We start from the raw sequence: 55,924 nt of genomic DNA, 5'->3' as shown, positions 1-55,924 counted from the left end.
AACTTACTGCTTTTTAAATTGTTTTGAGCTACTTATACTTATAAAAATAGTGCTTTTATATTGTTGATTCATGTAGAATATCGTTCATTATGACACACTATAATGAATATGTTATTGTTCAGAGTCGATGATACGTTCTGGATGACTATATATATTAAAGCCACCATTTCGAATAAATCCTACTGCCGTAATATTTAGGTCATTAGCTAAGGTTACAGCAAGCGTTGTCGGAGCTGATTTAGATAAAATGACGCCAACACCAATTTTTGCGGCTTTAATTAAAATTTCTGATGAAATACGTCCACTAAAAATTAATACTTTATCTCGGACAGTAATATGTCGCTGAATACAAAATCCATATAATTTATCTAGAGCGTTATGTCTACCAATGTCTTGTCGATGTACAAAAAATGTCAAACCATCGCTTATAGCAGCATTATGTAAGCCACCTGTTTCTTGGTAAATATGACTTGCACTTTGTAATCGAGTCATCATGTTAATAATTTGCATTGGAGTTAAAGTGATTTTAGACATAGATGTTTTAGCGATAGCAGCATCATTTTGAAAATAAAACTCACGACTCTTTCCACAACAAGATGCAATCATTCGTTTTGTGGAATATTGAAAGCGATCGCCTAAATCTTTATTAAGTTCAACATGGGCAAAACCTTTACTATCATCAATCAGCACAGATTTTAATTCATCTCGCTTTAAAATGGCACCTTCCGAAGCCAGAAATCCAATGACTAACTCCTCAAGGTTTGTTGGACTGCATATAACAGTCGCAAATTCTTCACCATTCACCATAATTGTAAGTGGAAATTCTGTCACATATTGATCTGTTGTATTGAATAATTTTCCATCTTCATATCTAACAATTGGTTGACCTAAAGATACATCTTTGTTCATTATCTAACCCCTTTAATTAGCTTAAACTTTATTTTAAAGCAATTTGCTTAAAATTTTAACATATTTGCTTAAGTTTGAAATTTGATTTATAAAAAATAATAGCGAGCAATCTGTTTGATTTAAATTGAATTCGAGAGTATACATACTAGGGGATCAATTAATAAATATCAATCTTATGCAAATTTGACAATTGTTTGAATCAATATATAAACAGGCAACGGTTCTTTTCAAATATAATAGTAAGTGTATAATGAAAATGTAAATATTATTAAAAAAGGGGGTTCACTCAATGAAAATGAAACGTTTTATAGCTATTGTAATGGCATTATTTTTAGTATTAGCTGGTTGCTCTAATTCTAACGATAATAATGAAAGTAAAAAAGATGACGCAGACAATGGTAAGAAACAAGAGATTCAAGTTGCAGCGGCAGCAAGTTTAACAGATGTAACCAAGAAATTAGCTTCAGAATTTAAAAAAGAGCATAAAAATGCTGATATTAAATTTAACTATGGTGGATCAGGGGCATTAAGAAAACAAATTGAATCAGGCGCACCTGTTGACGTATTTATGTCTGCAAATACTAAAGATGTAGATGCATTAAAAGACAAGAATAAAGCGCATGATACATATAAATATGCGAAAAATAGTCTAGTATTAATTGGTGATAAAGATTCAAATTACACTTCAGTAAAAGACTTAAAAGACAATGATAAATTAGCATTAGGTGAAGTGAAAACTGTACCAGCAGGAAAATATGCGAAACAGTATTTAGATAACAATAACTTATTTAAAGAAGTCGAAAGTAAAATCGTTTATGCTAAAGATGTAAAACAAGTATTAAATTATGTTGAAAAGGGTAATGCGAAACAAGGTTTTGTGTATAAAACTGACTTATATAAACAAAACAAAAAAATTGATACTGTAAAAGTAATTAAAGAAGTAGAACTTAAGAAACCAATCACATACGAAGCTGGTGCTACATCAGATAGTAAATTAGCAAAAGAGTGGATGGAATTCTTAAAATCAGATAAAGCTAAAGAAATATTAAAAGAATACCACTTTGCAGCATAAGGAGTTGTAATCCATGCCTGACTTAACACCTTTTTGGATATCAATACGAGTTGCTGTAATCAGTACGATTATTGTAACGGTTTTAGGTATTTTTATATCTAAATGGTTGTATCATCGTAAGGGTTCGTGGGTTAAAGTATTGGAAAGTTTATTGATATTACCTATTGTTTTGCCGCCAACGGTATTAGGTTTTATTCTATTAATCATCTTCTCGCCAAGAGGACCAATCGGTCAATTCTTTGCGAATGTACTACATTTACCTGTAGTGTTCACTTTGACAGGTGCTGTGATAGCATCTGTCATTGTTAGTTTTCCACTAATGTATCAACATACTGTGCAAGGCTTCAGAGGTATAGACACGAAAATGATTAATACAGCTAGAACGATGGGAGCAAGTGAAACGAAAATTTTCCTCAAATTAATTTTACCATTAGCTAAACGCTCTATTTTAGCAGGTATAATGATGAGTTTTGCTCGTGCATTAGGTGAGTTTGGTGCTACATTAATGGTTGCAGGATATATTCCAAATAAAACGAATACACTACCTTTAGAAATATACTTCTTAGTGGAACAAGGTAGAGAAAATGAAGCGTGGTTATGGGTATTAGTGCTAGTCGCATTCTCTATTGTGGTTATATCTACAATTAATTTATTGAATAAAGATAAATATAAGGAGGTCGACTAGATGCTTAAAATCAATGTGAAATATCAATTAAAGAACACTTTAATTCGCATCAATATAGATGATACTGAACCAAAAATTTATGCAGTTCGTGGTCCATCTGGCATTGGTAAAACTACTGTTTTAAATATGATTGCCGGATTACGTAAAGCAGATGAAGCTATTATCGAAGTGAATGGGCAATTACTTACTGATACGGCAAAAAACGTGAATGTTAAAATTCAACAACGACGTATTGGATATCTGTTTCAAGACTACCAATTGTTTCCTAATATGACGGTCTATAAAAATATTACTTTTATGGCTGAACCATCTGAACACATCGATCAATTAATTCAAACTTTAAACATTGATCATTTGATGAAACAATATCCTATGACATTGTCAGGTGGAGAGGCACAACGTGTAGCACTTGCACGTGCACTTAGCACGAAACCAGATTTAATTTTATTAGATGAACCTTTTTCTAGTTTGGATGATACTACAAAAGATGAGAGTATTACATTAGTTAAACGTATTTTCAACGAATGGCAAATACCAATCATATTTGTGACACATTCAAACTATGAAGCAGAACAAATGGCTCATGAAATTATTACAATTGGGTAATCATTTATTTGCCATTAAAGAGTTTAGAACGTATTTAAAATTGTAGAAGTGAATGCTTCTATCAGCATTTTAATGATGTTTTAAACTCTTTTTTAGGGGCAGTTTTTTTGAGAGACATTGACGCGCGTCATATAATGAAAGTAATGATAAAAAGAAAGGATAACTTAATGTGAGTCAAGAACGTTATTCAAGGCAAATTTTATTTAAACAAATAGGTGAAATAGGTCAAAGCAAAATAAATCAAAAATGTGCGTTGATTATTGGTATGGGCGCATTAGGTACACATGTGGCTGAAGGACTTGTTAGAGCAGGCATTGCTAAACTAATCATTGTTGATAGAGATTATATTGAATTTAGTAATTTACAAAGACAAACATTGTTTACTGAAGAAGATGCTTTGAAAATGATGCCTAAGGTGGTTGCAGCTAAAAAGCATTTGCTAGCGTTACGTAGTGATGTTGATATTGATGATTATATTGCCCATGTGGATTATTATTTTTTGGAAACACATGGACAGGACGTTGACGTTATTATTGATGCAACCGATAACTTTGAAACACGACAACTGATTAATGATTTTGCATATAAACATCGTATACCTTGGATTTATGGTGGTGTTGTACAGAGTACATATACAGAAGCTGCATTTATACCTGGTAAAACACCTTGCTTTAACTGTTTGGTACCACAATTGCCAGCATTAAATTTAACATGTGATACGGTAGGGGTCATTCAACCTGCCGTGACGATGGCAACAAGTTTACAATTAAGAGATGCGATGAAAGTATTAACGGAACAACCAATTGACACAAAAATAACTTATGGCGATATTTGGGATGGTAGTCATTATTCATTTGGTTTCAGTAAAATGCAACGTTCAGACTGTACAACTTGTGGAGATGTACCAAGTTATCCGTATTTAAACAAGAATGAACAACGTTATGCAACATTGTGTGGTAGAGACACTGTACAGTATGAAAATGCATCAATTACACACGACATTCTTGTTCAATTTTTAAAACAACATCAACTAAATTATCGCAGTAATTCGTATATGGTTATGTTTGAATTTAAAGGACACCGCATTGTTGCTTTTAAAGGTGGAAGGTTTTTAATACATGGCATGACACGCACATCAGATGCCACACATCTAATGAATTTATTGTTTGGATAAAAAAAGATAAGACAAAAGGAGTGTAATATTATGGGCGAACATCAAAACGTTAAATTGAATCGTACAGTTAAAGCAGCCGTACTAACGGTATCAGATACTAGAGACTTTGATACAGATAAAGGTGGTCAATGCGTGCGCCAACTATTACAAGCAGATGACGTTGAAGTGAGTGACGCACATTATACAATTGTGAAAGATGAAAAAGTAGCCATCACGACGCAGGTGAAGAAGTGGTTAGAAGAAGATATTGATGTCATCATTACGACTGGTGGAACAGGTATTGCACAACGTGATGTGACGATTGAAGCAGTAAAACCACTTTTAACTAAAGAGATAGAAGGCTTTGGGGAATTGTTTAGATATTTGAGTTATGTTGAAGATGTTGGCACGCGTGCATTATTGTCTCGTGCTGTAGCAGGTACAGTTAATAATAAATTGATATTTTCGATTCCAGGATCAACAGGCGCAGTTAAATTAGCATTAGAAAAGCTCATTAAACCAGAATTAAATCATCTGATTCATGAGCTTACAAAATAATTTATTGATTTGATTGGCGTTGAAAATCTCCAGATTTACCGCCAGACTTGCTTTCAAGGTAGGTTTCGCCAATAATCATACCTTTATCAACTGCTTTCGTCATGTCGTAAATGGTTAAAGCCGTTGCTGATGCAGCGGTTAAAGCTTCCATTTCAACACCGGTTTTGCCAGTTGTAGAGACAGTTGTTTGAATGTTTAAAGTATAAAGGGGTGCATTTGTTTCATCCCAGCTGAAGTGAACATCTATGCCAGTCAATGGTAATGGATGGCACATCGGAATAATTGTTGATGTATTTTTGGCAGCCATAATACCAGCGATTTGAGCAGTGTTCAATACATTGCCTTTGGTATTGGTGTTATTAGAAATCTGCTTAAAAATAGTTTTATTTACAGTAATGCTTGAATGAGCGACAGCAGTTCTTTTTGTAATTTGTTTGTCTGATACATCGACCATTTTGGCGTGGCCTTGTTGATTAATATGAGTAAACTCAGTCATTTTACCCCTCCTAGTGCATCTAGTATATCATGAAAAAATAAAAGTTTTGGAGATGATTTTTAATGGTAGTAGAAAAAAGAAACCCAATCCCAGTTAAAGAAGCAATTCAACGTATCGTTAATCAGCAGAGTTCAATGCCGGCAATTACGGTAGCACTTGAAAAAAGTCTAAATCATATCTTAGCAGAAGATATTGTAGCTACTTATGATATACCAAGGTTTGATAAATCACCTTATGATGGTTTTGCAATTCGCAGTGTTGATTCACAAGGGGCAAGTGGTCAGAATCGCATTGAGTTTAAAGTGATTGATCATATTGGTGCAGGTTCAGTTTCTGATAAATTAGTTGGGGATCACGAAGCGGTGCGTATTATGACTGGAGCACAAATACCTAATGGCGCAGATGCTGTTGTTATGTTTGAACAAACGATTGAACTAGAAGATACATTTACAATTCGTAAACCATTTTCAAAAAATGAAAATATATCTTTAAAAGGTGAAGAAACAACGACAGGCGATGTTGTTCTAAAAAAAGGACAAGTAATTAATCCAGGGGCTATCGCGGTCCTTGCAACATATGGCTATGCAGAGGTTAAAGTTATTAAGCAACCGAGTGTCGCTGTTATTGCAACAGGAAGCGAATTATTAGATGTTAATGATGTATTAGAAGATGGAAAAATTCGTAACTCTAATGGCCCAATGATTCGTGCCTTAGCAGAAAAATTAGGTCTTGAAGTTGGTATTTACAAAACACAAAAAGATGATTTAGATAGTGGCATCCAAGTCGTTAAAGAAGCTATGGAAAAACATGATATCGTTATTACAACGGGCGGAGTTTCTGTTGGAGATTTTGACTATTTACCTGAGATTTATAAGGCTGTAAAGGCGGAAGTGTTATTTAATAAAGTAGCAATGCGTCCTGGTAGCGTAACAACGGTTGCATTTGTAGATGGAAAGTATTTGTTTGGATTATCTGGAAATCCATCAGCTTGTTTTACAGGATTTGAACTATTTGTGAAACCAGCTGTTAAACATATGTGTGGCGCACTAGAAGTCTTCCCGCAAATAATTAAAGCAACATTAATGGAAGATTTTACCAAGGCAAACCCATTCACACGATTTATACGTGCTAAAGCAACGTTAACAAGTGCTGGAGCTACTGTAGTACCTTCAGGATTCAATAAATCAGGTGCGGTTGTAGCGATTGCACATGCTAACTGTATGGTCATGTTACCAGGAGGGTCACGTGGTTTTAAAGCGGGGCATACAGTAGATATTATATTGACTGAATCTGACGCTGCTGAAGAGGAACTTCTTTTATGATTTTACAAATTGTAGGTTACAAAAAGTCTGGTAAGACAACATTGATGAGGCATATTGTCTCTTTCTTAAAGTCACATGGTTATACAGTTGCTACTATTAAACATCATGGGCATGGTAAGGAAGATATTCAATTACAGGATTCAGACGTCGATCACATGAAGCATTTTGAAGCGGGGGCAGATCAAAGTATTGTACAAGGTTTTCAATATCAGCAAACTGTAACACGTGTAGATAATCAAAATCTTACTCAAATTATTGAAAAATCTGTTACAATTGACACCAATATCGTATTAGTTGAAGGCTTTAAAAATGCTGATTTTGAAAAAGTCGTAGTCTATCGAAATGAAGAAGAGTTGCAAGTATTACAACAATTGTCGAATGTTTGTTATAGCATTAATGTAAGGGAGCATGAAGATTTTACAGCATTTGAGCAATGGTTATTAAATAAAATTAAAAATGATTGTGATACACAATTAACATAGAGGATTGAAATGAATGAAACAATTTGAAATCGTGACAGAACCGATACAAACAGAACAATATCGTGAATTCACTATAAATGAATATCAAGGTGCAGTAGTTGTTTTTACCGGTCATGTTCGCGAATGGACTAAAGGCGTCAAAACGGAATATTTAGAATATGAAGCGTATATTCCAATGGCTGAAAAGAAATTGGCACAAATTGGAGATGAAATAAATGAAAAATGGCCTGGAACGATAACGAGTATTGTTCATAGAATAGGGCCATTACAAATTTCAGATATCGCTGTATTAATTGCGGTTTCTTCACCGCATCGTAAAGATGCCTATCGAGCAAATGAATATGCAATTGAGCGTATAAAAGAAATTGTTCCGATTTGGAAAAAAGAAATTTGGGAAGATGGTTCAAAATGGCAAGGGCATCAAAAAGGGAATTATGAAGAAGCGAAGAGGGAGGAATAAGAGAGATGAAGGTACTTTACTTCGCAGAAATTAAAGATATATTACAAAAAGCACAGGAAGATATTGTGCTTGAACAAGCATTGACTGTACAACAATTTGAAGATTTATTGTTTGAACGTTATCCGCAAATCAATAATAAAAAGTTTCAAGTTGCTGTAAATGAGGAATTTGTACAAAAATCGGATTTCATTCAACCTAATGATACTGTTGCATTAATTCCACCGGTTAGTGGAGGTTAAGGGAGCATGAAAGCAATAATTCTTGCAGGTGGTCATTCAGTGCGATTTGGTAAGCCCAAAGCTTTTGCGGAAGTGAACGGTGAGACCTTTTATAGTAGAGTAATTAAGACATTAGAATCAACAAATATGTTCAATGAAATTATTATTAGTACAAATGCGCAATTGGCAACGCAATTTAAATATCCAAATGTTGTTATAGATGATGAGAATCATAATGATAAAGGTCCATTAGCAGGAATTTATACAATCATGAAGCAACATCCTGAAGAAGAATTGTTTTTTGTCGTTTCTGTTGATACACCAATGATTACTGGTAAAGCTGTAAGCACGTTGTATCAGTTTTTAGTTTCTCATCTTATTGAAAATCATTTAGATGTCGCAGCTTTTAAAGAAGATGGACGTTTTATTCCAACAATTGCATTTTATAGTCCGAATGCATTAGGCGCTATAACTAAAGCACTACATTCTGATAATTACAGTTTTAAAAATGTATATCATGAATTATCAACGGATTATTTGGATGTAAGGGATGTAGATGCGCCCTCATATTGGTACAAAAATATAAATTATCAGCATGATTTGGACGCTTTAATTCAAAAATTGTAAGCTGTTAGGAGGTCCACAAATGGTAGAACAAATAAAAGATAAACTAGGACGTCCCATCCGTGACTTACGGTTATCTGTGACAGATCGGTGTAACTTTAGGTGTGATTATTGCATGCCTAAAGAGGTATTTGGAGATGATTTCGTATTTTTACCTAAAAATGAACTTTTAACGTTTGATGAAATGGCTAGAATCGCTAAGGTATATGCAGAATTAGGTGTAAAAAAAATACGCATTACAGGTGGAGAACCATTGATGCGACGGGATTTAGATGTACTTATAGCTAAATTAAATCAAATCGATGGTATTGAAGATATTGGTTTGACTACAAATGGTTTGTTATTAAAAAAGCATGGACAAAAGTTATATGATGCTGGGCTGCGCAGAATTAATGTCAGTTTGGATGCTATTGATGATACGCTATTTCAATCAATCAATAATCGTAATATTAAAGCGACTACGATTTTAGAACAAATTGATTACGCGACGTCTATTGGTTTGAATGTAAAAGTAAATGTTGTTATACAAAAAGGTATTAACGATGATCAAATCATACCAATGCTTGAATATTTTAAAGATAAACATATAGAGATTCGATTTATAGAATTTATGGATGTTGGTAATGATAATGGATGGGATTTCAGTAAAGTTGTAACTAAAGATGAAATGCTTACAATGATAGAGCAGCACTTTGAAATCGATCCTGTAGAACCAAAATATTTTGGGGAAGTAGCAAAATATTATCGCCATAAGGATAATGGTGTTCAATTTGGTTTGATTACAAGTGTTTCACAATCATTTTGTTCTACATGTACACGCGCAAGGCTGTCATCAGATGGGAAGTTTTACGGATGTTTATTTGCAACTGTCGATGGATTTAACGTTAAAGCGTTTATTCGTTCTGGCGTGACCGACGAAGAATTAAAAGAACAATTTAAAGCTTTATGGCAAATAAGAGATGATCGATATTCAGATGAGAGAACTGCTCAAACAGTTGCCAATCGTCAACGTAAAAAGATAAACATGAATTATATTGGTGGTTAATGTGTAGGGACCACTACATATTAAATCATTAGAGATGTTTTAATATTTCTGTCTTACTCCCTAAAATACAATATTATTTATTAAAGTAAAAACGGTCATATCTATGCCAGATTTAATAGAAATGATCGTTTTTAAAGTTTTTACAAGTTGGCGGGGCCCCAACACAGAAGCTGACAGAAAGTCAGCTTACAATAATGTGCAAGTTGGCGGGGCCCCAACATAGAAGGTGACGAAAAGTCAGCTTACAATAATGTGCAAGTTGGGGAACAACGAAATAAATTTTATGAGAATATCATTTCTATCCCACTCTTAAGAATCACTACATAATAAATCTTTAGTGGTTCTTTAACATTGATGTCACACTCCATGCCATTGAGTTGTAATATATCTTTTTTAGGTATAAATGTTGTCGAATAAACAACAAGTTGTCCAAAAGATATAAATCTAAACAAGATATAGCCAGCAATTTAATATTTGTAATAGATAAAATGCTAAGTTTGATATATAATAAATTTAAGTAATTGTATAATAATATGAATTACAAACATCTAAGAAGAAACATAGGAGGCATCATATTATGAGTAATAAAGTTCAACGTTTTATAGAAGCAGAAAGGGAGTTAAGTCAGTTAAAGCACTGGTTAAAAACAACACATAAGATTTCAATTGAAGAATTTGTAGTACTTTTTAAAGTGTATGAAGCTGAAAAGATTAGCGGTAAAGAATTGAGAGATACATTACATTTTGAAATGCTATGGGATACAAGTAAAATCGATGTGATTATCCGTAAAATCTATAAAAAAGAGCTTATTTCTAAATTGCGTTCTGAAACGGATGAAAGACAAGTATTCTATTTCTATAGTACTTCTCAAAAGAAATTGTTAGATAAAATTACTAAAGAAATAGAAGTGTTAAGCGTTACAAACTAAAAACTTAAAAAGCATGCCAATCAGTACATCATAATTGCGTCTTGGGGACAGACAAATGATGAATAGAGATTGGCATGCTTTTTAATTTTGAATATAAATATTTAGTTCATGGCATTTCTAGTTACATGACGTCCATGAATTAAGAAGTAAACAAGCATAGTAATGATTGCTAAAGCGGCCATAAAGCCGAAGATTTCACTATATGAAAACATATGAGTAAATAACCCAAGGAATGATGGACCGAAGCCGACACCTGCATCTAGACCAACGTAAAAAGTAGATGTCGCGATACCATATTTAATCGGAGGTGAGACTTTTATCGCAATAGATTGCATTGCAGATGATAAATTTCCATACCCTAAACCTAGGCAAGCACCAGCAAGTAATATTAACCAGCTTTGATAGCTTGAAATTAAGCATACAAATGAAAGGAAAAGCATGATAAATGCTGGGTAGACAATAATATTTTCATTTTTATCATCCATCAATCTACCAGCAATAGGTCTAGTAATTAACGATGCTATAGCATAGCAAATAAAGAAATAGCTTGCTGCAGTTACTAGGTGTCGCTCTAAAGCAAATGCTTGTAAATAAGTTAGGATGGACGCATAGGTAACGCCAATTAAAAGCATAATTACAGCAACAGGAATGGCCTCTTTTGCAATAAATTGATGAATACTAAATCTTGGTTTATCAATGACATTAGTTTCAGTTTTATTATTTGTTACTTCGAAATCAACTTTTATAAATAATGAGATAATGAGTCCGAGTATGCCTAATATGACACAAATAATAAACAGTAAATCAATTGGGTATTTTGTAATAAGTAACATGCCTAGAAATGGGCCAATCGCTGTACCTAATACTAAACTTAAGGAAAATAAACTGATGCCTTCACTTTTTCTATTAACAGGGGTAACGTATGCCGCAATAGTACCTGTTGCAGTTGTCACAACTGCAGTTGCGATACCGTTTATGAGACGTACAAAGATTAAAAAAGCTAAAGATCCATCAATAAAATAAAGTAATTGCGTGATAATTAAAGCAATTAAACCAATAAATAATAATCGTTTAGGTCCGATTTGATTTACAAATTTACCTGTAGCAAATCGACCAATTAAAGACCCGACAATAAATAGTCCTACAACTAATCCGGCTAATGAATCGGAAGCGTCGAAAGCTTGCTTACTATAGCCAGCAATAACTACAAGTAACAAATACATGCATAGGTATACGATAAAGTTGACAAAAAAGTTGATTGTAAAACTTTTGGTGAAAATAGGTGATTTATTTAATGAGCCTTGATTAGTCATTGTGTGTCTCCTTTAATAATATTTTATGAATTTGATTCATCACATTTATGGTTTCTTGCATTTGATCTTGCGAAATGTTTGTTTTGGCAACTACTGCTTGTTGGAGCTTTTGTACATCAAGACAAACAATCTCATATAATTCATGCCCTTTAGGTGTTAAAGTTAAAAACTTTTGTCGTTTATCCTCTAAACTGTTTTCAACTGTTATAAGGTCATTTTCTATTAGAGCTTTTAAAGTTTTTCTTGCAGTAGGCTTTTCAATTGCACGTCTATGTGAAATTTCAATAAGAGTAGTGGGCTGATGTTTAGCGATATCGCGTAAGATTAACCATTGGCCATAATATATATTGTGTTTTTCTAAAATCGGCTCGGCTAATTTTAAATAGGGGCGATATATTGTTATAAAACTATTGAAAAATTCTTGTGATAGCATAGTGACATCTCCTAAGACAAAATAGTTAGCTTAGCTAACCTTTTTACAACAATAGTAATTATAAAACGGGAGCAATTAGAAATCAATATATAATTATTAAGAGCAAAAATATTTATACTTTGTTAAAATAAGCGTAATTACATGTAAATAGGGGGATACTAATGATATTGAAATTTGATCACATCATTCATTATATAGATCAGTTAGATCGGTTTAGTTTTCCAGGAGATGTTATAAAATTACATTCAGGTGGGTATCATCATAAATATGGAACATTCAATAAATTAGGTTATATCAATGAAAATTATATTGAGCTACTGGATGTAGAAAATAATGAAAAGTTGAAAAAGATGGCAAAAACGATAGAAGGTGGAGTCGCTTTTGCTACTCAAATTGTTCAAGAGAAGTATGAGCAAGGCTTTAAAAATATTTGTTTGCGTACAAATAATATTGAGGCAGTTAAAAATAAACTACAAAGTGAGCGGGTTGAAGTAGTAGGTCCGATTCAAATGGAAAGAGATACACATAAAGATGGTAAGGTAAAGTGGCAATTGCTTTATATAATGAATCAGGATGATGATGAAATTAAGCCACCATTTTTTATTCAATGGGAAGAAAGTGATTCCATGCGTACTAAAAAATTGCAAAAATATTTTCAAAAACAATTTTCAATTGAAACTGTTATTGTGAAAAGTAAAAACCGATCACAAACAGTATCGAATTGGTTGAAATGGTTTGATATGGACATTGTAGAAGAGAATGACCATTACACAGATTTGATTTTAAAAAATGATGATATTTATTTTAGAATTGAAGATGGTAAAGTTTCAAAATATCATTCGGTTATCATAAAAGACGCACAAGCAACTTCACCATATTCAATTTTTATCAGAGGTGCTATTTATCGCTTTGAACCATTAGTATAAATATACGTAAGTGCTATGAGCGAGAATGCCCATATGAATAATGGCAAGCACAATGGAAAGAATCGTTAATATATTATTTAATCGTGATGACTTAATTAAAATGAAAAAGATTGATAATATAAATGTGAAAAAGATAAGTATAACCCGTAAACTAAAGTAATTCACGGTGAGAGGTTGACTCAATGTCATAATGATTGCAACGATGTTCATAATTATAAATAGACTTAAAATAATTGTTCTCATATCAAACACCTCATTGTTAGATTATTGACATTATAACAGGGGTAATTGTATATGAACATTAATGTGGTTGCTTGAGGAAAAATTTATTCATTGAAGTCAAGTTGGTTCATTTTAGAAATGAATATCGTGTTAGATGATGAAAGTATATTGAAGTATAGGTAACTAGTTGAAAAGTATTAATTGTACGATAACATTAAATTTAACACGAAACATAGATATAAAATGATTCACAATTAAAATGGGTAAATTTGAACTTGCTAAACTATTAATTGGAGCATGGACATTTCAAAAATAAGAGTTCAAATCTTACACAAGCTCTGAATCGACACTATAAGATACAAACTGTATAATTAAAGGTATTGTTAAATAGAAGGAGATATCATAAATCATGGAAAAGATGCATATCACTAATCAGGAACATGACGCATTTGTTAAATCCCACCCCAATGGAGATTTATTACAATTAACGAAATGGGCAGAAACAAAGAAATTAACTGGATGGTACGCGCGAAGAATCGCTGTAGGTCGTGACGGTGAAGTTCAGGGTGTTGCGCAGTTACTTTTTAAAAAAGTACCTAAATTACCGTATACGCTATGTTATATTTCACGTGGTTTTGTTGTTGATTATAGTAATAAAGAAGCGTTAAATGCATTGTTAGACAGTGCAAAAGAAATTGCTAAAGCTGAGAAAGCGTATGCAATTAAAATCGATCCTGATGTTGAAGTTGATAAAGGTACAGATGCTTTGCAAAATTTGAAAGCGCTTGGTTTTAAACATAAAGGATTTAAAGAAGGTTTATCAAAAGACTACATCCAACCACGTATGACTATGATTACACCAATTGATAAAAATGATGATGAGTTATTAAATAGTTTTGAACGCCGAAATCGTTCAAAAGTGCGCTTGGCTTTAAAGCGAGGTACGACAGTGGAACGATCTGATAGAGAAGGTTTAAAAACATTTGCTGAGTTAATGAAAATCACTGGGGAACGCGATGGCTTCTTAACGCGTGATATTAGTTACTTTGAAAATATTTATGATGCGTTGCATGAAGATGGAGATGCTGAACTATTTTTAGTAAAGTTGGATCCAAAAGAAAATATAGCGAAAGTAAATCAAGAATTGAATGAACTTCATGCCGAAATTGCTAAATGGCAGCAGAAGATGGAAACATCTGAAAAGCAAGCTAAAAAAGCGCAAAATATGATTAATGATGCGCAAAATAAAATTGCTAAAAATGAAGATTTAAAACGAGACCTAGAAGCTTTAGAAAAGGAACATCCTGAAGGTATTTATCTTTCTGGTGCACTATTAATGTTTGCTGGCTCAAAATCATATTACTTATATGGTGCGTCTTCTAATGAATTTAGAGATTTTTTACCAAATCATCATATGCAGTATACGATGATGAAGTATGCACGTGAACATGGTGCAACAACTTACGATTTCGGTGGTACAGATAATGATCCAGATAAAGACTCAGAACATTATGGATTATGGGCATTTAAAAAAGTGTGGGGAACATACTTAAGTGAAAAGATTGGTGAATTTGATTATGTATTGAATCAGCCATTGTACCAATTAATTGAGCAAGTTAAACCGCGTTTAACAAAAGCTAAAATTAAAATATCTCGTAAATTAAAACGAAAATAGATTAACGACTGAAATCTGAACGCTCATAAGACTGTCATTTGCGTTCAGATTTTTTTACACAATATAGAATGGTTGAGTAAAATATTTTTGAATATAGTGAAAGAGGGGGAAGTACTGTGATAAAAAAGCTATTACAATTTTCTTTAGGGAATAAGTTTGCTATCTTTTTAATGGTTGTTTTAGTTGTCTTGGGCGGTGTATATGCGAGTGCTAAATTGAAATTAGAATTACTACCAAATGTACAAAATCCAGTTATTTCAGTTACAACAACAATGCCGGGTGCAACGCCACAAAGTACCCAAGATGAAATAAGTAGTAAAATTGACAATCAAGTAAGATCATTGGCATATGTGAAAAATGTTAAAACGCAATCCATACAGAATGCTTCAATTGTAACAGTTGAATATGAAAATAATACAGATATGGATAAAGCAGAAGAACAGCTTAAAAAAGAAATCGATAAAATTAAATTTAAAGATGAAGTTGGTCAACCAGAATTAAGACGTAATTCGATGGACGCTTTTCCGGTTTTAGCATATTCATTTTCAAATAAAGAGAATGACTTGAAAAAAGTAACGAAAGTACTGAATGAACAATTAATACCAAAATTACAAACGGTAGATGGTGTGCAAAATGCGCAATTAAATGGGCAGACGAACCGTGAAATCACCCTTAAATTTAAGCAAAATGAACTTGAAAAATATGGGTTGACTGCTGATGATGTAGAAAACTATCTAAAAACGGCAACAAGAACAACACCACTTGGATTGTTCCAATTTGGTGATAAAGATAAATCAATTGTTGTTGATGGTCAATATCAATCTGTTGATGCTTTTAAAAACATAAATATTCCATTAACGTTTGCAGGAGGACAAGGGCAATCTCAATCCCAAAGTGACAATAAACAAAATTCAGCCATGTCAGACGTTAATCAGGCATCACCACAGCAAAATTCAAAAGCGTCAGCACCAAATAATATAAGTGGTATGCCGACAGCGAAACTAGGAGATTTAGCTGATATTACAGTTGGTGATGTGCGTACTTCTATTTCTAAAACGAATGGAAAGGATGCGGTTAATCTACAAATAACTAAAGCTCAAGATGCCAATACAGTTCAAGTAGCCAAAGATGTACAACGTAAAATTGATACATTCGTTGATGAAAATAAAGATTTTAATGTCACAAAAACAATGGATACTGCAAAGCCTGTTGAGAAATCACTTTATACGATGGTTGAAAAAGCATCATTAGGTACAATCGTGGCAATTATAGTTATTTTGCTGTTTTTAAGAAACATTCGTACGACGGCAATTTCTATTATATCCATTCCGTTATCACTTCTTATGGCGCTTATTGCTCTGAAATTGAGTGATGTTTCATTGAATATACTAACGTTAGGTGCATTAACAGTAGCGATTGGACGTGTGATAGACGATTCGATTGTAGTTGTTGAAAATATTTATCGACGCTTAACAGATTCAGAAGAACAATTAAAAGGTGAAAATTTAATTATCAGTGCGACAACTGAAGTATTTAAACCAATAATGTCATCGACACTAGTTACTATTATCGTCTTCTTACCACTTGTGTTTGTATCAGGTTCAGTAGGCGAAATGTTTAGACCTTTTGCATTGGCTATTGCATTTAGTTTATTAGCATCGTTATTAGTGTCAATTACACTCGTTCCAGCTTTGGCAGCAACACTATTTAAAAAAGGCGTTAAACGTCGTAATAAACAACATCAAGAAGGATTAGGTGTTGTTAGTACAACTTATAAAAAAGTATTGCATTGGTCACTAAATCATAAGTGGATTGTAATTATATTAAGTACTTTAATTTTGGTTGTAACTATTGTATTTGGAGGACCGAGACTAGGCACTAGCTTTATTTCAGCAGGTGACGATAAATTTTTAGCTATTACTTATACACCGAAGCCTGGTGAAACGGAGCAAGCAGTGTTGAATCATGCGAAAGATGTTGAAAAATATTTAAAACAGAAAAAGCATGTAAAAACAATTCAATACTCAGTTGGTGGTAGTAGTCCAGTAGATCCAACGGGTAGTACAAATAGTATGGCAATCATGGTTGAATATGATAATGACACGCCTAATTTTGATGTAGAAGCGGATAAGGTTATTAAACATGCAGATGGCTTTAAACATCCTGGAGAGTGGAAAAATCAAGATTTAGGAACAGGTGCAGGTAATAAATCTGTAGAGGTTACTGTAAAAGGTCCATCAATGGATGCCATAAAATCAACTGTAAAAGATATTGAACAGAAAATGAAACAGGTTAAAGGACTAGCCAATGTCAAATCTGATTTATCGCAAACATATGACCAGTATGAAATTAAAGTTGATCAAAATAAAGCGGCAGAAAATGGTATTTCTGCAAGTCAACTTGCAATGCACTTGAATGAAAACTTACCAGAAAAAACAGTTACGACTGTTAAAGAAAATGGTAAAACTGTTGATGTTAAAGTCAAACAAAATAAGCAAACAGACTGGTCAGAAGATAAGTTGAATAATATAACTTTGAAAAAGCCGACTGGTGGTACGATTAAATTGGGAAATATCGCTACGTTAGTTAAAACAACGACACCAAGTAAATTGACGCAAGAACAAGGAGATTATGCAACGACGGTATCTGCTAAAGTAACAAATAAAGATGTGGGTGGCACAACACGACAAGTGATGTCTAAAATAAATAATTTGGACAAACCGAATAATGTAAAGGTTAATATCGGTGGTGCATCAGATGATATTAACAATGCAATGACACAATTAGCCTTTGCAATGTTAGCTGCGATCATTATCGTATATTTAATCCTAGTTATTACATTTAAAGGTGGCTTAGCACCATTTACAATTCTATTCTCTTTACCATTTACAGTTATCGGTGTAATTATTGCACTATTAATCACAGGAGAAACAATATCAGTACCAAGTTTAATTGGTATGCTAATGTTAATTGGAATCGTAGTAACAAATGCCATTGTGTTAATAGACCGTGTCATTAATAATGAGCAGCAGGGCATGGAGATGAAAGAAGCATTAATCGAAGCAGGCGGTACTAGAATTAGACCGATATTAATGACGGCAATTGCAACAATCGGTGCATTAGTTCCTTTGTTATTTGGTCAAGATAGCTCGATTCTTATTTCGAAAGGATTAGCCGCTACAGTTATTGGTGGTTTAATTTCATCAACTTTATTAACACTTGTAGTTGTACCAGTAATATATGAAATTCTCTTTACTTTGAAAAAACGATTCACTAAACGATAGATAATATAAAAGCCATAAAAGCGGTCATGATATTGACTACTTTTATGGCTTTTTAAAATTTGAAATTTTAGATCTTATTTCACGTGCGATTTAATCGATGTGTTAATAAAACAATGCTGGCATTCAACATGTACGATAATAAAATAAAATTGCAATTATGTTATTGCATGTTTTGTTTATTACTTAGAATAATACGATGGTTAAGATGAAATATATGACAAAGATAAATAATGACATTAAATTCAAGATGTTTACACCTTTTAGATCTTTTTTAAGCATTTTAAATCCTGTCACTTCGACATTACCGACTAAGAGTAATAAGACGATAAATACCCACCAATTCTCTTTTGGAAAACTCATCATCGTTAATGCTAAGACGAATAATAACAACACACCCATAATAATTCTCAAAATGCGAGTAAATACAACTTCCATTTTAAAAATACTAATAAAACTAACAATTAGATAAAGTATTGCTAGTAAAATCAGATAAAATTGCATATGATAACTTCCTCTCCGTTTCAAAGGGTTCATGTAGTACAGCAGCGTAGAAAACATAAATAGCAGTGTTGGGATAGATATGCGTGTATGTTGTTAATGAAACACTAAATCATAACACGACAACATCTTGTGATTCTAGATGTAATTGAGCGAAAAATAAAGCAATTCATCAATATAACGTATTCAGAGCAATGCTAGTCAAATTTATGTAACGAAAAGCATTTATTGCTTGAATGATAGATTATTAATCTTGCATTTGAGCGCGAACGTTTCTAATTTCATTTTCAATATCTTTAAGTTGACGAACAAGTGCGGAAGTATCTAAATTCAAAGATTCCCGTTTTTCTAAGTCACCTTGAAGACGAACATAATCATATTTAAGTTCGGCTAGTTGGTTTTCTAAAGACATACTATAACACTCCTTTGAAATATAATTAAGTGCATTTAATGTAGATTATAGCATGAAACAGTAGACTTCTAAAATATCTGTGGAGTATGTTAAAGTTATAAATTATGAAGATTATTGAAAGAAGGGATAACAGTGACAGAACAATTTACTATGATTATTTTATTAATTGCGCTTGGTTACTTTTTGAAGCGCATTAATTTTATAAAAGCAACAGATAGTCAAGTCATTGCTACATTAGTTCTTAATGTCACACTCCCATCTTTAGTTATTGTGAATTTAAACAGTGCAGAATTAAAATTGTCATTCTCCATTTTACCAATTTTAATGATTATATATGGTATTGTGGCGAAAATGATTGCTGTCTGGTTTTTTAGAAAATATGATAATCACATGCGTGGATCAGTAGGTATGATGACTGGTGCTATGAATATTGGATTGTTTGCATATCCACTAATTGAAGTGATATGGCCTAAAACGGGACTTATTTATTTTGTTATGGCTGATATAGGTGGTGCCTTTGTGATGTTTGGAATTACTTACTTTGTAGGTAGCTACTTTAGTGAAGGTAGTGATCAATTCGATTTTAAATATTTAGGTAAGAAATTATTACAATCAGTGCCACTCGTTACATACATTGTAATGTTTATATTGAATATAAGTCACATCCATTTACCACATGTGGCAATCGATTTCTTTAGCATACTTTCCCATGCAAATATGCCGTTATCAATGATTTTGCTAGGTGTCATGTTGAATTTTACTCTGGAAAGAAAGTATATACCTGCTACTATTAAATATTTATGTTTGCATTATGGATTAGCATTAGTTGCGGGATTGTTAGTATATGTGTTGTTACCAGTATCAGATGATATGATTAAGACGACATTGTTGGTCACTTGGATGTTCCCGGTAGGTGTTGCAATTATTTCTTATGGTATTCAGTTTAAATATCGAACACTGCCATTTATAGGTATGACGACCAATTTGACAATCATTATTAGTATCATTATTTTGTACGTGTATCAGGCAGTGTTTGTCTAGTTTACACATTTGAAAATAAAATCCATTTTAGTATTCGTAGAAAATGAGAGCCCCCTTTACCACAATATGTAAATGTATATTGTGAAAAGGGGGCTTTTATTTATGACATAGTTGTTCAACTCATACATTCAAGTTGATAATGCAGTGCGTTATGCAGCTATCCACTTCATATGTATGGCGCATACTTGATATATGAATATCATCAAGATTTTAAAAGTATCGCTAATTTTAAAGTCTTAAAACGCATGATTAATGTCATGATGTGTTATTGCGTTTTGTTTTTAGAGCCACGTATTTCCTAGGACATATAGAGGAACATTCAACGTAAAATTCCCGAAAATTAATTTTAATCATTCTATAAGTGAATGGTTATTTTCAGAAGTGATTACATTTTTACGTTACATGAGTATTTAACTTTCTATTTCAAATTACCTAGAATTATAGCAGCTATCACGATAATAATAATACCTGCCCAAATACCCGTCATCTGACGACGATCTTTTCTTTCTCCTAAAATGAAAATACCGCCTAAGGTTGAAACGATAACAAGTAACTGTGATAATGAGAAACTTGTAGCTACACCAACTTTTGGTTGAGAATAGAACATGAACAAGTTACCAATTCCCCAAATCACACCTGGCAATAGATTAAGTGCTGTTGATTTAAGTGATGTTTTATGATTCATGGATAGGATAAAGCCACCAATTGCCATACCGACAGATTGGAAGAACAATGCATCAGTTCCACCAACACCAAAGATGTCACCAAGTACAACGAAACCTACATATCCAACTGTAGATACAATTAAAATACCCATTGCTTTTTTAAATTCAGGATTATCTGATTGACGTTCATTTTTAGCTTTAAGTGAAGTAAGTGCTACACCAGTAACTAATAATATCATGGCGATTAAACCAAAGATAATTTGAGTCATTGAAGACCATTCACCTAAAAAGATAACGCTGAATAATGTTGTACCAACTAATTGCATACCTGTAGAAACTGGCATAGTATTTGATACACCGATTAAACTAATAGATTTAAGCTGATTCGCTTGTCCAAACGCCCATAATGCACCAGAAATAAGACCGACAATAATTACAGTAGGATTATTGAATTTTGCGAAACCAGTAATAAGTAAACCTAATCCAACAATGAGTGCGCCTAGCGTCGTACCACGAATTTGGTTGTAAGGTCCACCGCCGACGAACACATTAATAAGAACGACACTTCCCCAGAATAAAGCAGGTAAAAGTGCGATTAAGAAATCAAGAAATTGCAAGACTACTCACTCTCCTATACTATTTATGCAAGTGCTCCCCTTAATTGACACTTGCATGTTATTGTAAAGCATTCTGCCCTAATAGTAAAAAACAACTACTTATAATTTTCAATATTTACAAAAAGTAGAAAAACCCACAATACATGCTAATGATGTACTGTAGGGTATTTGCTTGGTGTTTTATTCAGGGATTGTTTGATCTTTTACGTTACGTGATTCGAATTTGAATTTAATGTACTCATAGTTGATATGGAAACCTAGACCATTAAATCGTTCGATGAGTTTATTATTTTTATTACGAATTTTAAAATAAACTTTTCTAATATCAAAATTATCAAAAGCATATTGCAATGCATACGCAAGCAACTCGAAAGCGATACCTTTCAAACGGTAATCTACATGAGAACTGAAGTATTTAATCTCGGCGATTGACTGTTGTGAATCAATTTCAAGGTATAAATAACCTTTAAGTAAACCTTCGCTAACAAATAAAAACAAATGATGATGGTCGTCTAAACTATCAATGATATCTTGTGGTGACTGTGCCTGATATTTAAATGTAGTTGTGTGTAATTTGCTGAAAGCACGATAAAACCCTTTGTGATAAGGAATGATATTTGGTTGGTGCATATCTTCTTCTAATCTTGTACGGGCTTCTATGTAATAGTCAGTGAAGTTATAACTTGCTTGAATAACTTTCATTAATGGTTTGTATTGTTGAATGCCTTCTTCAAAAGAAAAGTTAAAGACGGCATCGTCAGGTTGGTTCGAAGTCATTGCTTTAAATAGCGTTTCAAACGTATCGACAGATAATACATAATTGTCAGCCACGAAAGGGCCTATGACTTTGAATTTATTTTTATCGTATGCAAAAGACAATATGATTGCTTTGATTGAATCGTTTTCTTTAATCGAAAATACACCAGGTGATTCAATCGCATCGGTTATTAATACATCTATTTCATTGTACTGTTGAGGAAGTTTATATAAGTATGATGCTGATTCATAATTCGAATGTTCAATGAACGATTTTATTTGTGTAATATCATATAACTGAACTATGCTCATGTCATTACCTCCGTGCTTTTTGTTACTTTTATTATATAGTATTTCAACTGAAATGAAAGTTAATAGTGATATTAACATGTTACAATACATTTAACACATCATTTGCAATCATTGAATTTAAATCAAAGATTAGTGGAATAGATGAAGCACGTTCGAAATAAAAGAACGTATGAGAAAGGATAATTTATGAAATCTTTAATATTAGCTGAAAAACCATCAGTCGCAAGAGATATTGCTGATGCTTTACAAATAAATCAGAAGCGTAATGGTTACTTTGAAAATAACCAATATATTGTCACGTGGGCGTTAGGTCATCTAGTGACAAATGCGACACCTGAACAATACGATAAAAATTTAAAGGAATGGCGATTAGAAGACCTTCCAATTATACCTAAATATATGAAAACTGTTGTTATTGGTAAAACAAGCAAACAATTTAAAACAGTAAAAGCGTTAATTTTAGATAATAAAGTGAAAGATATTATTATTGCAACAGATGCTGGACGAGAAGGTGAACTAGTTGCAAGATTGATTTTGGATAAAGTTGGTAACAAAAAGCCAATCCGTCGATTATGGATTAGCTCAGTTACTAAAAAAGCTATTCAACAAGGTTTTAAAAATTTAAAAGACGGTCGTCAATATAACGATTTGTATTATGCAGCGTTAGCGAGAAGTGAGGCAGATTGGATTGTTGGGATTAATGCAACGCGTGCACTAACAACAAAGTATGATGCACAGCTATCCCTGGGACGTGTTCAGACACCAACGATTCAATTAGTAAATACACGACAACAAGAGATTAATCAGTTCAAACCACAACAATACTTTACATTATCATTAACGGTAAAAGGGTTTGATTTTCAGCTAGAATCAAATCAGCGATATACCAATAAAGAAACTTTAGAACAGATGGTTAATAATTTGAAAAATGTCGATGGTAAGATTAAATCTGTTGCTACTAAACATAAGAAGTCGTATCCGCAATCACTGTACAATTTAACAGATTTACAACAAGATATGTATAGACGTTATAAAATTGGACCTAAAGAAACATTGAATACACTTCAAAGCTTATATGAGAGACATAAAGTCGTAACCTATCCAAGAACAGATTCAAACTATTTAACAACTGATATGGTAGATACTATGAAAGAACGTATTCAGGCGACGATGGCAACAACATATAAAGACCAAGCACGCCCATTAATGTCTAAAACATTTTCATCAAAAATGTCGATATTTAATAATCAAAAAGTATCTGATCACCATGCAATTATTCCTACAGAAGTGAGACCTGTCATGTCAGACTTAAGTAATAGAGAATTAAAGTTATACGATATGATTGTCGAGCGTTTTTTAGAAGCTTTAATGCCTCCGCACGAGTATGACGCGATAACTGTAACTTTAGAGGTTGCAGGGCACACATTTGTTTTGAAAGAGAATGTAACAACTGTTTTAGGTTTTAAATCTATTAGACAAGGTGAATCTATTACAGAGATGCAACAGCCTTTTTCAGAAGGCGATGAAGTGAAGATTTCAAAAACAAATATTAGAGAACATGAAACAACACCTCCAGAATATTTTAATGAAGGTTCGTTATTAAAAGCGATGGAGAACCCTCAGAACTTTATTCAATTGAAGGATAAAAAATATGCGCAAACTTTAAAACAAACAGGTGGTATCGGCACAGTTGCAACAAGGGCCGACATTATCGATAAATTATTTAATATGAATGCCATTGAATCAAGAGACGGTAAAATTAAAGTAACGTCAAAAGGTAAACAAATATTAGAATTAGCACCAGAAGAATTAACGTCGCCACTTTTAACTGCACAATGGGAAGAAAAATTACTTTTAATTGAACGTGGTAAATATCAGGCGAAAACATTCATTAATGAAATGAAAGATTTTACGAAAGATGTTGTAAATGGGATTAAAAATAGTGATCGTAAATATAAACACGATAATTTAACAACCACAGAATGCCCAACGTGTGGTAAATTCATGATTAAAGTTAAAACTAAAAATGGTCAGATGCTTGTGTGCCAAGATCCATCTTGTAAGACGAAAAAGAATGTACAGCGCAAAACAAATGCAAGATGTCCAAACTGTAAAAAGAAATTAACGTTGTTTGGTAAAGGGAAAGAAGCGGTATATCGTTGTGTTTGTGGACATTCTGAAACGCAAGCACATATGGATCAGCGTATGAAGTCTAAATCCTCTGGTAAAGTATCTCGTAAAGAAATGAAAAAGTATATGAATAAAAATGAAGGTTTAGACAATAATCCGTTTAAAGATGCATTAAAGAACTTGAATTTATAGATAAAATCGAACAAAGTTGAATCAGAAAAACGAAAAGTTCGCTTTTGGTATTGTTTTTTATTAAGAATGATATTAAACTATTAAGGTATTTTAAAAAAAGGAGCATCCATTCGTGAAAAACTATTTCCAGTTCGATAAATATGGAACAAACTTTAAAAGAGAAATCTTAGGCGGTATCACAACTTTCTTATCTATGGCCTATATTTTAGCAGTTAACCCGCAAGTTTTAAGTTTAGCAGGTGTTAAAGGCGTATCAGAAGATATGAAAATGGACCAAGGTGCCATTTTTGTAGCGACTGCATTAGCAGCATTTGTAGGCTCGCTATTCATGGGGCTAATAGCTAAATATCCAATTGCGTTAGCACCAGGTATGGGATTAAATGCATTCTTTGCATTTACTGTTGTGTTAACCATGGGTATTCCTTGGCAAGTTGGTTTAACAGGCGTTTTATTCTCAGGTATATTCTTTGCGATATTAACCGTCACAGGGTTTAGGGAAGTTATTATTAATGCAATTCCTTATCAAATGAAGATGGCTGTTTCAGCAGGTATAGGATTATTCATTACATTTGTAGGTTTACAAAGTTCGGGTATTATAGTTAAAAATGAATCTACATTAGTAACATTGGGACATTTAACTGATCCACCAGTACTTTTGGCGATATTCGGTATCGTTATTACAGTTATTTTATATGCAATTAAATTGCCGGGTTCTATCTTTATCGGTATGATCATCACAGCAATCGTTGGTATGTTCACTGGATTGATTCAAATGCCATCTGGTATTGTAGGTAAGATTCCAAGTATTGAACCAACGTTCGGTGCTGCATTTGAAGCGTTTAAAGACCCAAGTCAATTATTAACGATACAGTTCTTAATTGTTATTTTAACGTTCTTATTTATTGATTTCTTTGATACAGCTGGTACATTAGTAGCTGTTGCTACTCAAGCAGGTATTATGAAAGATAATAAATTACCAAGAGCTGGTAGAGCATTGTTCTCAGATTCTTTAGCTACGATTGTAGGATCAGTTTTTGGAACAACTACAACAACTTCTTATATCGAATCAACTTCAGGTGTTGCTGTAGGTGCTAGAACAGGATTTGCTAGTATCGTAACAGGTTGTTGTTTCCTATTAGCGCTGTTCTTTAGTCCGTTAATCGCTGTTGTAACAAGTGCAGTTACGACACCAGCTTTAGTGGTGGTAGGTGTATTAATGGCTGCAAACTTTGCTGAGATAAACTGGAAAAGTTTTGAAGTTGCAGTGCCAGCATTCATTACAATCATTATGATGCCTTTATCATACTCAATTGCAACTGGTATTGCGTGTGGATTTATTTTCTATCCAATTACAATGCTTATCTCTAAAAAACATAAAGAAGTACATCCGATAATGTATGTATTAATGGTACTATTCATTCTGTACTTCATATTTGTTCATGGTTAAATCCAGACACAAAAAACGACTGCCAATGATTGGTAGTCGTTTTTTCTTTGAAGTAAGGATAAAATAAGAAGCGAAATAACATAAAGCAATATTATGAATGTCTTTAAATATCCGATATAAATATACTTCTTTTAAAATTGTTGGACGTGTTTCTTCTATATTATATACCTGATTAAAAAGGTTTTAAGAATTATTCTCTATGTCCATCTTTGTATTGTGTGTAAATGACACGAGCATTTTTATTAGGTATATAGGTTGGCGCTGATAATACAACTAGGACAAATAGAATCATTAGGAAAAATAAAATCCAATGAATCAAAATTCCTAAGAAGGGGATGATAGCTAAAAAACTACCTACTATACCAAATATTGGAATAATCGCTATAGGTCTAATCGCATTTTGTCTATTCACTAATAATATAATAGTAAGAATTAGATAAAGTAATGCATTAAAGATTAAAGGCTGCCATCCAAAACTTAAAATAAACGTTGCACCTAAAAAAGGAATGCCATAGAAAAACTCACAAAGTATTAAAAAGATACCTATAAGTGCTAAAGATAATTTTGGTCCATTTTTCATATTCATTCACCACCGTTCTTATGACTAATTATATAGAATAATTTTCAATGATAATAATAAAATGATTCAAGGTACGAATTTACAATAAAGAAGGAAATAAAAAATATCTCGAAAATAGTTGAACTGACTAAGTATATAAAGTAAAATATAAAAGTATGTGTTAGACAGATAGAAAAATTATGTGAAAAGCCTTGATTTATCGATGTTTTTCGTGTAATATAACTAACGTTGGACTTTAAGAAAAGCGATGAAGCGAAAGGTTACTGACACACCCGGCCGCTTTGCCATGGCGCTGTGTAAGATAGTTTTCGTGGAGAAGTCTATCACTAAATGTAGACGAATAAGGAGGGAAAATTATGGCAAAACAAAAAATCAGAATCAGATTAAAAGCTTATGATCACCGCGTGATTGATCAATCAGCAGAGAAGATTGTAGAAACAGCGAAACGTTCTGGTGCAGATGTTTCTGGACCAATTCCGTTACCAACTGAGAAATCAGTTTACACAATCATCCGTGCCGTGCATAAGTATAAAGATTCACGTGAACAATTCGAACAACGTACACACAAACGTTTAATCGATATTGTAAACCCAACACCAAAAACAGTTGACGCTTTAATGGGCTTAAACTTACCATCTGGTGTAGACATCGAAATCAAATTATAATAGACAATTTTAGGAGGTGGACTTTCGATGACCAAAGGAATCTTAGGAAGAAAAATTGGGATGACACAAGTATTCGGAGAAAACGGTGAATTAATCCCTGTAACAGTAGTAGAAGCTAAAGAAAATGTTGTATTACAAAAGAAAACTGTAGAAGTTGATGGATACAACGCAATCCAAGTTGGATTTGAAGACAAAAAAGCATACAAAAAAGATGCAAAATCTAATAAATATGCTAATAAACCAGCTGAAGGTCACGCTAAAAAAGCTGACGCAGCACCTAAGCGCTTCATTCGTGAATTCCGCAATGTAGACGTGGATGCTTACGAAGTAGGTCAAGAAGTCTCAGTAGATACTTTTGTAGCTGGCGACGTTATTGACGTAACAGGCGTATCAAAAGGTAAAGGTTTCCAAGGTGCAATTAAACGCCACGGACAATCTCGTGGACCTATGTCACACGGTTCTCATTTCCACAGAGCACCAGGTTCTGTAGGTATGGCTTCAGATGCTTCTAGAGTATTTAAAGGCCAAAAAATGCCAGGACGTATGGGTGGAAACACTGTAACTGTTCAAAACTTAGAAGTAGTTCAAGTTGACACAGAAAACAAAGTTATCTTAGTAAAAGGTAACGTACCTGGACCTAAAAAAGGTTTAGTAGAAATCAGAACTTCAATTAAAAAAGGTAATAAATAATAAGAAGTGAAAGGAGGAAATGCATAATGGCTAATTATGATGTTTTAAAATTAGACGGAACTAAATCAGGTTCAATCGAATTAAGCGATGCAGTATTCGGTATTGAGCCAAATAATAGCGTTTTATTCGAAGCTATTAATTTACAACGTGCTTCATTACGTCAAGGTACGCATGCTGTTAAGAATCGTTCAGCAGTAAGCGGTGGCGGACGTAAACCATGGAAGCAAAAAGGAACAGGTCGTGCTCGTCAAGGTACAATCCGTGCTCCACAATGGCGTGGCGGTGGTATCGTATTCGGACCAACTCCAAGAAGTTATGCATACAAAATGCCTAAGAAAATGCGTCGTTTAGCTTTACGCTCAGCATTATCTTTCAAAGCTCAAGAGAATGGCTTAACTGTAGTTGACGCATTCAACTTCGAAGCTCCAAAAACTAAAGAATTCAAAAATGTATTATCTACATTAGAACAACCTAAAAAAGTATTAGTAGTTACTGAAAACGAAGATGTAAATGTTGAATTATCAGCACGCAACATCCCTGGCGTTCAAGTGACAACTGCTCAAGGTTTAAATGTTTTAGATATCACTAATGCTGACAGCTTAGTAATTACTGAAGCTGCTGCTAAAAAAGTTGAGGAGGTGCTCGGATAATGGAAGCAAGAGATATTCTTAAGCGCCCCGTAATCACTGAGAAATCTTCTGAAGCAATGGCTGAAGACAAATACACTTTCGACGTTGATACTCGTGTTAACAAAACACAAGTAAAAATGGCTGTTGAAGAAATCTTCAACGTAAAAGTTGCAAGTGTTAATATCATGAATTACAAACCTAAGAAAAAACGTATGGGCCGTTACCAAGGCTATACAAACAAAAGAAGAAAAGCGATTGTAACTCTTAAAGAAGGATCAATCGACTTATTTAACTAATAAAACAATTACCATTAAGGAGGTAAGCGACAATGGCTATTAAAAAGTATAAGCCAATAACAAATGGTCGTCGTAATATGACTTCGTTAGATTTCGCAGAAATCACGAAAACTACACCTGAAAAGTCATTATTAAAACCGCTACCGAAAAAAGCGGGACGTAACAACCAAGGTAAATTGACTGTAAGACACCATGGTGGTGGACACAAACGTCAATACCGTGTTATCGATTTCAAACGTAACAAAGATGGTATCAATGCAAAAGTTGATTCTATTCAATATGATCCAAACCGCTCAGCAAACATCGCTTTAGTTGTATATGCAGACGGTGAAAAACGATATATCATTGCTCCTAAAGGATTAGAAGTAGGTCAAATCGTTGAAAGTGGTGCTGAAGCTGACATCAAAGTTGGTAACGCATTACCATTACAAAACATTCCAGTTGGTACAGTAGTACACAACATCGAGCTTAAACCTGGTAAAGGTGGACAAATCGCTCGTTCAGCTGGTGCAAGTGCTCAAGTACTTGGTAAAGAAGGTAAATACGTATTAATCAGATTAAGATCTGGTGAAGTTCGTATGATCTTATCTACTTGCCGTGCTACAATCGGTCAAGTTGGTAACCTACAACACGAATTAGTTAACGTTGGTAAAGCCGGACGTTCAAGATGGAAAGGTATCCGTCCAACAGTTCGTGGTTCTGTAATGAACCCTAACGATCACCCACACGGTGGTGGTGAAGGTCGTGCTCCTATCGGTAGACCATCTCCAATGTCACCATGGGGTAAACCTACGCTTGGTAAGAAAACTCGTCGTGGTAAAAAATCATCAGACAAACTTATCGTTCGTGGACGTAAGAAAAAATAATATAATCAACTTATTTGGGTGTGCGGCTTAAAGCTGCACGCACATAATAAGAAGGGAGGCGCCCAAATGGCTCGTAGTATTAAAAAAGGACCTTTCGTCGATGAGCATTTAATGAAAAAAGTTGAAGCTCAAGAAGGAAGCGAAAAGAAACAAGTAATCAAAACATGGTCACGTCGTTCTACAATTTTCCCTAATTTCATCGGACATACTTTTGCAGTATACGACGGACGTAAACACGTACCTGTATATGTAACTGAAGATATGGTAGGTCATAAATTAGGTGAGTTTGCTCCTACTCGTACATTCAAAGGACACGTTGCAGACGACAAGAAAACAAGAAGATAATATCTATTAAGTAGAGGAGGACATCCTAATGGAAGCAAAAGCGGTTGCTAGAACAATAAGAATCGCACCTCGTAAAGTAAGACTAGTTCTTGACTTAATCAGAGGTAAAAATGCTGCTGAAGCTATTGCAATTTTAAAATTAACAAACAAAGCTTCATCACCAGTAATTGAAAAAGTATTAATGTCCGCTTTAGCTAATGCTGAACATAACTATGACATGAACACAGATGAATTAGTAGTTAAAGAAGCATATGCTAACGAAGGACCAACATTAAAACGTTTCCGTCCACGTGCGCAAGGTCGTGCAAGTGCGATTAACAAACGTACAAGCCACATTACAATCGTCGTAAGTGACGGTAAAGAAGAAGCTAAAGAAGCTTAATTAACTTTTAAGGAGGGAATACTGTGGGTCAAAAAATTAATCCAATCGGACTTCGTGTTGGTATTATCCGTGATTGGGAAGCTAAATGGTATGCTGAAAAAGACTTCGCTTCACTTTTACACGAAGATTTAAAAATCCGTAAATTTATTGATAATGAATTAAAAGAAGCATCAGTTTCTCACGTAGAGATTGAACGTGCTGCAAACCGTATCAACATTGCAATTCATACTGGTAAACCTGGTATGGTAATTGGTAAAGGCGGTTCAGAAATCGAAAAATTACGCAACAAATTAAATGCGTTAACTGATAAAAAAGTACACATCAACGTAATTGAAATCAAAAAAGTTGATCTTGACGCTCGTTTAGTAGCTGAAAACATCGCACGTCAATTAGAAAACCGTGCTTCATTCCGTCGTGTACAAAAACAAGCAATCACTAGAGCTATGAAACTTGGTGCTAAAGGTATCAAAACTCAAGTATCTGGTCGTTTAGGCGGAGCTGACATCGCTCGTGCTGAACAATATTCAGAAGGAACTGTTCCACTTCATACGTTACGTGCTGACATCGATTATGCACACGCTGAAGCTGACACTACTTACGGTAAATTAGGCGTTAAAGTATGGATCTATCGTGGAGAAGTTCTTCCTACTAAGAACACTAGTGGAGGAGGAAAATAATAATGTTACTACCAAAACGTGTAAAATATCGTCGTCAACATCGTCCTAAAACAACTGGTCGTTCTAAAGGCGGTAACTACGTAACATTTGGTGAGTTTGGTTTACAAGCTACAACAACGTCTTGGATCACATCTCGTCAAATCGAATCTGCTCGTATAGCAATGACACGTTACATGAAACGTGGCGGGAAAGTTTGGATTAAAATCTTCCCACATACACCATATACTAAAAAACCTTTAGAAGTACGTATGGGTGCTGGTAAAGGTGCGGTTGAAGGCTGGATCGCAGTTGTTAAACCAGGTAGAATTTTATTCGAAGTTGCTGGCGTTTCTGAAGAAGTTGCGCGTGAAGCACTACGTTTAGCAAGTCACAAACTTCCAGTAAAAACTAAGTTTGTAAAACGTGAGGAATTGGGTGGTGAAACAAATGAAAGCTAAGGAAATTAGAGACTTAACCACTTCAGAAATCGAAGAACAAATCAAATCTTCAAAAGAAGAGCTTTTTAACCTACGCTTTCAGTTAGCTACAGGTCAATTAGAAGAAACTGCACGTATTCGTACAGTAAGAAAAACGATTGCACGTCTAAAAACTGTTGCTCGTGAAAGAGAAATTGAACAAAGTAAGGCTAATCAATAATTAAGTAAGAGGAGGTTACAAAAGTGAGCGAAAGAAACGATCGTAAAGTTTATGTAGGTAAAGTTGTTTCAGACAAAATGGACAAGACTATTACAGTACTTGTTGAAACTTACAAAACACACAAATTATACGGTAAACGAGTAAAATACTCTAAAAAATACAAAACTCATGATGAAAACAATTCAGCTAAATTAGGAGACATTGTTAAAATTCAAGAAACTCGTCCTTTATCAGCAACAAAACGTTTTCGTTTAGTAGAGATTGTTGAAGAGTCAGTAATTATTTAATACAAGTTTAGAGATAAGGGAGGTTTAACTAATGATCCAACAAGAAACACGCTTGAAAGTAGCAGACAACTCTGGTGCTCGTGAAGTTCTTACAATCAAAGTATTAGGTGGATCTGGTCGTAAAACAGCAAACATCGGCGATGTTATCGTATGTACTGTTAAAAATGCAACACCAGGTGGCGTTGTTAAAAAAGGTGACGTTGTCAAAGCTGTAATCGTACGTACTAAGTCAGGTGTTCGTCGTAATGACGGTTCATACATCAAATTTGATGAAAATGCATGTGTTATCATCCGTGATGACAAAGGCCCACGTGGTACTCGTATCTTCGGACCTGTTGCTCGTGAATTACGTGAAGGTAACTTCATGAAAATCGTATCATTAGCACCAGAAGTACTTTAATTAATAACAACGAATACAAATAAGGAGGTGCCCACATGCATATCAAAAAAGGTGACAACGTTAAAGTTATCGCAGGTAAAGACAAAGGTAAAGAAGGTAAAGTAATTGCTACTCTACCTAAAAAAGACCGTGTCGTTGTGGAAGGTGTTAACATTATGAAAAAACACCAAAAACCAACTCAATTAAATCCTGAAGGTGGAATCTTAGAAACAGAGGCAGCAATCCATGTTTCTAATGTACAATTATTGGACCCTAAAACAAACGAACCAACTCGTGTAGGTTACAAATTTGTTGATGGTAAAAAAGTTCGTATCGCTAAAAAATCTGGCGAAGAAATTAAATCTAATAATTAATAACAAGTTGAAAGGAGGATCCCACTTTGAACCGTTTAAAAGAAAAGTTTAACACTGAAGTTACTGAAAACTTAATGAAAAAATTCAATTATAGTTCAGTAATGGAAGTACCAAAAATAGATAAAATCGTTGTGAACATGGGTGTAGGTGACGCAGTACAAAATTCTAAAGTATTAGACAATGCTGTTGAAGAATTAGAATTGATCACTGGTCAAAAACCATTAGTAACTAAAGCTAAAAAATCAATCGCGACTTTCCGTTTACGTGAAGGTATGCCAATCGGTGCGAAAGTAACACTTCGCGGTGAAAGAATGTATGAATTCTTAGACAAATTAATTTCAGTATCATTACCACGTGTACGTGACTTCCAAGGTGTTTCTAAAAAAGCATTTGACGGACGCGGTAACTACACTTTAGGTGTTAAAGAACAATTAATTTTCCCAGAAATCGACTATGATAAAGTAAGTAAAGTTAGAGGAATGGATATTGTTATCGTAACGACTGCTAACACTGATGAAGAAGCTCGTGAATTGTTAGCTAACTTCGGTATGCCATTCCGTAAATAATTATTTAAAGGAGGCTAATTAAGTGGCTAAAACTTCAATGGTTGCTAAGCAACAAAAAAAACAAAAATATGCAGTTCGTGAATACACTCGTTGTGAACGTTGTGGCCGTCCACATTCTGTATATCGTAAATTTAAATTATGCCGTATTTGTTTCCGTGAATTAGCTTACAAAGGCCAAATCCCTGGCGTTCGTAAAGCTAGCTGGTAATAAAAAAGAGTCTGAAAGGAGGCAACAATCAATGACAATGACAGATCCAATCGCAGATATGCTTACTCGTGTAAGAAACGCAAACATGGTGCGTCACGAGAAGTTAGAATTACCTGCATCAAATATTAAAAAAGAAATTGCTGAAATCTTAAAGAGTGAAGGTTTCATTAAAAATGTTGAATACGTAGAAGATGATAAACAAGGTGTACTTCGTTTATTCTTAAAATATGGTCAAAACGATGAGCGTGTTATCACAGGATTAAAACGTATTTCAAAACCAGGTTTACGTGTTTATGCAAAAGCTAGCGAAATGCCTAAAGTATTAAATGGTTTAGGTATTGCATTAGTATCAACTTCTGAAGGTGTAATCACTGACAAAGAAGCAAGAAAACGTAATGTTGGTGGAGAAATTATCGCATACGTTTGGTAATAAAAAATAAGGAGGTGCCATAACATGAGTCGTGTTGGTAAGAAAATTATTGACATCCCTAGTGACGTAACAGTAACTTTTGATGGAAATCATGTAACTGTTAAAGGTCCTAAAGGTGAATTATCAAGAACTTTAAATGAAAGAATGACATTCAAACAAGAAGAAAACACAATTGAAGTTGTAAGACCATCTGATTCTAAAGAAGATAGAACAAACCATGGTACAACTCGTGCTTTATTAAACAATATGGTACAAGGTGTTTCTCAAGGATACGTAAAAGTACTTGAACTTGTTGGTGTAGGTTACCGTGCTCAAATGCAAGGTAAAGACTTAATCCTTAACGTTGGTTATTCTCACCCAGTAGAAATTAAAGCTGAAGAAAACATTACTTTCTCAGTTGAGAAAAACACAGTCGTTAAAGTTGAAGGTATTTCAAAAGAACAAGTTGGAGCATTAGCATCTAACATCCGTTCAGTAAGACCTCCAGAGCCTTACAAAGGTAAAGGTATTCGTTACCAAGGTGAATACGTTCGCCGTAAAGAAGGTAAAACTGGTAAATAATAGATAAACTCTAAAGAAAGGAGTATTGAAATGATCAGTAAAATTGATAAAAATAAAGTGCGTTTAAAAAGACATGCTCGTGTTCGTACTAACTTATCAGGTACAGCTGAAAAGCCACGTTTAAACGTATATCGTTCAAACAAGCATATCTACGCTCAAATTATTGATGATAATAAAGGCGTAACATTAGCTCAAGCTTCTTCAAAAGACAGCGACATTGCTACTACAGCAACTAAAGTTGAATTAGCAACTAAAGTCGGTGAAGCAATTGCTAAAAAAGCTGCTGACAAAGGCATTAAAGAAATCGTATTTGACCGTGGAGGATATTTATATCACGGACGTGTTAAAGCATTAGCTGAAGCAGCAAGAGAAAGCGGATTAGAATTTTAATTTAAAGGAGGGACAAATACATGGCTCGTAGAGAAGAAGAGACGAAAGAATTTGAAGAACGCGTTGTTACAATCAACCGTGTAGCAAAAGTTGTAAAAGGTGGTCGTCGTTTCCGTTTCACTGCATTAGTTGTAGTTGGAGACAAAAATGGTCGTGTAGGTTTCGGTACTGGTAAAGCTCAAGAGGTACCAGAAGCAATCAAAAAAGCTGTTGAAGCAGCTAAAAAAGATTTAGTAGTTGTTCCACGTGTTGAAGGTACAACTCCACACACAATTACTGGCCGTTACGGTTCAGGAAGCGTATTTATGAAACCGGCTGCACCTGGTACAGGAGTTATCGCTGGTGGTCCTGTTCGTGCCGTACTTGAATTAGCAGGTATCACTGATATCTTAAGTAAATCATTAGGATCAAACACACCAATCAACATGGTTCGTGCTACAATCGATGGTTTACAAAACCTTAAAAATGCTGAAGATGTTGCGAAATTACGTGGCAAAACAGTAGAAGAATTATACAATTAAGGAGGGAAAACTAGTTATGGCTAAATTACAAATTACCCTCACTCGTAGTGTTATTGGTCGTCCTGAAACACAACGTAAAACTGTTGAAGCTTTAGGTCTTAAAAAGACTAACAGTTCAGTAGTTGTTGAAGATAACCCTGCTATTCGTGGGCAAATCAACAAAGTTAAGCACTTAGTAACAGTAGAAGAAAAATAATCAAGGAGGTGCCGAAATGAAATTACATGAGTTAAAACCGGCAGAAGGTTCACGTAAAGAACGCAATCGTGTTGGACGTGGTGTTGCGACAGGTAACGGTAAAACAAGTGGTCGCGGACACAAAGGTCAAAAAGCTCGTTCAGGCGGTGGTGTAAGACCAGGATTTGAAGGTGGTCAATTACCATTATTCCGTCGTTTACCAAAACGTGGTTTTACTAACATAAATCGTAAAGAATATGCTATTGTTAACTTAGACCAACTTAATAAATTTGAAGATGGTACTGAAGTAACTCCAGCTTTATTAGTAGAATCTGGTGTTGTTAAGAATGAAAAATCTGGTATCAAAATACTAGGTAATGGTTCACTTGATAAGAAATTGACAGTGAAAGCTCATAAATTCTCAGCTTCAGCAGCAGAAGCTATTGATGCTAAAGGTGGAGCACACGAGGTGATCTAATGATTCAAACCCTTGTGAACTTCTTTAGAACAAAAGAGGTTCGTAACAAGATTTTCTTCACACTAGCAATGTTAGTAATTTTTAAAATAGGGACTTATATACCAGCTCCAGGAGTAAATCCTGCAGCTTTTGATAATCCCCAAGGTTCTCAAGGTGCCACTGAGTTATTAAATACTTTTGGTGGCGGAGCCTTGAAACGATTTTCTATTTTTGCAATGGGTATTGTACCCTACATCACTGCATCAATCGTAATGCAATTATTACAAATGGATATTGTCCCTAAATTCTCAGAATGGGCAAAACAAGGTGAAGTAGGTAGAAGAAAGTTAAATAACGTTACTCGTTATTTAGCAATTTCTTTAGCATTTATCCAATCTATAGGTATGGCATTCCAATTTAATAATTATCTCAAAGGTGCGCTGATTATCAATCAGTCAATTATGAGTTATTTATTAATAGCACTAGTTTTGACAGCAGGAACTGCTTTCTTAATATGGCTTGGTGATCAAATCACTCAGTTCGGTGTTGGTAATGGTATTTCTATTATCATATTTGCGGGTATTTTATCAACGTTGCCAGCCAGTCTAATTCAATTTGGACAAACTGCGTTCGTTGGGCAAGAAGATACATCATTAGCATGGTTGAAAGTATTAGGACTTTTAGTGTCACTGATACTATTAACTGTAGGTGCTATTTATGTACTTGAAGCCGTTCGTAAAATTCCGATTCAATATGCTAAGAAACAAACTGCTCAAAGATTAGGTTCACAGGCAACTTATCTACCTTTAAAAGTGAACTCAGCCGGTGTTATTCCTGTAATCTTTGCAATGGCGTTCTTCTTACTGCCTAGAACATTAACGTTGTTCTATCCAGATAAAGAATGGGCACAAAACATTGCGAATGCTGCAAATCCTTCAAGTAATGTTGGTATGGTTGTATATATTGTACTAATTATACTATTCACATACTTCTATGCATTTGTACAAGTTAATCCGGAAAAAATGGCTGATAACCTTAAGAAACAAGGTAGCTATGTTCCAGGTATTAGACCTGGTGAACAAACCAAAAAATATATTACTAAAGTTTTATATCGTTTAACTTTTGTAGGTTCTATCTTCTTAGCCGTTATTTCAATTCTACCGATATTAGCAACTAAGTTTATGGGATTACCACAATCAATTCAGATTGGTGGTACAAGTTTACTTATCGTTATTGGTGTAGCGATTGAAACAATGAAATCTTTAGAAGCTCAAGTATCTCAAAAAGAATATAAAGGCTTTGGTGGTAGATAATTTTAGGAGGGCACTTATGAATATCATTTTGATGGGTTTACCTGGCGCAGGTAAAGGAACTCAAGCAAGTGAAATTGTCAAGAAATTCCCAATACCCCACATTTCAACTGGTGACATGTTCAGAAAAGCTATAAAAGAAGAAACTGAATTAGGTAAAGAAGCTAAGTCTTATATGGACCGTGGCGAATTAGTTCCTGATGAAGTGACTGTAGGTATCGTTAAGGAAAGAATTTCTGAAGACGATGCAAAAAAAGGCTTTTTATTAGATGGCTTCCCAAGAACAATCGAGCAAGCTGAGGCATTAAATAATATTATGTCTGAGCTTGACAGAAACATTGATGCTGTCATCAATATCGAAGTTCCGGAAGAAGAATTAATGAACCGTCTTACAGGTCGTCGAATCTGTGAGTCATGTGGTACAACGTATCATCTTGTATTTAATCCTCCGAAGGTCGAAGGTATTTGTGATATCGATGGTGGTAAATTGTATCAACGAGAAGATGATAATCCTGAAACGGTAGCTAATCGTTTGAGTGTTAATATTAAACAATCTAAGCCTATTTTAGATTTCTATGATCAAAAAGATGTATTGAAAAATATTGATGGTTCAAAAGATATTAGCGACGTTACCAAAGATGTCATTGATATTTTAGATCATTTGTAATAGATCAACTTTTAGCGGTCTATTTTAAGTGAGGCATGATTTAATCATATTAGATAGATGAGAGTGGCAATTAACGATAATTAATTCCCGTAATTTTTGTTTAACTTATAAAATTAATCACTGATAGATTCGTAACAATAAAGTTGTCTATTGACGATTACCTTACTATTGCAAAAAGGGGGAAGTTAATCAATGGCTAAACAAGATGTAATTGAATTAGAAGGTACTGTATTAGATACTTTACCGAACGCAATGTTTAAAGTAGAATTAGAAAATGGTCATGAGATTTTAGCTCACGTAAGTGGTAAAATCAGAATGAATTACATTCGTATTCTACCTGGCGACAAAGTAACTGTTGAGATGTCTCCGTACGATTTAACACGCGGAAGAATTACTTATCGTTATAAATAATCGTCACTCCATAATATAGGGAGGTATAAAAATGAAAGTAAGACCATCAGTAAAACCTATTTGCGAAAAATGTAAAGTCATTAAACGTAAAGGTAAAGTAATGGTAATTTGTGAAAATCCAAAACACAAACAAAGACAAGGTTAATAAAAGAGAGGTGTAAATTAATATGGCACGTATTGCAGGAGTAGATATTCCACGTGAAAAACGCGTAGTTATCTCATTAACTTATATATACGGTATCGGTACGTCAACTGCTCAAAAAATTCTTGAAGAAGCTAACGTATCAGCTGATACTCGTGTGAAAGATTTAACTGATGACGAATTAGGTCGCATCCGTGAAGTTGTAGACGGTTATAAAGTCGAAGGTGACTTACGTCGTGAAACTAACTTAAATATCAAACGTTTAATGGAAATTTCATCATACCGTGGTATCCGTCACCGTCGTGGTTTACCAGTTCGTGGTCAAAAAACGAAAAACAACGCGCGTACTCGTAAAGGACCAGTTAAAACGGTAGCTAACAAGAAAAAATAATAGGTAAAGGAGGCAAATTTTAAATGGCACGTAAACAAGTATCTCGTAAACGTAGAGTGAAAAAGAATATTGAAAATGGTGTAGCACACATCCGTTCAACATTCAACAACACTATTGTAACTATCACTGATGAGTTCGGTAATGCTTTATCATGGTCATCAGCTGGTGCATTAGGATTCAAAGGATCTAAAAAATCAACACCATTTGCAGCACAAATGGCTTCTGAAACTGCATCTAAATCAGCTATGGAGCATGGTTTAAAAACAGTTGAAGTAACAGTTAAAGGACCTGGTCCAGGTCGTGAATCAGCTATTCGTGCATTACAATCTGCAGGTTTAGAAGTAACTGCGATCAGAGACGTTACTCCAGTACCTCATAACGGTTGTCGTCCACCAAAACGTCGTCGTGTATAATTTATGATGGTATTGTTACAGGTCACTGAGCAAACATTTTAAATTAAGTCGACGTATATAAGGAGGATATTTAAATGATAGAAATCGAAAAACCTAGAATTGAGACAATTGAAATTAGTGAAGATGCTAAATTCGGTAAGTTCGTTGTTGAACCACTAGAACGTGGCTACGGTACTACACTAGGAAACTCCTTACGTCGTATCCTACTATCTTCATTACCAGGTGCAGCCGTTAAGTATATTGAAATTGAGGGAGTTTTACATGAATTCTCAGCAGTAGACAATGTAGTTGAAGATGTTTCTACAATTATTATGAACATTAAACAATTAGCATTGAAAATTTACTCTGAAGAAGATAAAACTTTAGAAATTGATGTACGTGATGAAGGCGAAGTAACAGCAAGCGACATTACACATGATAGTGATGTTGAAATTTTAAACCCAGAGCTTAAAATTGCAACAGTATCTAAAGGTGGTCACTTAAAAATTCGTCTAGTTGCTAACAAGGGTAGAGGTTACGCATTAGCAGAACAAAATAATACTAGTGATTTACCAATTGGTGTAATCCCTGTTGATTCATTGTATTCACCTGTTGAACGTGTGAACTATACTGTTGAAAATACACGTGTAGGTCAAAGCAGTGATTTTGATAAATTAACATTGGATGTTTGGACTAATGGTTCAATCACACCACAAGAATCAGTTTCATTAGCAGCAAAAATAATGACTGAACACTTGAATATCTTCGTTGGTCTTACTGATGAAGCGCAAAACGCTGAAATCATGATTGAAAAAGAAGAAGATCAAAAAGAAAAAGTATTAGAAATGTCTATTGAAGAATTAGACTTATCTGTACGTTCATATAACTGCTTAAAACGCGCAGGAATCAATTCTGTTCAAGAGTTAGCTGACAAATCTGAAGCTGACATGATGAAAGTGCGTAATTTAGGTCGTAAATCTTTAGAAGAAGTTAAATACAAATTAGAAGATTTAGGATTAGGATTAAGAAAAGAAGATTGATAAAGGAGGTTAACTCATGGGTTACAGAAAATTAGGTCGTACTTCTGATCAACGTAAAGCTATGTTACGTGACTTAGCTACATCACTTATTATTAGTGAACGTATTGAAACTACAGAAGCTCGTGCAAAAGAAGTTCGCAGTGTTGTTGAGAAATTAATCACTTTAGGTAAAAAAGGAGATTTAGCTTCTCGTCGTAATGCAGCTAAAACTTTACGTAATGTTGAAATCTTAAACGAAGATGAAACTACACAAACTGCACTTCAAAAATTATTTGGTGAAATCGCAGAGCGTTACACAGAACGTCAAGGTGGTTACACTCGTATCCTTAAACAAGGCCCTCGTCGCGGTGACGGTGCTGAATCAGTAATTATCGAATTAGTATAAGAATTTATATAAATACACTAACTACTTTTATATAAAGCAAATGAGTGCAACGATAATGTTTGCCACATACAAATATTGTCTAGCTCAGAGTACCCCATCAACTAAATAAAGATTTAAAGCGTGAACTCAACAAACTTATGATGGGGTGCGCGCTTTTTTATTGAATAAGATATCGGACTTATGAACAGAAATGTTTTTAAGTCCGATTTCTTTATATCTACTTTTTTGAGTGCGAATCTAAAAATATGATCAAGCTAGTTTGATTAATTTCACTAGAACTGTATGAAGTGAAAGTATTATCGTTGAATCAAACGCGGCCAACCCTATGTTAGTAAATCATTTATTTTATTAACGTTTATACATAATTGTTAGAGAGGGATAAATGTCCTTATCATTAGTTGTTAAACAACACTTTAAAGACTAGAAATGAGTCAGAAAATACTAGTAATATATAGAGAACCCAGTCAATGTCATATACAGCGATTTATAAATATTGTAAAATATGATAGATACACGAATCGTAAAGGAGAGAGACAAGTGGAGGATAAGAATTCAGTTATTGTATTTAAAAATGTTTCATTTCAATATCAAAGTGATGCATCCTTCACATTGAAAGATGTTTCTTTTAGTATACCTAAAGGTCAGTGGACATCTATTGTTGGTCATAACGGTTCTGGAAAATCTACAATTGCCAAGTTAATGATTGGCATAGAGAAAGTTAAATCTGGAGAAATTTTTTATAATAATCAAACTATAACAGATGATAATTTTGAAAAGTTAAGAAAAGACATAGGAATAGTATTCCAGAATCCGGATAATCAATTTGTTGGTTCAATTGTAAAATACGATGTGGCATTTGGACTCGAAAATCATGCGGTTCCACATGACGAAATGCATAGAAGAGTCGGCGAAGCACTTAAACAAGTTGATATGTTAGAACGTGCAGATTATGAACCTAATGCATTATCGGGGGGACAGAAGCAGCGTGTGGCTATAGCAAGTGTATTAGCACTTAACCCCTCTGTCATTATATTAGATGAGGCGACTTCTATGTTAGATCCTGATGCACGTCAAAATTTATTGGATTTAGTGAGAAAAGTTAAATCAGAACATAATATTACAATCATTTCTATTACGCATGATTTATCTGAGGCGATGGAAGCAGATCATGTTATCGTTATGAATAAAGGGACTGTCTATAAAGAAGGCACAGCGATTGAAATTTTCGACCATGCAGAAGAGTTAACAACAATAGGTCTAGATTTGCCATTCCCAATCAAAATAAATCAAATGCTGGGATACCAAACATCATTCTTAACTTATGAAGGGCTGGTGGATCAACTATGACTATACGCTTTGACAATGTAAGTTATACCTATCAAAAAGGGACACCATACCAGCATCAAGCTATTCATGATGTTAATACAGAATTTGAACAAGGTAAATATTACGCCATCGTTGGACAAACGGGTAGTGGTAAATCAACATTGATACAAAATATTAATGCACTGTTAAAGCCAACTACTGGGACAGTTACAGTTGATGACATTACTATTACACATAAGACCAAAGATAAATATATTAGACCTGTAAGAAAAAGAATTGGAATGGTATTTCAATTTCCCGAATCTCAATTATTTGAGGACACAGTAGAGCGTGAAATGATATTTGGACCTAAAAACTTTAAAATGAATTTAGATGAAGCCAAAAACTATGCCCATCGTCTGTTGATGGATTTAGGCTTTTCAAGAGATGTAATGTCACAATCACCATTTCAAATGTCAGGTGGACAAATGCGTAAAATAGCGATTGTATCGATATTGGCAATGAATCCTGATATTATCGTGGTTGATGAACCCACAGCAGGACTTGATCCACAAAGTAAACGACAAGTAATGCGATTACTAAAGTCATTACAAACAGATGAAAATAAGGCAATTATCCTAATTTCACATGATATGAATGAAGTCGCGCGTTATGCAGATGAAGTCATCGTTATGAAAGAAGGTAGTATAGTGTCGCAAACATCACCAAAAGAGCTCTTCAAAGATAAAAAAAAATTGGCGGATTGGCATATTGGTTTGCCAGAAATTGTTCAGTTACAATATGACTTTGAACAAAAATATCAAACAAAATTAAAAGATATTGCCTTAACTGAAGAAGCATTTGTAAGCTTGTATAAGGAGTGGCAACATGAAAAATAAATTGATTATAGGGCGATATTTACCAATTAATTCTTTTGTTCATCATCTTGATCCAAGAGCAAAGTTAATGTTTGTTTTTCTTTTTATTATATTAATATTTTTCTGTCATTCACCATTAACATATCTTTGGGTGTTTGCACTTATCTTATTCATTATGAGATTAGCAAAAATTCAATTATGGTTCCTAATCAAAGGTTTAACACCAATATTTTTCTTTTTAATCTTCACATTAATGATGCATATATTTTTAACTAAAGGTGGATATGTATTAGTTGAATGGCATGGCATCACGATTGAAACTAATGGTATTTTAGAAGGGCTTTATATATCATTGCGTTTAATTGGGATTGTGATGATTGCAACAATTATGACACTATCTACAAGTCCAATTGATTTAACAGATGCGTTTGAAAGATTACTTGCACCACTAAAGATGTTTAAATTACCAGTTCATCAATTAAGTATGATAATGTCCATTGCGTTACGATTCATCCCGACGTTAATGGATGAGTTAGATAAAATTATTTTGGCACAAAAGTCGCGTGGTTCTGAAATAAGTTCAGGGAACATTGCAACACGTATTAAATCATTTATTCCACTACTAGTGCCACTATTCATCTCAGCTTTCCAACGCGCCGAAGAATTAGCGGTCGCAATGGAAGTTAGGGGTTATGATGCCAATGTTAAGAGAACGAGCTACAGACAGCTTAAATGGCAATTGAGAGATACGTTATCTTTAATCATGATTATCCCAATTGCTATTATTTTATTCGTATTAAAATATTCAGGAGTGTAAATTCATGCGTATATTAGTAGAAATTGCGTATCAAGGAAATAATTTTCTAGGTTTTCAAATTCAACAAAATGGTCGAACGGTACAGCAACAATTTGAAAAGCTATTACAACGCATGCATAAAAGACATGTGAGAATCCATCCTTCAAGTAGGACTGATAGAGGTGTACATGCGATACAGCAATACTTTCATTTCGACACAGAGCTGAATATACCTATGTCACAATGGCAATATGCAATGAACCGAACGTTACCTGATGATATTTATGTCAACAATGTAGTTACAGTCGATGACGATTTTCATTGTCGTTACGATTGTGTAGGTAAACGCTATCGATATAAAGTATATCAAGCACAACACCGCGATCCATTTCAAAGTGGTTTGAAAACATTTATTCCTGAAACGTTGGATTTAGATAAAATGAACAGAGCGGCACAACAATTCATAGGTACACATGATTTTACGGGATTTTGTTCGCAAAAAACTGAAGTAGAAAGCAAGGTTAGAACATTATACCAAAGTGAAATTGTAAAGACAGATGATGGCTTTGATTATATTGTCACTGGATCTGGATTTTTATATAACATGGTGCGTGTCTTAGTTGCATTTTTAATAGAAGTTGGAAAAGGACGACATGAAATTTCTGATGTGCCGAAGCTACTTGAATCAAAGAATCGTAAGAATGTTCCTTTCACTGCAACGGCTGAAGGATTATATTTAGAGAAGATTTATTTAGATGAAAATGAGTTATTAAAAGACTTTGGCAACGATATCAAAATACATCGTAAAAAATCATTACAAAATGACTGATTGCCATTGACAAAAAGCTTGTGAAATTATAAGATTATTAACGGTATTGTTTTATATCCACCCCACGATAAGCCCCGGAAACTTATTGTGTTACAAGATATATAAGCAGAAACGAACAACAGTTAACAAAATAAATGAAATTAAACGTTTTAAAAATGAAACAAATGAAATCATCTATTAGGTTATGAAACTGTTTATAGCTTGAATAGAAGCATTTATTTTTTAGGAGGACAATTATTATGCGTCAAACATTTATGGCAAATGAATCAAACATTGAGCGCAAATGGTATGTTATCGATGCTGAAGGCCAAACATTAGGTCGTTTATCATCAGAAGTAGCATCTATCTTACGCGGTAAAAATAAAGTAACTTACACACCACACGTTGATACTGGTGATTATGTAATCGTTATTAATGCATCAAAAATCGAATTTACTGGTAACAAAGAAACTGACAAAGTTTACTACCGTCACTCAAATCACCCAGGTGGTATCAAATCAATCACTGCTGGTGAATTAAGAAGAACTAACCCAGAACGTTTAATTGAAAACTCAATTAAAGGTATGTTACCAAGCACTCGTTTAGGCGAAAAACAAGGTAAAAAATTATTTGTATATGGTGGCGCTGAACATCCACACGCTGCACAACAACCAGAAAACTACGAATTACGTGGTTAATTAGAAGGAGGAAATGACTTTGGCACAAGTTGAATATAGAGGCACAGGCCGTCGTAAAAACTCAGTAGCACGTGTACGTTTAGTACCAGGTGAAGGTAACATCACAGTTAATAACCGTGACGTACGCGAATACTTACCATTCGAATCATTAATTTTAGACTTAAACCAACCATTTGATGTAACTGAAACTAAAGGTAACTATGATGTTTTAGTTAACGTTCATGGTGGTGGTTTCACTGGACAAGCTCAAGCTATCCGTCACGGAATCGCTCGTGCATTATTAGAAGCAGATCCTGAATACAGAGGTTCTTTAAAACGCGCTGGATTACTTACTCGTGACCCACGTATGAAAGAACGTAAAAAACCAGGTCTTAAAGCAGCTCGTCGTTCACCTCAATTCTCAAAACGTTAATTGTCGGACGATATATACAAAACACCTCGAAGTTATGTCGAGGTGTTTTTTTACGTTTGTGTGGGGAATATGGAACGTGTAGAGTATAATGAATTTTCCTTTATTTAATGTCTCAGGAATAGAATAAATTCAACTATGTATTAGTGATTTGCACGTATGATTTGTACATGCTTAAACAATCAAAAGTGTCCATTATTAAATTATCATTTAGCTTGCGGAGGCCGTATGATAACCGGACGATTGTGTTCTAATCATAGAGGCTCAATGGAAGAACTACGGGACGAAAACCAGACGATAACTCAAGAACCATGATTTAAGAGTATTATCAAAATAAGGAGTGACTTAATTGAAAGATTTTATATTTTGGAAGAAAGCTTTTATTCCTGTTTATTTTATTGTTGCGATGCTGGTGTTTCTACTTTTTAGGTTTTATATTAAAACAGACAACTTTTCTATGTATTTAATGATTATCTTCTTAATTTGTTTAGGAACTGCATCTATCATTTATAACTATAAAAACAATCGATAAATATAAGTATGAAATGTATAAGTCACAGTTAGATCTAAGTCTTGCTGTGGCTTTTTTTATCGAAATGACAATTTTAAATCGCCAAAAACAACATTTTCAGTCCGCCATAAAACAACAATTTCAAATCGCCATTGACTAAACACGACATCCAAAAATTATTGTAACAATTCTTCACATCAATCAATCCTCCATCACTCATAATCACTCCCTACAAAATCTACTCATGCATTTTTGGAATACTTAGTATTACAAATAACGATTTTTATTCATCTTACAAAGGTTATATAATGTAATGAAGGCAATTTTTATGTATTGCAAATCTAATCGTACATGTAAAATTTTGATAAACATCATTAATTTTGCGTAACTATCATTAGATTACAAATCACAATGTAATTACATGTAATACACATCTATACATCACATTTGAAGGGAAATGAATATAAATGACTGATAAAAAGTACACTGCAGCCGATATGGTTATTGATACTTTGAAAAATAATGGGGTAGAATATGTTTTTGGTATTCCGGGTGCAAAGATTGACTATCTATTTAATGCTTTAATTGATGATGGTCCTGAACTTATTGTCACGCGTCATGAACAAAACGCCGCAATGATGGCGCAAGGTATTGGAAGATTAACAGGCAAACCGGGTGTAGTACTTGTTACAAGTGGGCCTGGTGTAAGTAATTTAACGACTGGACTATTAACAGCTACATCTGAAGGGGATCCTGTCTTAGCGTTAGGCGGCCAAGTGAAACGTAATGATTTATTACGATTAACGCATCAAAGTATTGATAATGCTGCTTTATTAAAATATTCATCAAAATATAGTGAAGAAGTACAAGATCCTGAATCATTATCAGAAGTTATGACAAATGCAATTCGAATTGCTACTTCAGGGAAAAATGGCGCAAGTTTTATTAGTATTCCGCAAGATGTGATTTCTTCACCAGTTGAATCTAAGGCGATATCACTTTGTCAAAAACCAAATTTAGGTGTACCAAGTGAACAGGATATTAATGATGTCATTGAAGCGATTAAAAATGCATCATTTCCGGTTTTACTAGCTGGAATGAGAAGTTCAAGTGCAGACGAAACGAATGCCATTCGCAAATTAGTAGAGCGTACCAATTTACCCGTTGTAGAAACATTCCAAGGTGCGGGTGTGATTAGTCGTGAATTAGAAAATCATTTCTTTGGCCGAGTGGGTTTATTCCGTAATCAAGTTGGTGATGAATTATTACGTAAAAGTGATTTAGTTGTTACAATCGGTTATGATCCTATAGAATATGAGGCTAGTAACTGGAATAAAGAATTAGATACGCAAATAATCAATATTGACGAAGTTCAAGCTGAAATTACTAATTATATGCAACCGAAAAAAGAGTTGATTGGTAATATTGCTAAAACGATTGAAATGATTTCTGACAAAGTAGATGAACCATTTATAAATCAACAACATTTGGATGAATTAGAACAGTTAAGAGCGCATATTGATGAAGAAACTGGTATTAAAGCGACGCATGAAGAAGGCATCTTACACCCAGTTGAAATTATAGAATCTATGCAAAAGGTATTAACTGATGAAACAACAGTGACAGTTGATGTTGGTAGTCACTATATTTGGATGGCACGTAATTTCAGAAGTTACAATCCAAGACATTTATTATTTAGTAACGGTATGCAAACGCTTGGTGTAGCATTACCGTGGGCAATTTCAGCTGCACTTGTACGCCCTAATACGCAAGTTGTATCCGTTGCTGGCGATGGAGGCTTTTTATTTTCATCACAAGATTTAGAAACGGCCGTACGTAAAAATCTAAACATTATCCAACTTATTTGGAATGATGGAAAATATAATATGGTTGAATTCCAAGAAGAAATGAAATATAAACGTTCATCAGGCGTAGACTTCGGTCCTGTAGATTTCGTAAAATATGCTGAATCATTTGGCGCAAAAGGTTTACGAGTTACTAATCAAGAAGAATTAGAAGCGGCAATTAAAGAGGGGTATGAAACAGATGGCCCAGTATTAATTGATATACCTGTAAACTACAAAGATAATATCAAACTTTCAACAAATATGTTACCTGACGTATTTAACTAAAACAAAGATAAATGTTAATGAGGAGTGGGAAATTTTATGGCTAGTGTTTTATATCAACATGGTACATTAGGCACATTAATGGCAGGATTATTAAAAGGAACTGCATCAATAAATGAATTATTGCAACATGGTGACCTAGGTATCGCTACACTAACAGGTTCAAATGGTGAGGTCATCTTTTTAGATGGAAAAGCTTACCATGCAAATGAACATAAAGAATTTGTAGAATTAAAAGGTGATGAGTTAACACCATATGCAACTGTAACTAAATTCGTAGCAGATACAAGCTATGAAACGAAAGATAAATCTTCTGAAGCAGTTTTTGCAGAAATTAAGGAAAAGATGTTGAGTGAAAATTTATTTTCTGCAGTAAAAATTTCAGGCTTATTTAAAAAAATGCATGTACGTATGATGCCGGCACAAGAGCCACCTTATACACGTTTAATCGATTCAGCTAGAAGACAACCTGAGCAAACTGAAACATACGTCAAAGGTTCAGTCGTTGGGTTCTTTACACCAGAACTATTCCATGGTATCGGATCAGCAGGATTCCATGTACACTTTGCAAATGATGATCGTAATTTTGGTGGACATGTCTTAGATTTTGAAGTAGAAGATGTTAAGGTAGAAATCCAAAATATAGAAACATTTGAACAGCATTTTCCAATTCAAGATGAAGATTTCATAAATGCAAATATTGACTATAAAGATATTGCGGACGAAATTAGAGAAGCTGAATAATGAATGCGGAAATGTAATGACGGTTTATGAAAATTGACTTCAAAATGCGTTATTTGGAAATGGTAGTTTTTTTATATGATTAAGCAAGACTACAATAGAACAAATATATTTATAATTACGTCTAAGTAATAAAATAAATCCCTTCACTATTAGCGGTAGTGAGGGGATTTATTTAGGTTCCAGATATTTGAGATTTGCTGTTATGTTTAGATAATAAATTGAGGAAGACATTAATATAGAATTTACTTTAGTATAGGCCAATCTAATCTATTGTCAGTAGAAGCAATCAATAATAAATTACAAGTTCGATCATTCATTTCATACTAAAAAGACAAACGCAATTTTTCAGCGTTTGCCTCATGTAATTATTCTTCATTTTCAAATTATTATTTAACTACAATTTGTATCTGTTTGATTGTACTTGGATCAATTGAATTTTTAGCGTCGTCATTTTTCTTTAGATTCACTACTTTTTTATTACCATCATTCAAAGTAAGTGTATAAGTTGCAGTTTGCGCATTATTAATTTTTTCTGTTGTAACACCACGTTGTGAAGCTAATTCATTTTTTACTTTACTGTCAATTTCTTGATAAAGTACCTTTTTATTTTCTGGAAAAACAAAGTAAGTTCGATGTAATGCAGTAATACCATCTACTGAGATCGTGTAAGGTACAGTGTGTTTCCCATCCATTGTCAATTCCTTATAACCGTTATTACTATCTGCAGATGCTTCATGACTCGGTAAAGCTGCACCTACTGTTGATAATAATCCCAATGCTAAAGTGGCAGTAACAAATGATTTTAGTTTCATAACTCAATCTCCTTTTTGTTTTGTAGGATATTACACTATTTGTATAACACGTTTCATAAAGTTTAAAACATACTTTTTGATTTTTTTATATTTTTGATTTTTAGTAATAGTTTTTAACGAGGGATATGACTCGTGTATTTTGAAAAAAGAAATATAATAAACCATCATGTTACTATAATTTTAAATCATTAATTATCATCTTTATTTAATGTTTGTTGTAATTCAAAGCGCACGCCGGATTCATTAGAAGTCGACGTATTTTTGTTTGTAATAGAGTATCCAGTCATTGAAATTTTAGATTCAATATCTGAAGCGGTATTTGTAGATTCGGGATTATAGAAGCTACATTCATAAGTTTTATCATCTTTCTTTTTAAGTATAAACATACCTTTTGCTTTAACTTCGACTTTAGTGTTGTTAATGATAAAAGTTTGAGTGCTATCGCTGTAATTAACACCAGCCCAAACCGATTCATTATCTTTCACAACGTGGAAGTCATCATCTTGTTTAACGACAGTTACTTTATCTTTTTTTGTATTAAAGTCATCTTTAGATAAGCCTGGATACAACACATATGCATATTTACTATCTGTATTAGAATGCTTTTGAGTTACTTCATAATATTGATTAGTTTTACTGTCTTGCTTTTGACTTTTATTTATATCACTCCACTTACCAGTATGACTTTCTTTTTTTACAGTTATTTTCGATTCGTTTAAAAAATGATAGCCTATATTGTTTTTAGGTTTATTGGTTGACTCTAAAAAGACGGAATTGGTTCCCTGATTATCGGAAGCGGTTGTTTGTTTATCGTCTGTATATAACGTATACCCATTCGCTTTGCGATTTTCAATCGTTGTAACTGGATTCTTTGATGAATCAGTACTTTTAATGCCAGTTCCTAAGAAGACAATTTTATCGTTTAATATGAAATATGATTTTTTGGCAGTTAAAGTTTTGTCCTGATTTTCAAAATCCATTCCGATACTAGCATGTTGGTCATCGAATTTTGTTCCGCCTACAAAAGTTTTACTCGACTTTTTAACATCCGTACCTTTAGGTTCTTCATTTTCTAAAGTTGTTGTACCTGCTAAACGTTTCATATCAGCTGTCGCCCAGAAGTTATCACGGTAGTGTTTCACATCGCTATTGTATAAATAAGACATTCCAGCACCAGTGTGCCAACCTTTTAAGTTCTCTCCGTTGATACTTTCGTAACGTGCGACGTTTTTCGACGTCATACTTAAACCAAATGCAAAGTCTAAGTCTTTATTGTGATAGGTGACACGATCCATGTCATTATATATTTTAAGTTGTTGTGTTAAACCGTTAGTAGAAATAGTGCTGTCTTCCATTAAAGACTTCATTTTGCTTATATCCGAATAAGAGCTTAATGTATCATTTTGGCCGTAACTTGAATCAGATTTAACAGAAGTTTTAACGATTTGCTTATACTTAGCTTTTGTTGAATCATCCATGGCATCACTCAATCTCAACAATGATTTCATTACAGTCGCTGACGCTGTATGACTCGTTTCATTTTCACGACTGATAGCTCTACCTCTTGATAAATCCATCATTTCACCTTTATAAATGAGTGGCATAAATCCGTCGTCAATCCATGACTTTAAGGTTGTATCATTTTGGGTTTTATCATTAAAAGGTGTTTCTTTTATCATCGGCATCATTTGAGAAATCCCCTCTAAGAGTACAACGCCATAAGCACCAGTGTATGGGACGTCTTGATGATCAATATAAGAGCCGTCTTTATAGAATCCATTACGTTCTTTACCAGTTGCATTACTTTGAACGTAAGTGAAGACTTTATTAAATGCATCTATTGAATTTTTAGTTATATCTTTATCTTCTTCGATAATACTTTCTAAAAGTTTTACTTTAGCAATGTCTACTAAATTTCCCCCTTTAGCTTGTTCAGGTTGTCCTACTGATGATAATATTTTGTCACTTTCTGGGGCGAAAGTTTTGATAGGGGCAGTGTATTTTTTCTTTTCGTCATTTGAAAATTGATCATTCAGCAATATAAGGGTATTTGTTAATGCTCTAGGTGTTCCAATTTCATAATCCCACCAATTTAAATTGGTATTTCTAGAAGTTTTATTTTTAAAGTTTGAGGTCAAATCAGCAACTTTTTTATCTGGTTCTTTTCCATATGCATTTTTATGCAGCCACTCAAGGGCATCTTTCACTTTCTTCTTGTTTTCATCTATTTTTAACTTAGTATCTTTATGCTTCATCGCTTCTGCGATTTTCTCAATATTACGATAGGTACGAGTCATATCCGCAGACTTCGTATCTAAATCTTTTGAGTTTTCCCACAAGTATTTCCTATCACTTTCAGTTTTCATCTCACTAAGTAATTTCTTTGCCTCATTCTCCGTAGCCTCAAACTTCTTCTTCATTGCGTCATTCTTCTCATCATACTTATCATAACCATAGTTAACGTCCAGCCATGTGTTCCTCAACTTTTCATAATCTGGCGTTTGAACATTCGTATCAGCCACAGCGATTTGATATTTATCAATACTTCTGAATTCACCACCATTCAAAGTAATCACACCAGCCATTAATAACGTAATGGTGGATAATTTTTGCCATTTCTTTATTCTATATGTCATTGACATGTCTCCTTTTTGTGTTGCGCGTGCGCAATGAATATTATGATTAAATAATGATTCAATTTTTCAAAATTCGTTAACGTATACAAATGACTGTCTACTGTCAAACAATCCACAAAGAATGTTGATGCATATAAACAATCGATCACCCAAATTTTCCGCATCACCCAAAAATTGCAACGAAAATAATTTTTAAAAAATTAAATATTATCAATCTTAGTGATTATATCATTTTAAATATTTAAGTTATACAATTTTTAAAGTAATTAAAAACGATGAAATGTAAAATGTTAAAAAAGAGACAAATTTAAATTTGAGTAATAAAATAAGAGGTATTCAAACGAGGATGGTAATATATAAAGCAACATTACTTAAGATGCCACCAACATAACTGAAAGGATAGTCGCAATGAAAACTAAAGAAGTCGTAGCGCTCATGAATATATCTCAAGACACTTTAAGATATTATGAAAAGGTTGGTGTGATTCCACCTGTTAATCGAGATGAAAATGGATATAGAATATATAATGATAGTGATTTAAATTGGATTTATTTAGTGAAAAATTTGCAAAATGCAGGCGTCAGTATTGAATCGCTTATCGAATTTTGCAGGTTAGCGCAGCTTCCTAAAAATGAAAATATTCAAGCACAGCAAAAGCAAATTTTAAATAAGCAACTCGAAGAATTAAATGAAAACTTAAAGACAATTCATGATGCGAGAGATTTACTACAATATAAAATTGATAATTATGATAATCATATTGCTAAAATCAATGCTAGTGATAATCATGATGACAATGTTGAACGTCTTTGGGAGAGAAAGTAAACCTATGGCTTGCTATAGAGTTCGCTCCATGGTTTATAGTGGACTTACAAGATAAAGGAGGTTCATTTTATGAATCATATTGAAATAAGTAAAGATGTAAAGATACCAGTATTAGGCTTCGGAGTATTTCAAATTCCTCAAGAACAAACAGCAGAAGCGGTTAAAGAAGCAATTAAAGCGGGCTATAGACATATTGATACAGCGCAAAGTTATTTAAATGAAACTGAAGTAGGTCAAGGTATTGAAGCTTCAGGTATTGATAGAAGTGAACTATTCATTACGACTAAAGTATGGATTGAAAATGTAAACTATGAAGATACTATCAAATCAATCGAACGATCATTACAACGATTAAATTTAGACTATCTTGATCTAGTGCTTATTCACCAACCTTATAATGATGTATATGGCTCATGGCGTGCATTAGAAGAGTTAAAAGAAAATGGTAAAATTAAAGCAATCGGTGTATCTAACTTCGGCGTTGATCGAATTGTAGATTTAGGTATTCACAATCAAATTCAACCACAAGTGAACCAAATAGAAATTAATCCATTCCATCAACAAGAAGAACAAGTTGCAGCACTTCAACAAGAAAATGTTGTGGTAGAAGCTTGGGCACCATTTGCAGAAGGTAAAAATCAATTATTCCAAAATCAATTGTTGCAGGCCATTGCAGATAAATATAACAAATCAATTGCACAAGTTATTTTACGCTGGTTAGTAGAACGTGACATCGTTGTACTCGCAAAATCAGTGAATCCAGAACGTATGGCTCAAAACTTAGATATATTTGATTTTGAACTTACAGAAGAAGATAAACAACAAATTGCGACATTAGAAGAAAGTAATAGCCAATTTTTCTCACATGCTGATCCAGAGATGATTAAAGCACTTACAAGCAGAGAATTAGATGTTTAATCATAATATAACAAAGTAAATCATTTACATTACGCTAACCTGAACTTGGATGTTAAAGTCTATGTTTCAGGTTATTTTATTACTCTTAAAAGTGAAAGGAGCAAGCAAATAAGTTATTATATATTTTTATATTATGTAATAACGTAACTAAGGTTATAATTAGATAATTAATATGTCTTGGAATTAATTATTTAATAAGTTGTATAGCAGGTGGCGATATGATATATATATACACTTTTCTATTATTACATTAATTACAGGTATCATTATGCATATTACAATGTACTTTGTACCATTTGAATCTCGGAAAATGCCACTATTTATGACGATAATTTTTACAATCTAAAAGCAGTAAAGACTCATAATATAACCAAAAACATTAATAAAAGTTTGTTAAATGATAAGGGGATGAGTATTGGTAAATTTACTCAAAAGGTTTAAGGGAAAAATCCTACCTGGAGAGATCCAAAAACTAAATGGACTATTTCCAAAAATAAAGGGCAATCACATGGTGGTTCTTATTGGAAGTTAATAAATAACAAAGGAAAAAGAATAGCTTCTTTAACTAAAGAAGGAAAAATCTTAAGGGAATAAGGTGTTGTAAATTATGTGCTTTGATATAAATAATTTGGATATAAAAAAGTTGAATTTTAGAAAGGTAAAAAACGCAATTCATTTAAGTTTAAGTGGCGATAAATACCAGTTTTTGGAGGACGGTAAAACTATCAATAATACTTATTTTTTAGCTGTATATGATAATGCAATAAACATTTTTGAAGATTTGTTTTCGCCTTCTGATTCTATAAATTTGGTTCATGTAGTATATGTTTATAGTGAACCTTATAAGAAAACAAATGTTATAAAAAAATTTACATCGTTAACAATAGATGAATTGTATTACTTTAAAGAATATAAAAAGGAGAAGGATGATAATATTTTGTGCGAGGAGTTTTCATATAAGTGTTCCATAAAAGATATAAAATATAAAAAATTATTAAAAGCTATATCCAATCAAGACTTTAAAGGGTTAGTTCCAAATATCAATCAGAATGATAATTATTCTGAAATATATATAATTAACAATACTAAAAACTTAATATATCATTTATATGATGATAGAGG

76 protein-coding genes and 1 pseudogene are annotated in these 55,924 nt (G+C 33.7%); 63 read left to right on the top strand and 14 right to left on the bottom strand.

The window, feature by feature from the left end:
• Window positions 1-111: 111 nt before the first annotated feature.
• Window positions 112-909 carry a formate dehydrogenase accessory sulfurtransferase FdhD gene (gene fdhD / locus IDG66_RS01610; protein WP_001030825.1) on the bottom strand — a complete coding sequence of 266 codons (798 nt, stop codon included), beginning with the start codon at window positions 907-909 and terminating at the stop codon, window positions 112-114.
• 289 nt (window positions 910-1,198) lie between these two features.
• Between fdhD and modA the strand changes: the two genes are divergently transcribed.
• From modA to IDG66_RS01585, 5 genes are all read left to right on the top strand, one after another.
• Window positions 1,199-1,981 carry a molybdate ABC transporter substrate-binding protein gene (gene modA / locus IDG66_RS01605; protein WP_000782736.1) on the top strand — a complete coding sequence of 261 codons (783 nt, stop codon included), beginning with the start codon at window positions 1,199-1,201 and terminating at the stop codon, window positions 1,979-1,981.
• 13 nt (window positions 1,982-1,994) lie between these two features.
• Complete coding sequence (modB, locus tag IDG66_RS01600; protein ID WP_001113089.1) at window positions 1,995-2,666, top strand: molybdate ABC transporter permease subunit; 672 nt, start codon at window positions 1,995-1,997, stop codon at window positions 2,664-2,666.
• The gene (locus IDG66_RS01595; RefSeq protein ID WP_000913019.1) at window positions 2,667-3,272 is read left to right on the top strand and encodes an ATP-binding cassette domain-containing protein; all 606 of its coding nucleotides are present in this window, start codon (window positions 2,667-2,669) and stop codon (window positions 3,270-3,272) included.
• 169 nt (window positions 3,273-3,441) lie between these two features.
• The gene (locus IDG66_RS01590) at window positions 3,442-4,446 is read left to right on the top strand and encodes a ThiF family adenylyltransferase (protein WP_000076923.1); all 1,005 of its coding nucleotides are present in this window, start codon (window positions 3,442-3,444) and stop codon (window positions 4,444-4,446) included.
• Between the two features lie 30 nt (window positions 4,447-4,476).
• On the top strand, window positions 4,477-4,983 hold the full coding sequence (locus tag IDG66_RS01585) for a MogA/MoaB family molybdenum cofactor biosynthesis protein (RefSeq protein WP_000503820.1): 507 nt from the start codon (window positions 4,477-4,479) through the stop codon (window positions 4,981-4,983).
• A gap of 1 nt (window position 4,984) precedes the next feature.
• Here the strand turns inward: IDG66_RS01585 and moaC are convergent, their stop codons facing one another.
• Window positions 4,985-5,479 (bottom strand): cyclic pyranopterin monophosphate synthase MoaC, encoded by a 495-nt coding sequence (gene moaC / locus IDG66_RS01580; RefSeq protein ID WP_000134536.1) that lies wholly within the window; start codon window positions 5,477-5,479, stop codon window positions 4,985-4,987.
• 62 nt (window positions 5,480-5,541) lie between these two features.
• Between moaC and IDG66_RS01575 the strand changes: the two genes are divergently transcribed.
• From IDG66_RS01575 to moaA, 6 genes are read left to right on the top strand one after another with little or no spacing between them, the layout of a single operon-like run.
• A complete protein-coding gene (locus IDG66_RS01575) occupies window positions 5,542-6,801 on the top strand; it encodes a molybdopterin molybdotransferase MoeA (protein ID WP_000259724.1) in 1,260 nt (419 codons plus the stop codon).
• On the top strand, window positions 6,798-7,283 hold the full coding sequence (mobB, locus tag IDG66_RS01570; RefSeq protein WP_000602937.1) for a molybdopterin-guanine dinucleotide biosynthesis protein B: 486 nt from the start codon (window positions 6,798-6,800) through the stop codon (window positions 7,281-7,283). Before IDG66_RS01575 ends, mobB begins: the two co-directional genes overlap by 4 nt.
• Before the next feature lie 13 nt (window positions 7,284-7,296).
• Window positions 7,297-7,743, top strand: coding sequence for a molybdenum cofactor biosynthesis protein MoaE (locus tag IDG66_RS01565; RefSeq protein WP_000808500.1), 447 nt, complete (start codon window positions 7,297-7,299; stop codon window positions 7,741-7,743).
• Window positions 7,744-7,748: 5 nt separating this feature from the next.
• Window positions 7,749-7,982, top strand: coding sequence for a molybdopterin converting factor subunit 1 (gene moaD / locus IDG66_RS01560; RefSeq protein WP_000866971.1), 234 nt, complete (start codon window positions 7,749-7,751; stop codon window positions 7,980-7,982).
• A 6-nt stretch (window positions 7,983-7,988) separates the two neighbouring features.
• Window positions 7,989-8,588 carry a molybdenum cofactor guanylyltransferase MobA gene (gene mobA, locus IDG66_RS01555; RefSeq protein ID WP_000643988.1) on the top strand — a complete coding sequence of 200 codons (600 nt, stop codon included), beginning with the start codon at window positions 7,989-7,991 and terminating at the stop codon, window positions 8,586-8,588.
• 19 nt (window positions 8,589-8,607) lie between these two features.
• Window positions 8,608-9,630 (top strand): GTP 3',8-cyclase MoaA, encoded by a 1,023-nt coding sequence (moaA, locus tag IDG66_RS01550; RefSeq protein ID WP_000230173.1) that lies wholly within the window; start codon window positions 8,608-8,610, stop codon window positions 9,628-9,630.
• 281 nt (window positions 9,631-9,911) lie between these two features.
• Here the strand turns inward: moaA and IDG66_RS01545 are convergent, their stop codons facing one another.
• Window positions 9,912-10,082, bottom strand: a complete 171-nt coding sequence (locus tag IDG66_RS01545) for a hypothetical protein (RefSeq protein ID WP_001790034.1) — start codon at window positions 10,080-10,082, stop codon at window positions 9,912-9,914.
• A gap of 125 nt (window positions 10,083-10,207) precedes the next feature.
• Here IDG66_RS01545 and sarV point away from each other — a divergent pair, with 125 nt between their 5' ends.
• A complete protein-coding gene (gene sarV / locus IDG66_RS01540; protein WP_000066900.1) occupies window positions 10,208-10,558 on the top strand; it encodes an HTH-type transcriptional regulator SarV in 351 nt (116 codons plus the stop codon).
• A 101-nt stretch (window positions 10,559-10,659) separates the two neighbouring features.
• On the opposite strand, the gene IDG66_RS01535 is transcribed toward sarV, so the two are convergent.
• On the bottom strand, window positions 10,660-11,871 hold the full coding sequence (locus IDG66_RS01535; RefSeq protein ID WP_000184413.1) for an MFS transporter: 1,212 nt from the start codon (window positions 11,869-11,871) through the stop codon (window positions 10,660-10,662).
• Window positions 11,864-12,304 carry a MarR family winged helix-turn-helix transcriptional regulator gene (locus IDG66_RS01530; RefSeq protein ID WP_000951060.1) on the bottom strand — a complete coding sequence of 147 codons (441 nt, stop codon included), beginning with the start codon at window positions 12,302-12,304 and terminating at the stop codon, window positions 11,864-11,866. The genes IDG66_RS01535 and IDG66_RS01530 overlap by 8 nt, the downstream gene beginning before the upstream one ends.
• A gap of 161 nt (window positions 12,305-12,465) precedes the next feature.
• Between IDG66_RS01530 and IDG66_RS01525 the strand changes: the two genes are divergently transcribed.
• The gene (locus tag IDG66_RS01525; protein ID WP_000600973.1) at window positions 12,466-13,230 is read left to right on the top strand and encodes a VOC family protein; all 765 of its coding nucleotides are present in this window, start codon (window positions 12,466-12,468) and stop codon (window positions 13,228-13,230) included.
• Here the strand turns inward: IDG66_RS01525 and IDG66_RS01520 are convergent.
• Window positions 13,222-13,473 carry a hypothetical protein gene (locus IDG66_RS01520; RefSeq protein ID WP_001566779.1) on the bottom strand — a complete coding sequence of 84 codons (252 nt, stop codon included), beginning with the start codon at window positions 13,471-13,473 and terminating at the stop codon, window positions 13,222-13,224. The genes IDG66_RS01525 and IDG66_RS01520 overlap by 9 nt on opposite strands.
• A gap of 388 nt (window positions 13,474-13,861) precedes the next feature.
• Here IDG66_RS01520 and femX point away from each other — a divergent pair, with 388 nt between their 5' ends.
• Together femX and IDG66_RS01510 are read left to right on the top strand one after the other, a co-directional pair.
• Window positions 13,862-15,127, top strand: a complete 1,266-nt coding sequence (femX, locus tag IDG66_RS01515) for a lipid II:glycine glycyltransferase (RefSeq protein ID WP_000413863.1) — start codon at window positions 13,862-13,864, stop codon at window positions 15,125-15,127.
• A gap of 116 nt (window positions 15,128-15,243) precedes the next feature.
• Window positions 15,244-18,411, top strand: a complete 3,168-nt coding sequence (locus tag IDG66_RS01510) for an efflux RND transporter permease subunit (RefSeq protein ID WP_000592298.1) — start codon at window positions 15,244-15,246, stop codon at window positions 18,409-18,411.
• Between the two features lie 183 nt (window positions 18,412-18,594).
• Here the strand turns inward: IDG66_RS01510 and mspA are convergent, their stop codons facing one another.
• Both mspA and IDG66_RS01500 read right to left on the bottom strand, forming a co-directional pair.
• Entirely contained in the window at window positions 18,595-18,912 is a 318-nt protein-coding gene (gene mspA, locus IDG66_RS01505) for a membrane stabilizing protein MspA (RefSeq protein ID WP_001161082.1), read from the bottom strand.
• Window positions 18,913-19,156: 244 nt separating this feature from the next.
• Window positions 19,157-19,321 (bottom strand): SE1832 family protein, encoded by a 165-nt coding sequence (locus tag IDG66_RS01500; protein ID WP_000051210.1) that lies wholly within the window; start codon window positions 19,319-19,321, stop codon window positions 19,157-19,159.
• Window positions 19,322-19,453: 132 nt separating this feature from the next.
• Between IDG66_RS01500 and IDG66_RS01495 the strand changes: the two genes are divergently transcribed.
• The gene (locus IDG66_RS01495) at window positions 19,454-20,362 is read left to right on the top strand and encodes an AEC family transporter (RefSeq protein WP_000139188.1); all 909 of its coding nucleotides are present in this window, start codon (window positions 19,454-19,456) and stop codon (window positions 20,360-20,362) included.
• A gap of 170 nt (window positions 20,363-20,532) precedes the next feature.
• On the top strand, window positions 20,533-20,664 hold the full coding sequence (locus IDG66_RS01490) for a hypothetical protein (RefSeq protein WP_001789121.1): 132 nt from the start codon (window positions 20,533-20,535) through the stop codon (window positions 20,662-20,664).
• Between the two features lie 116 nt (window positions 20,665-20,780).
• Here IDG66_RS01490 and IDG66_RS01485 read toward each other — a convergent pair whose 3' ends face one another.
• Window positions 20,781-21,644, bottom strand: a complete 864-nt coding sequence (locus IDG66_RS01485) for a GRP family sugar transporter (RefSeq protein WP_001159898.1) — start codon at window positions 21,642-21,644, stop codon at window positions 20,781-20,783.
• Between the two features lie 180 nt (window positions 21,645-21,824).
• Entirely contained in the window at window positions 21,825-22,712 is an 888-nt protein-coding gene (locus IDG66_RS01480) for a GNAT family N-acetyltransferase (protein WP_000029536.1), read from the bottom strand.
• A gap of 65 nt (window positions 22,713-22,777) precedes the next feature.
• On the opposite strand from IDG66_RS01480, the gene IDG66_RS01475 reads away from it, so the two are divergent.
• The 3 genes from IDG66_RS01475 (at window position 22,778) to stgP (ending at window position 26,481) form a co-directional block, all read left to right on the top strand.
• Window positions 22,778-22,873, top strand: coding sequence for a hypothetical protein (locus IDG66_RS01475; protein WP_001790553.1), 96 nt, complete (start codon window positions 22,778-22,780; stop codon window positions 22,871-22,873).
• A gap of 25 nt (window positions 22,874-22,898) precedes the next feature.
• Window positions 22,899-25,034, top strand: coding sequence for a DNA topoisomerase III (locus IDG66_RS01470; protein WP_000838479.1), 2,136 nt, complete (start codon window positions 22,899-22,901; stop codon window positions 25,032-25,034).
• A gap of 112 nt (window positions 25,035-25,146) precedes the next feature.
• Entirely contained in the window at window positions 25,147-26,481 is a 1,335-nt protein-coding gene (gene stgP, locus IDG66_RS01465; RefSeq protein WP_000800700.1) for a 6-thioguanine permease StgP, read from the top strand.
• Window positions 26,482-26,671: 190 nt separating this feature from the next.
• On the opposite strand, the gene IDG66_RS01460 is transcribed toward stgP, so the two are convergent.
• A complete protein-coding gene (locus IDG66_RS01460) occupies window positions 26,672-27,061 on the bottom strand; it encodes a hypothetical protein (RefSeq protein WP_000788441.1) in 390 nt (129 codons plus the stop codon).
• A gap of 356 nt (window positions 27,062-27,417) precedes the next feature.
• Here IDG66_RS01460 and rpsJ point away from each other — a divergent pair, with 356 nt between their 5' ends.
• From rpsJ to budA, 38 genes are all read left to right on the top strand, one after another.
• Window positions 27,418-27,726, top strand: coding sequence for a 30S ribosomal protein S10 (rpsJ, locus tag IDG66_RS01455; protein WP_001118667.1), 309 nt, complete (start codon window positions 27,418-27,420; stop codon window positions 27,724-27,726).
• A gap of 27 nt (window positions 27,727-27,753) precedes the next feature.
• Complete coding sequence (gene rplC, locus IDG66_RS01450; protein ID WP_000160212.1) at window positions 27,754-28,416, top strand: 50S ribosomal protein L3; 663 nt, start codon at window positions 27,754-27,756, stop codon at window positions 28,414-28,416.
• A 26-nt stretch (window positions 28,417-28,442) separates the two neighbouring features.
• Window positions 28,443-29,066 carry a 50S ribosomal protein L4 gene (gene rplD, locus IDG66_RS01445; protein WP_000024827.1) on the top strand — a complete coding sequence of 208 codons (624 nt, stop codon included), beginning with the start codon at window positions 28,443-28,445 and terminating at the stop codon, window positions 29,064-29,066.
• On the top strand, window positions 29,066-29,341 hold the full coding sequence (rplW, locus tag IDG66_RS01440; RefSeq protein WP_000388082.1) for a 50S ribosomal protein L23: 276 nt from the start codon (window positions 29,066-29,068) through the stop codon (window positions 29,339-29,341). The genes rplD and rplW overlap by 1 nt, the downstream gene beginning before the upstream one ends.
• 32 nt (window positions 29,342-29,373) lie before the next feature.
• Window positions 29,374-30,207 (top strand): 50S ribosomal protein L2, encoded by an 834-nt coding sequence (gene rplB, locus IDG66_RS01435; RefSeq protein ID WP_000985472.1) that lies wholly within the window; start codon window positions 29,374-29,376, stop codon window positions 30,205-30,207.
• Between the two features lie 66 nt (window positions 30,208-30,273).
• A complete protein-coding gene (gene rpsS / locus IDG66_RS01430; protein ID WP_000124353.1) occupies window positions 30,274-30,552 on the top strand; it encodes a 30S ribosomal protein S19 in 279 nt (92 codons plus the stop codon).
• A gap of 28 nt (window positions 30,553-30,580) precedes the next feature.
• Window positions 30,581-30,934 (top strand): 50S ribosomal protein L22, encoded by a 354-nt coding sequence (gene rplV / locus IDG66_RS01425; protein WP_000387527.1) that lies wholly within the window; start codon window positions 30,581-30,583, stop codon window positions 30,932-30,934.
• Between the two features lie 23 nt (window positions 30,935-30,957).
• Window positions 30,958-31,611, top strand: a complete 654-nt coding sequence (rpsC, locus tag IDG66_RS01420; RefSeq protein WP_000529877.1) for a 30S ribosomal protein S3 — start codon at window positions 30,958-30,960, stop codon at window positions 31,609-31,611.
• A 2-nt stretch (window positions 31,612-31,613) separates the two neighbouring features.
• Window positions 31,614-32,048, top strand: coding sequence for a 50S ribosomal protein L16 (gene rplP, locus IDG66_RS01415; RefSeq protein WP_000926310.1), 435 nt, complete (start codon window positions 31,614-31,616; stop codon window positions 32,046-32,048).
• The gene (gene rpmC, locus IDG66_RS01410; RefSeq protein WP_000644737.1) at window positions 32,038-32,247 is read left to right on the top strand and encodes a 50S ribosomal protein L29; all 210 of its coding nucleotides are present in this window, start codon (window positions 32,038-32,040) and stop codon (window positions 32,245-32,247) included. The genes rplP and rpmC overlap by 11 nt, the downstream gene beginning before the upstream one ends.
• Window positions 32,248-32,270: 23 nt before the next feature.
• Window positions 32,271-32,534, top strand: coding sequence for a 30S ribosomal protein S17 (gene rpsQ, locus IDG66_RS01405; protein WP_000004086.1), 264 nt, complete (start codon window positions 32,271-32,273; stop codon window positions 32,532-32,534).
• Between the two features lie 31 nt (window positions 32,535-32,565).
• Entirely contained in the window at window positions 32,566-32,934 is a 369-nt protein-coding gene (rplN, locus tag IDG66_RS01400) for a 50S ribosomal protein L14 (protein ID WP_000615921.1), read from the top strand.
• Between the two features lie 35 nt (window positions 32,935-32,969).
• The gene (gene rplX, locus IDG66_RS01395; protein ID WP_000547687.1) at window positions 32,970-33,287 is read left to right on the top strand and encodes a 50S ribosomal protein L24; all 318 of its coding nucleotides are present in this window, start codon (window positions 32,970-32,972) and stop codon (window positions 33,285-33,287) included.
• A gap of 26 nt (window positions 33,288-33,313) precedes the next feature.
• Window positions 33,314-33,853 (top strand): 50S ribosomal protein L5, encoded by a 540-nt coding sequence (gene rplE, locus IDG66_RS01390; RefSeq protein WP_001080824.1) that lies wholly within the window; start codon window positions 33,314-33,316, stop codon window positions 33,851-33,853.
• 22 nt (window positions 33,854-33,875) lie between these two features.
• Complete coding sequence (locus tag IDG66_RS01385) at window positions 33,876-34,061, top strand: type Z 30S ribosomal protein S14 (protein ID WP_001140799.1); 186 nt, start codon at window positions 33,876-33,878, stop codon at window positions 34,059-34,061.
• Between the two features lie 31 nt (window positions 34,062-34,092).
• Window positions 34,093-34,491 (top strand): 30S ribosomal protein S8, encoded by a 399-nt coding sequence (rpsH, locus tag IDG66_RS01380; RefSeq protein WP_000178881.1) that lies wholly within the window; start codon window positions 34,093-34,095, stop codon window positions 34,489-34,491.
• 24 nt (window positions 34,492-34,515) lie between these two features.
• Window positions 34,516-35,052 carry a 50S ribosomal protein L6 gene (gene rplF / locus IDG66_RS01375; protein WP_000091975.1) on the top strand — a complete coding sequence of 179 codons (537 nt, stop codon included), beginning with the start codon at window positions 34,516-34,518 and terminating at the stop codon, window positions 35,050-35,052.
• A 30-nt stretch (window positions 35,053-35,082) separates the two neighbouring features.
• The gene (gene rplR / locus IDG66_RS01370) at window positions 35,083-35,442 is read left to right on the top strand and encodes a 50S ribosomal protein L18 (RefSeq protein WP_000623881.1); all 360 of its coding nucleotides are present in this window, start codon (window positions 35,083-35,085) and stop codon (window positions 35,440-35,442) included.
• A gap of 20 nt (window positions 35,443-35,462) precedes the next feature.
• Window positions 35,463-35,963: a 30S ribosomal protein S5 gene (gene rpsE, locus IDG66_RS01365; RefSeq protein ID WP_000113851.1), complete on the top strand. Its 501-nt coding sequence runs from the start codon at window positions 35,463-35,465 to the stop codon at window positions 35,961-35,963.
• A gap of 16 nt (window positions 35,964-35,979) precedes the next feature.
• A complete protein-coding gene (rpmD, locus tag IDG66_RS01360; protein ID WP_001096577.1) occupies window positions 35,980-36,159 on the top strand; it encodes a 50S ribosomal protein L30 in 180 nt (59 codons plus the stop codon).
• 16 nt (window positions 36,160-36,175) lie between these two features.
• On the top strand, window positions 36,176-36,616 hold the full coding sequence (gene rplO / locus IDG66_RS01355) for a 50S ribosomal protein L15 (protein ID WP_000766074.1): 441 nt from the start codon (window positions 36,176-36,178) through the stop codon (window positions 36,614-36,616).
• Window positions 36,616-37,908 (top strand): preprotein translocase subunit SecY, encoded by a 1,293-nt coding sequence (gene secY / locus IDG66_RS01350; protein ID WP_000616784.1) that lies wholly within the window; start codon window positions 36,616-36,618, stop codon window positions 37,906-37,908. Before rplO ends, secY begins: the two co-directional genes overlap by 1 nt.
• Before the next feature lie 16 nt (window positions 37,909-37,924).
• Window positions 37,925-38,572, top strand: a complete 648-nt coding sequence (locus IDG66_RS01345; protein WP_072497064.1) for an adenylate kinase — start codon at window positions 37,925-37,927, stop codon at window positions 38,570-38,572.
• Between the two features lie 192 nt (window positions 38,573-38,764).
• Window positions 38,765-38,983 (top strand): translation initiation factor IF-1, encoded by a 219-nt coding sequence (infA, locus tag IDG66_RS01340; protein ID WP_001118443.1) that lies wholly within the window; start codon window positions 38,765-38,767, stop codon window positions 38,981-38,983.
• A 31-nt stretch (window positions 38,984-39,014) separates the two neighbouring features.
• Complete coding sequence (rpmJ, locus tag IDG66_RS01335) at window positions 39,015-39,128, top strand: 50S ribosomal protein L36 (RefSeq protein WP_000868342.1); 114 nt, start codon at window positions 39,015-39,017, stop codon at window positions 39,126-39,128.
• 22 nt (window positions 39,129-39,150) lie between these two features.
• On the top strand, window positions 39,151-39,516 hold the full coding sequence (gene rpsM / locus IDG66_RS01330) for a 30S ribosomal protein S13 (protein WP_000090796.1): 366 nt from the start codon (window positions 39,151-39,153) through the stop codon (window positions 39,514-39,516).
• A 23-nt stretch (window positions 39,517-39,539) separates the two neighbouring features.
• Entirely contained in the window at window positions 39,540-39,929 is a 390-nt protein-coding gene (rpsK, locus tag IDG66_RS01325; protein WP_000101625.1) for a 30S ribosomal protein S11, read from the top strand.
• 74 nt (window positions 39,930-40,003) lie between these two features.
• Entirely contained in the window at window positions 40,004-40,948 is a 945-nt protein-coding gene (locus IDG66_RS01320) for a DNA-directed RNA polymerase subunit alpha (RefSeq protein ID WP_000569649.1), read from the top strand.
• Between the two features lie 16 nt (window positions 40,949-40,964).
• Window positions 40,965-41,333, top strand: a complete 369-nt coding sequence (rplQ, locus tag IDG66_RS01315; RefSeq protein ID WP_000542274.1) for a 50S ribosomal protein L17 — start codon at window positions 40,965-40,967, stop codon at window positions 41,331-41,333.
• 537 nt (window positions 41,334-41,870) lie between these two features.
• Window positions 41,871-42,680: an energy-coupling factor transporter ATPase gene (locus IDG66_RS01310; protein WP_000389676.1), complete on the top strand. Its 810-nt coding sequence runs from the start codon at window positions 41,871-41,873 to the stop codon at window positions 42,678-42,680.
• Window positions 42,677-43,537, top strand: coding sequence for an energy-coupling factor transporter ATPase (locus tag IDG66_RS01305; protein ID WP_000155386.1), 861 nt, complete (start codon window positions 42,677-42,679; stop codon window positions 43,535-43,537). Before IDG66_RS01310 ends, IDG66_RS01305 begins: the two co-directional genes overlap by 4 nt.
• Complete coding sequence (locus IDG66_RS01300; protein ID WP_000791621.1) at window positions 43,527-44,333, top strand: energy-coupling factor transporter transmembrane component T family protein; 807 nt, start codon at window positions 43,527-43,529, stop codon at window positions 44,331-44,333. The genes IDG66_RS01305 and IDG66_RS01300 overlap by 11 nt, the downstream gene beginning before the upstream one ends.
• A gap of 4 nt (window positions 44,334-44,337) precedes the next feature.
• On the top strand, window positions 44,338-45,141 hold the full coding sequence (gene truA / locus IDG66_RS01295) for a tRNA pseudouridine(38-40) synthase TruA (protein ID WP_001221855.1): 804 nt from the start codon (window positions 44,338-44,340) through the stop codon (window positions 45,139-45,141).
• Window positions 45,142-45,380: 239 nt separating this feature from the next.
• Window positions 45,381-45,818 carry a 50S ribosomal protein L13 gene (gene rplM / locus IDG66_RS01290; protein ID WP_001250038.1) on the top strand — a complete coding sequence of 146 codons (438 nt, stop codon included), beginning with the start codon at window positions 45,381-45,383 and terminating at the stop codon, window positions 45,816-45,818.
• 19 nt (window positions 45,819-45,837) lie between these two features.
• Entirely contained in the window at window positions 45,838-46,230 is a 393-nt protein-coding gene (rpsI, locus tag IDG66_RS01285; RefSeq protein ID WP_001790547.1) for a 30S ribosomal protein S9, read from the top strand.
• Between the two features lie 346 nt (window positions 46,231-46,576).
• Window positions 46,577-46,759 (top strand): hypothetical protein, encoded by a 183-nt coding sequence (locus IDG66_RS01280; protein ID WP_000651261.1) that lies wholly within the window; start codon window positions 46,577-46,579, stop codon window positions 46,757-46,759.
• A 446-nt stretch (window positions 46,760-47,205) separates the two neighbouring features.
• Window positions 47,206-48,870: an acetolactate synthase AlsS gene (gene alsS, locus IDG66_RS01275; protein ID WP_000130138.1), complete on the top strand. Its 1,665-nt coding sequence runs from the start codon at window positions 47,206-47,208 to the stop codon at window positions 48,868-48,870.
• A 36-nt stretch (window positions 48,871-48,906) separates the two neighbouring features.
• Window positions 48,907-49,611: an acetolactate decarboxylase gene (budA, locus tag IDG66_RS01270; protein WP_000179065.1), complete on the top strand. Its 705-nt coding sequence runs from the start codon at window positions 48,907-48,909 to the stop codon at window positions 49,609-49,611.
• A 386-nt stretch (window positions 49,612-49,997) separates the two neighbouring features.
• On the opposite strand, the gene IDG66_RS01265 is transcribed toward budA, so the two are convergent.
• From IDG66_RS01265 to IDG66_RS01255, 3 genes are all read right to left on the bottom strand, one after another.
• Window positions 49,998-50,423 carry an MAP domain-containing protein gene (locus tag IDG66_RS01265; RefSeq protein ID WP_000769705.1) on the bottom strand — a complete coding sequence of 142 codons (426 nt, stop codon included), beginning with the start codon at window positions 50,421-50,423 and terminating at the stop codon, window positions 49,998-50,000.
• Between the two features lie 188 nt (window positions 50,424-50,611).
• Window positions 50,612-53,059: a polysaccharide lyase 8 family protein gene (locus IDG66_RS01260; RefSeq protein WP_000222233.1), complete on the bottom strand. Its 2,448-nt coding sequence runs from the start codon at window positions 53,057-53,059 to the stop codon at window positions 50,612-50,614.
• A complete protein-coding gene (locus IDG66_RS01255; RefSeq protein WP_001790107.1) occupies window positions 53,056-53,223 on the bottom strand; it encodes a hypothetical protein in 168 nt (55 codons plus the stop codon). The genes IDG66_RS01260 and IDG66_RS01255 overlap by 4 nt, the downstream gene beginning before the upstream one ends.
• A 244-nt stretch (window positions 53,224-53,467) precedes the next feature.
• Here IDG66_RS01255 and IDG66_RS01250 point away from each other — a divergent pair, with 244 nt between their 5' ends.
• From IDG66_RS01250 to IDG66_RS01235, 5 genes and pseudogenes are all read left to right on the top strand, one after another.
• The gene (locus IDG66_RS01250) at window positions 53,468-53,884 is read left to right on the top strand and encodes a MerR family transcriptional regulator (protein WP_103143712.1); all 417 of its coding nucleotides are present in this window, start codon (window positions 53,468-53,470) and stop codon (window positions 53,882-53,884) included.
• A gap of 69 nt (window positions 53,885-53,953) precedes the next feature.
• A complete protein-coding gene (locus IDG66_RS01245; protein WP_001015500.1) occupies window positions 53,954-54,802 on the top strand; it encodes an aldo/keto reductase in 849 nt (282 codons plus the stop codon).
• 223 nt (window positions 54,803-55,025) lie between these two features.
• Window positions 55,026-55,148: a hypothetical protein gene (locus IDG66_RS01240; protein ID WP_103143715.1), complete on the top strand. Its 123-nt coding sequence runs from the start codon at window positions 55,026-55,028 to the stop codon at window positions 55,146-55,148.
• A gap of 11 nt (window positions 55,149-55,159) precedes the next feature.
• Window positions 55,160-55,396, top strand: a pseudogene (locus IDG66_RS14110) (SAR2788 family putative toxin); the annotation flags it as partial.
• A 13-nt stretch (window positions 55,397-55,409) separates the two neighbouring features.
• Window positions 55,410-55,924, top strand: a 515-nt coding sequence (locus tag IDG66_RS01235) for a DUF3885 domain-containing protein (protein ID WP_077655928.1), incomplete at its 3' end; no start/stop codon positions are given.

The sequence above is a fragment of the Staphylococcus sp. EG-SA-18 genome (assembly GCF_017151825.1).
Lineage (GTDB): Bacteria > Bacillota > Bacilli > Staphylococcales > Staphylococcaceae > Staphylococcus > Staphylococcus aureus.
The sequence above is the reverse complement of the archived record's forward strand: the minus strand, read 5'-3'. Positions and strand labels throughout refer to the sequence as shown.

Coding starts and splice junctions, on each gene's coding strand:
- rpmD (WP_001096577.1), top strand. CDS start 35,980: ATGGCTAAATTACAAATTACCCTCACTCGTAGTGTTATTGGTCGTCCT.
- truA (WP_001221855.1), top strand. CDS start 44,338: ATGCGTATATTAGTAGAAATTGCGTATCAAGGAAATAATTTTCTAGGT.
- rplN (WP_000615921.1), top strand. CDS start 32,566: ATGATCCAACAAGAAACACGCTTGAAAGTAGCAGACAACTCTGGTGCT.
- moaC (WP_000134536.1), bottom strand. CDS start 5,479: ATGACTGAGTTTACTCATATTAATCAACAAGGCCACGCCAAAATGGTC.
- rplQ (WP_000542274.1), top strand. CDS start 40,965: ATGGGTTACAGAAAATTAGGTCGTACTTCTGATCAACGTAAAGCTATG.
- rplX (WP_000547687.1), top strand. CDS start 32,970: ATGCATATCAAAAAAGGTGACAACGTTAAAGTTATCGCAGGTAAAGAC.
- IDG66_RS01530 (WP_000951060.1), bottom strand. CDS start 12,304: ATGCTATCACAAGAATTTTTCAATAGTTTTATAACAATATATCGCCCC.
- rplW (WP_000388082.1), top strand. CDS start 29,066: ATGGAAGCAAGAGATATTCTTAAGCGCCCCGTAATCACTGAGAAATCT.
- IDG66_RS01565 (WP_000808500.1), top strand. CDS start 7,297: ATGAAACAATTTGAAATCGTGACAGAACCGATACAAACAGAACAATAT.
- rplO (WP_000766074.1), top strand. CDS start 36,176: ATGAAATTACATGAGTTAAAACCGGCAGAAGGTTCACGTAAAGAACGC.
- budA (WP_000179065.1), top strand. CDS start 48,907: ATGGCTAGTGTTTTATATCAACATGGTACATTAGGCACATTAATGGCA.
- rpsS (WP_000124353.1), top strand. CDS start 30,274: ATGGCTCGTAGTATTAAAAAAGGACCTTTCGTCGATGAGCATTTAATG.
- IDG66_RS01500 (WP_000051210.1), bottom strand. CDS start 19,321: ATGTCTTTAGAAAACCAACTAGCCGAACTTAAATATGATTATGTTCGT.
- rplM (WP_001250038.1), top strand. CDS start 45,381: ATGCGTCAAACATTTATGGCAAATGAATCAAACATTGAGCGCAAATGG.
- moaA (WP_000230173.1), top strand. CDS start 8,608: ATGGTAGAACAAATAAAAGATAAACTAGGACGTCCCATCCGTGACTTA.
- rpsK (WP_000101625.1), top strand. CDS start 39,540: ATGGCACGTAAACAAGTATCTCGTAAACGTAGAGTGAAAAAGAATATT.
- IDG66_RS01520 (WP_001566779.1), bottom strand. CDS start 13,473: ATGAGAACAATTATTTTAAGTCTATTTATAATTATGAACATCGTTGCA.
- IDG66_RS01595 (WP_000913019.1), top strand. CDS start 2,667: ATGCTTAAAATCAATGTGAAATATCAATTAAAGAACACTTTAATTCGC.
- infA (WP_001118443.1), top strand. CDS start 38,765: ATGGCTAAACAAGATGTAATTGAATTAGAAGGTACTGTATTAGATACT.
- mspA (WP_001161082.1), bottom strand. CDS start 18,912: ATGCAATTTTATCTGATTTTACTAGCAATACTTTATCTAATTGTTAGT.
- IDG66_RS01320 (WP_000569649.1), top strand. CDS start 40,004: ATGATAGAAATCGAAAAACCTAGAATTGAGACAATTGAAATTAGTGAA.
- IDG66_RS01255 (WP_001790107.1), bottom strand. CDS start 53,223: ATGCGGAAAATTTGGGTGATCGATTGTTTATATGCATCAACATTCTTT.
- rpsE (WP_000113851.1), top strand. CDS start 35,463: ATGGCTCGTAGAGAAGAAGAGACGAAAGAATTTGAAGAACGCGTTGTT.
- IDG66_RS01470 (WP_000838479.1), top strand. CDS start 22,899: ATGAAATCTTTAATATTAGCTGAAAAACCATCAGTCGCAAGAGATATT.
- rplD (WP_000024827.1), top strand. CDS start 28,443: ATGGCTAATTATGATGTTTTAAAATTAGACGGAACTAAATCAGGTTCA.
- IDG66_RS01300 (WP_000791621.1), top strand. CDS start 43,527: ATGAAAAATAAATTGATTATAGGGCGATATTTACCAATTAATTCTTTT.
- IDG66_RS01305 (WP_000155386.1), top strand. CDS start 42,677: ATGACTATACGCTTTGACAATGTAAGTTATACCTATCAAAAAGGGACA.
- sarV (WP_000066900.1), top strand. CDS start 10,208: ATGAGTAATAAAGTTCAACGTTTTATAGAAGCAGAAAGGGAGTTAAGT.
- rplV (WP_000387527.1), top strand. CDS start 30,581: ATGGAAGCAAAAGCGGTTGCTAGAACAATAAGAATCGCACCTCGTAAA.
- rpsM (WP_000090796.1), top strand. CDS start 39,151: ATGGCACGTATTGCAGGAGTAGATATTCCACGTGAAAAACGCGTAGTT.
- IDG66_RS01260 (WP_000222233.1), bottom strand. CDS start 53,059: ATGACATATAGAATAAAGAAATGGCAAAAATTATCCACCATTACGTTA.
- rpsJ (WP_001118667.1), top strand. CDS start 27,418: ATGGCAAAACAAAAAATCAGAATCAGATTAAAAGCTTATGATCACCGC.
- rplC (WP_000160212.1), top strand. CDS start 27,754: ATGACCAAAGGAATCTTAGGAAGAAAAATTGGGATGACACAAGTATTC.
- IDG66_RS01265 (WP_000769705.1), bottom strand. CDS start 50,423: ATGAAACTAAAATCATTTGTTACTGCCACTTTAGCATTGGGATTATTA.
- moaD (WP_000866971.1), top strand. CDS start 7,749: ATGAAGGTACTTTACTTCGCAGAAATTAAAGATATATTACAAAAAGCA.
- rplF (WP_000091975.1), top strand. CDS start 34,516: ATGAGTCGTGTTGGTAAGAAAATTATTGACATCCCTAGTGACGTAACA.
- mobA (WP_000643988.1), top strand. CDS start 7,989: ATGAAAGCAATAATTCTTGCAGGTGGTCATTCAGTGCGATTTGGTAAG.
- IDG66_RS01250 (WP_103143712.1), top strand. CDS start 53,468: ATGAAAACTAAAGAAGTCGTAGCGCTCATGAATATATCTCAAGACACT.
- rpsH (WP_000178881.1), top strand. CDS start 34,093: ATGACAATGACAGATCCAATCGCAGATATGCTTACTCGTGTAAGAAAC.
- femX (WP_000413863.1), top strand. CDS start 13,862: ATGGAAAAGATGCATATCACTAATCAGGAACATGACGCATTTGTTAAA.
- IDG66_RS01460 (WP_000788441.1), bottom strand. CDS start 27,061: ATGAAAAATGGACCAAAATTATCTTTAGCACTTATAGGTATCTTTTTA.
- IDG66_RS01535 (WP_000184413.1), bottom strand. CDS start 11,871: ATGACTAATCAAGGCTCATTAAATAAATCACCTATTTTCACCAAAAGT.
- modB (WP_001113089.1), top strand. CDS start 1,995: ATGCCTGACTTAACACCTTTTTGGATATCAATACGAGTTGCTGTAATC.
- fdhD (WP_001030825.1), bottom strand. CDS start 909: ATGAACAAAGATGTATCTTTAGGTCAACCAATTGTTAGATATGAAGAT.
- IDG66_RS01525 (WP_000600973.1), top strand. CDS start 12,466: ATGATATTGAAATTTGATCACATCATTCATTATATAGATCAGTTAGAT.
- rpmC (WP_000644737.1), top strand. CDS start 32,038: ATGAAAGCTAAGGAAATTAGAGACTTAACCACTTCAGAAATCGAAGAA.
- rplR (WP_000623881.1), top strand. CDS start 35,083: ATGATCAGTAAAATTGATAAAAATAAAGTGCGTTTAAAAAGACATGCT.
- rplB (WP_000985472.1), top strand. CDS start 29,374: ATGGCTATTAAAAAGTATAAGCCAATAACAAATGGTCGTCGTAATATG.
- IDG66_RS01345 (WP_072497064.1), top strand. CDS start 37,925: ATGAATATCATTTTGATGGGTTTACCTGGCGCAGGTAAAGGAACTCAA.
- alsS (WP_000130138.1), top strand. CDS start 47,206: ATGACTGATAAAAAGTACACTGCAGCCGATATGGTTATTGATACTTTG.
- rpmJ (WP_000868342.1), top strand. CDS start 39,015: ATGAAAGTAAGACCATCAGTAAAACCTATTTGCGAAAAATGTAAAGTC.
- modA (WP_000782736.1), top strand. CDS start 1,199: ATGAAAATGAAACGTTTTATAGCTATTGTAATGGCATTATTTTTAGTA.
- IDG66_RS01585 (WP_000503820.1), top strand. CDS start 4,477: ATGGGCGAACATCAAAACGTTAAATTGAATCGTACAGTTAAAGCAGCC.
- IDG66_RS01490 (WP_001789121.1), top strand. CDS start 20,533: ATGTATGGCGCATACTTGATATATGAATATCATCAAGATTTTAAAAGT.
- rplP (WP_000926310.1), top strand. CDS start 31,614: ATGTTACTACCAAAACGTGTAAAATATCGTCGTCAACATCGTCCTAAA.
- secY (WP_000616784.1), top strand. CDS start 36,616: ATGATTCAAACCCTTGTGAACTTCTTTAGAACAAAAGAGGTTCGTAAC.
- IDG66_RS01245 (WP_001015500.1), top strand. CDS start 53,954: ATGAATCATATTGAAATAAGTAAAGATGTAAAGATACCAGTATTAGGC.
- IDG66_RS01480 (WP_000029536.1), bottom strand. CDS start 22,712: ATGAGCATAGTTCAGTTATATGATATTACACAAATAAAATCGTTCATT.
- mobB (WP_000602937.1), top strand. CDS start 6,798: ATGATTTTACAAATTGTAGGTTACAAAAAGTCTGGTAAGACAACATTG.
- IDG66_RS01575 (WP_000259724.1), top strand. CDS start 5,542: ATGGTAGTAGAAAAAAGAAACCCAATCCCAGTTAAAGAAGCAATTCAA.